Origin of the sequence: Streptomyces olivaceoviridis (assembly GCF_014650115.1) — a bacterium.
GTDB classification, from domain to species: domain Bacteria; phylum Actinomycetota; class Actinomycetes; order Streptomycetales; family Streptomycetaceae; genus Streptomyces; species Streptomyces olivaceoviridis.
The window spans coordinates 56,409-113,587 of sequence record NZ_BMUI01000020.1; the positions used below are offsets into that span (position 1 = coordinate 56,409).

The 57,179-nt window shown below is 70.0% G+C and carries 50 protein-coding genes (3 of these 50 running past the window's edge); 26 read left to right on the forward strand and 24 right to left on the reverse strand.

Translation table 11 applies throughout. From position 1 onward, the window contains the following. Positions 1-7: the 5' portion of an ABC transporter permease gene (locus IE273_RS30710; RefSeq protein WP_189818435.1), read on the reverse strand. Its footprint begins 911 nt before the window's first position; only the first 7 of its 918 coding nucleotides appear in the window; it begins with the start codon at positions 5-7; its stop codon lies off the left edge, out of view. Then, positions 1-956 carry the 5' portion of an ABC transporter ATP-binding protein gene (locus IE273_RS30715; protein ID WP_189818520.1) on the reverse strand. It extends 4 nt beyond the left edge of the window, so 956 of the gene's 960 nt are visible here — the first part of the coding sequence; its start codon is at positions 954-956; the stop codon falls past the left edge of the window. The genes IE273_RS30710 and IE273_RS30715 overlap by 11 nt, the downstream gene beginning before the upstream one ends. Before the next feature lie 216 nt (positions 957-1,172). Here IE273_RS30715 and IE273_RS30720 point away from each other — a divergent pair, with 216 nt between their 5' ends. From IE273_RS30720 to IE273_RS30740, 5 genes are all read left to right on the forward strand, one after another. Then, entirely contained in the window at positions 1,173-1,817 is a 645-nt protein-coding gene (locus tag IE273_RS30720; RefSeq protein WP_189818436.1) for a hypothetical protein, read from the forward strand. Continuing rightward, entirely contained in the window at positions 1,814-3,568 is a 1,755-nt protein-coding gene (locus IE273_RS30725; RefSeq protein WP_189818437.1) for an SDR family oxidoreductase, read from the forward strand. The genes IE273_RS30720 and IE273_RS30725 overlap by 4 nt, the downstream gene beginning before the upstream one ends. Positions 3,569-3,704: 136 nt before the next feature. Continuing rightward, the gene (locus IE273_RS30730) at positions 3,705-4,253 is read left to right on the forward strand and encodes an RNA 2'-phosphotransferase (RefSeq protein WP_189818438.1); all 549 of its coding nucleotides are present in this window, start codon (positions 3,705-3,707) and stop codon (positions 4,251-4,253) included. Positions 4,254-4,602: 349 nt separating this feature from the next. Beyond that, positions 4,603-5,505, forward strand: a complete 903-nt coding sequence (locus IE273_RS30735) for an LLM class flavin-dependent oxidoreductase (RefSeq protein WP_189818439.1) — start codon at positions 4,603-4,605, stop codon at positions 5,503-5,505. Between the two features lie 102 nt (positions 5,506-5,607). Beyond that, positions 5,608-6,480: a Cof-type HAD-IIB family hydrolase gene (locus IE273_RS30740; protein WP_189818440.1), complete on the forward strand. Its 873-nt coding sequence runs from the start codon at positions 5,608-5,610 to the stop codon at positions 6,478-6,480. A 201-nt stretch (positions 6,481-6,681) separates the two neighbouring features. Here the strand turns inward: IE273_RS30740 and cydD are convergent, their stop codons facing one another. The 4 genes from cydD to hisC all read right to left on the reverse strand — a co-directional run bounded on the left by cydD (position 6,682) and on the right by hisC (position 14,446). Beyond that, the gene (gene cydD, locus IE273_RS30745) at positions 6,682-10,197 is read right to left on the reverse strand and encodes a thiol reductant ABC exporter subunit CydD (protein WP_189818441.1); all 3,516 of its coding nucleotides are present in this window, start codon (positions 10,195-10,197) and stop codon (positions 6,682-6,684) included. A 52-nt stretch (positions 10,198-10,249) separates the two neighbouring features. Next, positions 10,250-11,269 carry a cytochrome d ubiquinol oxidase subunit II gene (gene cydB, locus IE273_RS30750; RefSeq protein ID WP_189818442.1) on the reverse strand — a complete coding sequence of 340 codons (1,020 nt, stop codon included), beginning with the start codon at positions 11,267-11,269 and terminating at the stop codon, positions 10,250-10,252. A 15-nt stretch (positions 11,270-11,284) separates the two neighbouring features. Then, the gene (locus IE273_RS30755) at positions 11,285-12,793 is read right to left on the reverse strand and encodes a cytochrome ubiquinol oxidase subunit I (protein ID WP_189818443.1); all 1,509 of its coding nucleotides are present in this window, start codon (positions 12,791-12,793) and stop codon (positions 11,285-11,287) included. A gap of 564 nt (positions 12,794-13,357) precedes the next feature. After that, positions 13,358-14,446 carry a histidinol-phosphate transaminase gene (gene hisC / locus IE273_RS30765; protein WP_189818445.1) on the reverse strand — a complete coding sequence of 363 codons (1,089 nt, stop codon included), beginning with the start codon at positions 14,444-14,446 and terminating at the stop codon, positions 13,358-13,360. A 453-nt stretch (positions 14,447-14,899) separates the two neighbouring features. Here hisC and IE273_RS30770 point away from each other — a divergent pair, with 453 nt between their 5' ends. The 3 genes from IE273_RS30770 (at position 14,900) to IE273_RS30780 (ending at position 18,430) form a co-directional block, all read left to right on the forward strand. Next, positions 14,900-16,012 (forward strand): LacI family DNA-binding transcriptional regulator, encoded by a 1,113-nt coding sequence (locus tag IE273_RS30770; protein ID WP_189818446.1) that lies wholly within the window; start codon positions 14,900-14,902, stop codon positions 16,010-16,012. 296 nt (positions 16,013-16,308) lie between these two features. Next, positions 16,309-17,385 carry a metallophosphoesterase gene (locus IE273_RS30775; RefSeq protein WP_189818447.1) on the forward strand — a complete coding sequence of 359 codons (1,077 nt, stop codon included), beginning with the start codon at positions 16,309-16,311 and terminating at the stop codon, positions 17,383-17,385. A 181-nt stretch (positions 17,386-17,566) separates the two neighbouring features. Then, on the forward strand, positions 17,567-18,430 hold the full coding sequence (locus tag IE273_RS30780) for a hypothetical protein (RefSeq protein WP_189818448.1): 864 nt from the start codon (positions 17,567-17,569) through the stop codon (positions 18,428-18,430). Positions 18,431-18,546: 116 nt separating this feature from the next. Here the strand turns inward: IE273_RS30780 and thiC are convergent, their stop codons facing one another. Then, entirely contained in the window at positions 18,547-20,331 is a 1,785-nt protein-coding gene (gene thiC, locus IE273_RS30785; RefSeq protein ID WP_229887720.1) for a phosphomethylpyrimidine synthase ThiC, read from the reverse strand. A 250-nt stretch (positions 20,332-20,581) separates the two neighbouring features. On the opposite strand from thiC, the gene IE273_RS30790 reads away from it, so the two are divergent. Continuing rightward, positions 20,582-21,997 (forward strand): YibE/F family protein, encoded by a 1,416-nt coding sequence (locus tag IE273_RS30790; protein ID WP_373309419.1) that lies wholly within the window; start codon positions 20,582-20,584, stop codon positions 21,995-21,997. A gap of 193 nt (positions 21,998-22,190) precedes the next feature. Here IE273_RS30790 and IE273_RS30795 read toward each other — a convergent pair whose 3' ends face one another. The 4 genes from IE273_RS30795 to IE273_RS30810 form a co-directional block, all read right to left on the reverse strand. After that, positions 22,191-22,628: an SsgA family sporulation/cell division regulator gene (locus IE273_RS30795; RefSeq protein WP_014673729.1), complete on the reverse strand. Its 438-nt coding sequence runs from the start codon at positions 22,626-22,628 to the stop codon at positions 22,191-22,193. 99 nt (positions 22,629-22,727) lie between these two features. Beyond that, a complete protein-coding gene (locus IE273_RS30800; protein WP_189818450.1) occupies positions 22,728-23,441 on the reverse strand; it encodes an IclR family transcriptional regulator in 714 nt (237 codons plus the stop codon). A gap of 464 nt (positions 23,442-23,905) precedes the next feature. After that, the gene (locus IE273_RS30805; protein WP_014673731.1) at positions 23,906-24,118 is read right to left on the reverse strand and encodes a DUF5326 family protein; all 213 of its coding nucleotides are present in this window, start codon (positions 24,116-24,118) and stop codon (positions 23,906-23,908) included. A 133-nt stretch (positions 24,119-24,251) separates the two neighbouring features. Then, positions 24,252-24,569 (reverse strand): cupin domain-containing protein, encoded by a 318-nt coding sequence (locus tag IE273_RS30810; protein ID WP_189818451.1) that lies wholly within the window; start codon positions 24,567-24,569, stop codon positions 24,252-24,254. Positions 24,570-24,673: 104 nt separating this feature from the next. On the opposite strand from IE273_RS30810, the gene IE273_RS30815 reads away from it, so the two are divergent. The 5 genes from IE273_RS30815 to IE273_RS30835 all read left to right on the forward strand — a co-directional run bounded on the left by IE273_RS30815 (position 24,674) and on the right by IE273_RS30835 (position 28,380). Then, on the forward strand, positions 24,674-25,051 hold the full coding sequence (locus IE273_RS30815) for a phage holin family protein (protein ID WP_189818452.1): 378 nt from the start codon (positions 24,674-24,676) through the stop codon (positions 25,049-25,051). 4 nt (positions 25,052-25,055) lie between these two features. Then, positions 25,056-25,547: a low molecular weight protein-tyrosine-phosphatase gene (locus IE273_RS30820; RefSeq protein ID WP_189818453.1), complete on the forward strand. Its 492-nt coding sequence runs from the start codon at positions 25,056-25,058 to the stop codon at positions 25,545-25,547. Next, complete coding sequence (locus tag IE273_RS30825; RefSeq protein ID WP_189818454.1) at positions 25,544-26,692, forward strand: cystathionine gamma-lyase; 1,149 nt, start codon at positions 25,544-25,546, stop codon at positions 26,690-26,692. Before IE273_RS30820 ends, IE273_RS30825 begins: the two co-directional genes overlap by 4 nt. Positions 26,693-26,904: 212 nt before the next feature. Next, complete coding sequence (locus IE273_RS30830) at positions 26,905-27,810, forward strand: LysR family transcriptional regulator (protein WP_189818455.1); 906 nt, start codon at positions 26,905-26,907, stop codon at positions 27,808-27,810. An 87-nt stretch (positions 27,811-27,897) separates the two neighbouring features. Beyond that, positions 27,898-28,380 (forward strand): NUDIX hydrolase, encoded by a 483-nt coding sequence (locus IE273_RS30835; protein ID WP_171154728.1) that lies wholly within the window; start codon positions 27,898-27,900, stop codon positions 28,378-28,380. A gap of 6 nt (positions 28,381-28,386) precedes the next feature. On the opposite strand, the gene IE273_RS30840 is transcribed toward IE273_RS30835, so the two are convergent. Beyond that, on the reverse strand, positions 28,387-29,706 hold the full coding sequence (locus tag IE273_RS30840) for a globin domain-containing protein (RefSeq protein WP_444545929.1): 1,320 nt from the start codon (positions 29,704-29,706) through the stop codon (positions 28,387-28,389). 129 nt (positions 29,707-29,835) lie between these two features. Further along, on the reverse strand, positions 29,836-30,468 hold the full coding sequence (locus IE273_RS30845; protein ID WP_189818456.1) for an HAD family hydrolase: 633 nt from the start codon (positions 30,466-30,468) through the stop codon (positions 29,836-29,838). A gap of 149 nt (positions 30,469-30,617) precedes the next feature. Here IE273_RS30845 and IE273_RS30850 point away from each other — a divergent pair, with 149 nt between their 5' ends. Further along, entirely contained in the window at positions 30,618-31,484 is an 867-nt protein-coding gene (locus IE273_RS30850; protein ID WP_189818457.1) for a GNAT family N-acetyltransferase, read from the forward strand. A 78-nt stretch (positions 31,485-31,562) separates the two neighbouring features. Here the strand turns inward: IE273_RS30850 and IE273_RS30855 are convergent, their stop codons facing one another. Together IE273_RS30855 and IE273_RS30860 are read right to left on the reverse strand one after the other, a co-directional pair. Next, on the reverse strand, positions 31,563-31,982 hold the full coding sequence (locus IE273_RS30855; RefSeq protein ID WP_189818458.1) for a GlcG/HbpS family heme-binding protein: 420 nt from the start codon (positions 31,980-31,982) through the stop codon (positions 31,563-31,565). A gap of 99 nt (positions 31,983-32,081) precedes the next feature. Further along, positions 32,082-33,290, reverse strand: a complete 1,209-nt coding sequence (locus tag IE273_RS30860) for an MFS transporter (protein ID WP_189818459.1) — start codon at positions 33,288-33,290, stop codon at positions 32,082-32,084. Positions 33,291-33,435: 145 nt separating this feature from the next. On the opposite strand from IE273_RS30860, the gene IE273_RS30865 reads away from it, so the two are divergent. Then, entirely contained in the window at positions 33,436-33,894 is a 459-nt protein-coding gene (locus IE273_RS30865; RefSeq protein WP_014673743.1) for a MarR family winged helix-turn-helix transcriptional regulator, read from the forward strand. Positions 33,895-33,903: 9 nt separating this feature from the next. Next, entirely contained in the window at positions 33,904-34,356 is a 453-nt protein-coding gene (locus IE273_RS30870; RefSeq protein ID WP_189818460.1) for a GNAT family N-acetyltransferase, read from the forward strand. Positions 34,357-34,422: 66 nt separating this feature from the next. Here IE273_RS30870 and IE273_RS30875 read toward each other — a convergent pair whose 3' ends face one another. Both IE273_RS30875 and dnaB read right to left on the reverse strand, forming a co-directional pair. After that, positions 34,423-35,808: a serine hydrolase domain-containing protein gene (locus IE273_RS30875; RefSeq protein WP_189818461.1), complete on the reverse strand. Its 1,386-nt coding sequence runs from the start codon at positions 35,806-35,808 to the stop codon at positions 34,423-34,425. A gap of 107 nt (positions 35,809-35,915) precedes the next feature. Then, positions 35,916-37,394 (reverse strand): replicative DNA helicase, encoded by a 1,479-nt coding sequence (dnaB, locus tag IE273_RS30880; RefSeq protein ID WP_014673746.1) that lies wholly within the window; start codon positions 37,392-37,394, stop codon positions 35,916-35,918. Positions 37,395-37,875: 481 nt separating this feature from the next. Between dnaB and IE273_RS30885 the strand changes: the two genes are divergently transcribed. After that, positions 37,876-39,213 carry an MATE family efflux transporter gene (locus IE273_RS30885; RefSeq protein WP_189818462.1) on the forward strand — a complete coding sequence of 446 codons (1,338 nt, stop codon included), beginning with the start codon at positions 37,876-37,878 and terminating at the stop codon, positions 39,211-39,213. A 153-nt stretch (positions 39,214-39,366) separates the two neighbouring features. On the opposite strand, the gene rplI is transcribed toward IE273_RS30885, so the two are convergent. From rplI to rpsF, 4 genes are all read right to left on the reverse strand, one after another. After that, positions 39,367-39,813 (reverse strand): 50S ribosomal protein L9, encoded by a 447-nt coding sequence (gene rplI / locus IE273_RS30890; RefSeq protein WP_189818463.1) that lies wholly within the window; start codon positions 39,811-39,813, stop codon positions 39,367-39,369. 18 nt (positions 39,814-39,831) lie between these two features. After that, on the reverse strand, positions 39,832-40,068 hold the full coding sequence (gene rpsR / locus IE273_RS30895) for a 30S ribosomal protein S18 (RefSeq protein ID WP_003949403.1): 237 nt from the start codon (positions 40,066-40,068) through the stop codon (positions 39,832-39,834). Between the two features lie 81 nt (positions 40,069-40,149). After that, complete coding sequence (locus IE273_RS30900; RefSeq protein ID WP_014673749.1) at positions 40,150-40,728, reverse strand: single-stranded DNA-binding protein; 579 nt, start codon at positions 40,726-40,728, stop codon at positions 40,150-40,152. A gap of 80 nt (positions 40,729-40,808) precedes the next feature. Then, entirely contained in the window at positions 40,809-41,099 is a 291-nt protein-coding gene (rpsF, locus tag IE273_RS30905) for a 30S ribosomal protein S6 (RefSeq protein ID WP_014673750.1), read from the reverse strand. A gap of 272 nt (positions 41,100-41,371) precedes the next feature. Here rpsF and IE273_RS30910 point away from each other — a divergent pair, with 272 nt between their 5' ends. From IE273_RS30910 to IE273_RS30920, 3 genes are all read left to right on the forward strand, one after another. Further along, entirely contained in the window at positions 41,372-41,686 is a 315-nt protein-coding gene (locus IE273_RS30910) for a hypothetical protein (protein ID WP_189818464.1), read from the forward strand. Between the two features lie 120 nt (positions 41,687-41,806). Beyond that, a complete protein-coding gene (locus IE273_RS30915) occupies positions 41,807-42,925 on the forward strand; it encodes a lipid II:glycine glycyltransferase FemX (protein WP_189818465.1) in 1,119 nt (372 codons plus the stop codon). 85 nt (positions 42,926-43,010) lie between these two features. Further along, positions 43,011-44,042, forward strand: a complete 1,032-nt coding sequence (locus tag IE273_RS30920; protein WP_014673753.1) for an alanine racemase — start codon at positions 43,011-43,013, stop codon at positions 44,040-44,042. A gap of 100 nt (positions 44,043-44,142) precedes the next feature. Here the strand turns inward: IE273_RS30920 and IE273_RS30925 are convergent, their stop codons facing one another. Both IE273_RS30925 and IE273_RS30930 read right to left on the reverse strand, forming a co-directional pair. Continuing rightward, a complete protein-coding gene (locus IE273_RS30925) occupies positions 44,143-45,696 on the reverse strand; it encodes a glycosyltransferase family 87 protein (protein ID WP_189818466.1) in 1,554 nt (517 codons plus the stop codon). 129 nt (positions 45,697-45,825) lie between these two features. Further along, complete coding sequence (locus IE273_RS30930; protein WP_373309417.1) at positions 45,826-48,522, reverse strand: transglycosylase domain-containing protein; 2,697 nt, start codon at positions 48,520-48,522, stop codon at positions 45,826-45,828. A 395-nt stretch (positions 48,523-48,917) separates the two neighbouring features. Between IE273_RS30930 and IE273_RS30935 the strand changes: the two genes are divergently transcribed. From IE273_RS30935 to IE273_RS30945, 3 genes are all read left to right on the forward strand, one after another. Beyond that, complete coding sequence (locus IE273_RS30935; protein ID WP_189818467.1) at positions 48,918-49,601, forward strand: PadR family transcriptional regulator; 684 nt, start codon at positions 48,918-48,920, stop codon at positions 49,599-49,601. A 43-nt stretch (positions 49,602-49,644) separates the two neighbouring features. After that, a complete protein-coding gene (locus IE273_RS30940; RefSeq protein ID WP_014673757.1) occupies positions 49,645-50,727 on the forward strand; it encodes an inositol-3-phosphate synthase in 1,083 nt (360 codons plus the stop codon). Positions 50,728-50,827: 100 nt separating this feature from the next. After that, positions 50,828-52,090: an MFS transporter gene (locus IE273_RS30945; RefSeq protein WP_189818468.1), complete on the forward strand. Its 1,263-nt coding sequence runs from the start codon at positions 50,828-50,830 to the stop codon at positions 52,088-52,090. 92 nt (positions 52,091-52,182) lie between these two features. Here IE273_RS30945 and IE273_RS30950 read toward each other — a convergent pair whose 3' ends face one another. Then, positions 52,183-53,625: a CCA tRNA nucleotidyltransferase gene (locus IE273_RS30950; RefSeq protein WP_189818469.1), complete on the reverse strand. Its 1,443-nt coding sequence runs from the start codon at positions 53,623-53,625 to the stop codon at positions 52,183-52,185. 254 nt (positions 53,626-53,879) lie between these two features. Between IE273_RS30950 and IE273_RS30955 the strand changes: the two genes are divergently transcribed. Continuing rightward, positions 53,880-56,252, forward strand: a complete 2,373-nt coding sequence (locus tag IE273_RS30955) for a DUF6049 family protein (protein ID WP_189818470.1) — start codon at positions 53,880-53,882, stop codon at positions 56,250-56,252. 45 nt (positions 56,253-56,297) lie between these two features. After that, positions 56,298-57,179 carry the 5' portion of a murein biosynthesis integral membrane protein MurJ gene (murJ, locus tag IE273_RS30960; RefSeq protein WP_189818471.1) on the forward strand. The gene runs 1,494 nt beyond the window's last position, so only the first 882 of its 2,376 coding nucleotides appear in the window; its start codon is at positions 56,298-56,300; the stop codon falls past the right edge of the window.

A 57,179-nucleotide genomic window follows, 5' to 3' on the forward strand; every position in this document is an offset into this window, starting at 1 on the left:
CTGCCATGGACGGCCGCCTCCTTCCGCTGTTCGTCCTCGGTGAAGACCTCCGAGATGTGGTGCCGGCGCTGCTCCATGCGCACCAGCCCGAGGCCCAGGTCGGCGACGACGTCACGGACCAGGTCGTACGTCTCCTCGCCCTGCGCCGTCAGAAGCAGGATGTGGCCGGCGCCCGGCAGGCCGCTGCCGGCCTCGACGGTCACCCCGCGCGCGTGCAGCGCCTCGCGCAGCGCGCGCGTGCCGTCGGGGTGCTCGTCGGTGTCGGTGACCTCCACGGCGAGCGTGGTCGTGGTCTGGGTGAAGTCGGTGGTGGAGCTGGAGCGCAGCAGCTTGCCGCCGTCGATGACGACGACGTGGTCGCAGGTGCGTTCCAGCTCGCCGAGCAGGTGGGAGGTGACGAGGACCGAGATGCCGAAGTCGGTGTGGATGCGGCGGATCAGGCCGAGCATCTCGTCGCGGCCGACCGGGTCGAGGCCGTTGGTCGGCTCGTCCAGGAAGACGAGCCGCGGGTCGTGCACCAGCGCCTGGGCGAGCTTCACCCGCTGCTTCATACCGGTCGAGTAGCCGCCGATGGGGCGGTACCGCTCCTCGTACAGCCCGACATGGCGCAGGGTGTCGGCGGTGCGCTCGCGGGCGGCGGCGGGCGGCAGGCCGGACATGCGGGCCATGTGGACGACGAACTCGGTGGCCGAGACGTCCGGCGGCAGGCAGTCGTGCTCCGGCATGTACCCGACGCGCTCGCGGATGGCGGCGCCCTCGGAGGCGACGTCGAGGCCGAGCACCTCGGCGCGGCCCTCCGTGGCGGGGGACAGCCCCAGCAGGATCTTGATCAGGGTGGACTTGCCGGCGCCGTTGGCCCCGACGAGTCCGGTCACACCGGGTCCGATGTCCACGGACAGCCGGTCGAGCGCGGTCACCCGGGGGAACCGCTTGCTCAGGCTTTCGGTCGCGATCACAGTCACGCCGTCGACACTAGTGACGCGGACCACGTCGGTCGTCAGACCGGAGAGCAGTCTTCGTGTCCGACTCCAGGTGTAGGGGTTCCGTAAGGGACCCCCTCCCTGAGAGGTACGGCAGAGGTACGGGCACCCCTGTTGACGCCAGGTCTAACAAGTGCGAGATTCTCCGGTGTCGGGTGACGGGCACGTACCGCGAGGGTGGGACGGGGTGGCATGGCGACGACGTCGACCGGGGAGCGCTCGGCGGAGCCGCGGGGTTTCCGGACCGTGCGGCGCCTCGCCCACGCGTGCGCGGAGGCGGTCGCGGCCCGCCTGGAGCCGGGCGTGACCGAGCGCGAGGCGGCCCGGACGCGGCGCGAGTGGCTGCGCGGGCGCGGGGTGAACCCGGTGCGGGACCGGCTGAAGGCACACCGCGAGCTGATCCTGCGCGAGGTGCGCGAGCGGCGCCCGCTGCGGGAGATCCACCAGGACGTGGACCGGCCCATGGTTCGCCAGGGCTACGCCGACCGGCACCGCGCCCACCCCTTCGGGGTGATCGCCCACAGGGTGCACCGGGTGCGACGGCACCGCTGGTCACCCCAGCTGTTCGGGTTCCGCACCCAGTCCCTGGAGGGCCTGGCCGCCGACGCGCCGCACGGCCACCGCGAGGGCCGGTCGCCGCTGTGGTCGCCGCACCGCTTGTCGGACCACCCGCCGCGGCCGGGCCTCCGGGCGGTCGAACCCCACCTCGGCTCCCGGGTGACGGGCGCGGAGTTCGAGGAGATCCTGGTGGTCACCGACTCCCGGGACCCCGGACAGAGCGCGTTCCGGCTGGACGACGATCTGCCGCACACGCGGCGCTGGGCGGAGGAGAAGTGACCTTGAAGGGTGCACGCGAGCGCTGGGTGCGCACGGGCGGGGTCGAACTGTGCGTGGCCGAACTGGGCGACCCCGGCCGGCCGACGGTGGTGCTGGTACACGGCTACCCGGACAGCAAGGAGGTCTGGTCGGAGGTCGCCGCCCGGCTCGCCGGCCGCTTCCACGTCGTCCTCTACGACGTCCGGGGCCACGGCCGCTCCACGGCACCCCGGCCGCTGCGCGGGGGCTTCACCCTCGCCAAGCTCACCGACGACTTCCTGGCCGTCGTGGACGCGGTCAGCCCGGACCGGCCGGTGCACCTCGTCGGGCACGACTGGGGCTCGGTGCAGTCCTGGGAGTTCGTCACGGTGGGCCGCACCGAGGGCCGTATCGCCTCCTTCACCTCGATCTCCGGGCCGTCCCTCGACCACTTCGGGCACTGGATCAACGCGCGCGTCAAGCGCCCCACGCCCCGCCGGGTGGGCCAGCTCCTCGGCCAGGGCGCCAAGTCCTGGTACGTGTACCTGCTGCACACGCCGGCCCTGCCGGAGCTCGCCTGGCGCGGGCCGCTCGGCACGTACTGGCCGAAGATCCTGGAGCGGGCCGAGCGGGTCCCGGGCGGCGACTACCCGACCGCCTCGCTCCCCACCGACGCCGCGCACGGCGCCTGGCTGTACCGGGACAACGTCCGCGCGCGACTGCGCAGGCCGCGCCCGGACGCGTACGCCCACGCGCCCGTGCAGCTCATCACGCCCCAGGAGGACGCGTTCCTCTCCGAGCGGCTGTACGACGACCTGGACCGGTGGGCGCCCCGGCTGACCCGCCGCACGCTCCCGGCCGGGCACTGGGTCCCGCGCACGCGTCCCGACCAGGTGGCCGCCTGGATCGAGCAGTTCGCGACGTCCGCCGAGGGCGGCCGTCCCGCCCCGCGGCCCACCGGGCGCCACGCCGACCGGTTCGCCGGACAGCTGGTGCTGGTCACCGGTGCGGGCAGCGGGATCGGCCGGGCCACGGCGTTCGCCTTCGCCGAGGCCGGGGCGCGCGTGATCGCCGTCGACCGCGACGCCGAGGCCGCCGCCCGCACCGCCGAGCAGTCCCGGCTGGCCGGCGCGCCCGACGCCTGGGCGGAGCCGGCCGACGTCTCCGACGAGCAGGCCATGGAGAAGCTCGCGGAGAAGGTCCACGACGAGCACGGCGTGCTGGACGTGCTGGTCAACAACGCGGGCATCGGTCTGTCCGGCTCCTTCTTCGCCACGACGACCGACGACTGGCGCAAGGTGCTGGACGTGAACCTGTGGGGCGTGATCCACGGCTGCCGGCTCTTCGGCGCGCGGATGGCCGAGCGCGATCAGGGCGGCCACATCGTCAACGTCGCGTCGGCCGCCGCCTACCAGCCCTCGCGCGTGCTGCCCGCCTACAGCACCTCCAAGGCGGCGGTCCTGATGCTCTCCGAGTGCCTGCGCGCCGAGCTGGCCGCCCAGGGCATCGGTGTCACGGCGGTCTGCCCGGGCTTCGTCAACACCAGCATCACCTCCACGGCCCGCTTCGCCGGTGTCGACGAGGAGGAGCAACGCCGTCGCCAACAGCGGACGGCCCGCCTGTACGGCCTGCGCAACTACCCGCCGGAGAAGGTGGCCGACGCGATCCTGGACGCGGTGGCCGACAACAGGGCGGTGGCGCCGGTGACCCCGGAGGCCCGCGGCGCCCGCCTGCTGTACCGCTTCGCGCCGGGACTGCTGAGGAGGATCGCGCGGGTGGAACCGAGGTTGTGACGCGAAATGCCGCAAAGGGAACGGCAGTTGTCCACAACTTCGCCAATTCGCCTGTGGATAACCGCACTTGGTTGTGGATCAAACCTCGGAGCGAAAACAAGCTGCGTGATCCGTGTCTCTCCCGCACGCTGGCCCCATGGACGAACGCCGCACCGTGAAGGTGTCGAAGTACCTCTCCAGACACCTGCGGCACCAGCCCGAGAGGATCGGGCTCACACCGGACCCGGGCGGCTGGGTGGAGATCGACACGCTGATCGCCGCAGCCGCCGCCCACGGGTTCCCGTTCAGCCGCGCGGAGCTGGACCACGTGGTCGCCGCGAACGACAAACGGCGGTTCGCCGTCGAGGACGGCAGGATCCGCGCCAGCCAGGGCCACAGCATCGAGGTCGACCTCGGCCTGCCCCCGGCGACCCCACCGCCGTACCTGTACCACGGCACGGTCGCCCGTCACCTGGACGCGATCCGCGCGGAGGGCCTGCGTCCCATGAACCGGCACGCCGTGCACCTCACCGCCGACCGGGAGACCGCCGCCCGCGTCGGTGCCCGCCGGGGCAGGCCCGTGGTGCTGTCCGTGGACTCCGGCGCGATGCACCGCGACGGCCATGTGTTCCACATCAGCGCGAACGGGGTCTGGCTGACGGCGACGGTACCGGCGCGCTACCTGCGATTTCCCGGCCGTCACTGAGCACTGGGTGACTGTCGGCGCCGGCACTGAGCACTCCGTGACCGGCGGGCAGGGGGGTCGCACGGTGAGCGGCGGGCACGGGGATCGCTCAGTGAGCGTCGGGCACGGGGGTCACTCGGTGACCGGCGGACACGGGGGTCGCACGGTGAGCGGCGGACACGGAGAATCGCACGGTGACCGGCGGACACGCGGATCGCACGCTGTGCAGCGGACACGAGGATCGCACGGTGACCGGCGGACACGGAGAATCGCACGGTGAGCAGCGGACACGTCCAGCACTCCGTGGCCGCGGGACCGCACACCGTGACCGTTTCGTCCGTGGCCGAGGGGTCCCCTTACGCTCGGACGCATGAGTCTGCGTCTGAGCACCGTGATCCTGCCGTACCGCCGCTGGCACGAGGGCGGCCGTTCGGCCTGGGTACGCGCCGAGCAGCTCGGCTTCCACACGGCGTACACCTACGACCACCTGTCCTGGCGAAGCTTCCGTGACGGCCCCTGGTTCGGCGCGATCCCGACGCTGACCGCAGCCGCGGCGGCCACCGACCGGCTGCGCCTCGGCACGCTGGTCACCTCGCCGAACTTCCGCCACCCGGTGACCCTCGCCAAGGAACTGATCTCGCTGGACGACATCTCCGGCGGCCGGGTCACCCTCGGCATCGGCGCGGGCGGCACCGGTTTCGACGCCACCGCCCTCGGCCAGGAGCCGTGGAGCCCGCGCGAGCGCGCCGACCGGTTCGCCGAGTTCGTGCCCCTGCTCGACCGGCTCCTCACCGAGGACGCGGTCTCGTCCGAGGGCCGTTTCTACTCGGCGGACGAGGCCCGGAACATCCCGGGCTGTGTGCAGCGCCCCCGGCTGCCGTTCGCGGTGGCGGCCACCGGCCCGCGCGGCCTGAGGCTCGCCGCGCGGTACGGCCAGGCGTGGGTGACCACCGGCGACCCGAAGCTGTACGAGACCGGTACGCCGGAGCAGTCCGTCGCGGCCCTGCACGGCCAGATCGGCAAGCTGACCGAGGCATGCGAGGCCGCCGGGCGGGACGTCGCCGAGCTGGACAAGGTCCTGCTCACCGGCTTCACCCCGGACCGCGCCCGGCCGCTCGCGTCCCTGGACGCCTTCGTGGACTTCGCCGGCCGCCACCGGGAACTGGGCTTCACCGAGATCGTGATCCACTGGCCCATCCCGGACTCCGACTTCGCCGCCGACGAGAAGGTCTTCGAGCGGATCGCCATGGAAGCCCTCGCCCAGCTGGACTGACCCCGGGACCGACCGTCCGCACCGGCCGCGCCGAGCGTCGCCTGTGTCTCATCCGTGCGCTCTCCCGCACGGCCGTGCGGAACCCTGGGTGAGAATGGCCGGGTGACCTCAGCGACCAGACAGCCCGGGACCCCTGCCGCCGCCCTGCCGCCGCGGCTGATCGCCACCGACCTGGACGGCACTCTGCTGCGCGACGACAAGTCGGTCTCCCCACGGACCGTCGCCGCGCTGGCCGCCGCCGAGGAGGCCGGGATCGAGGTCTTCTTCGTCACCGGCCGGCCGGCCCGCTGGATGGACGTGGTCAGCGAGCACGTCCACGGCCACGGCCTGGCGATCTGCGGCAACGGCGCCGCCGTGGTCGACCTGCACGGCGGCCCCGGAACGCACCGGTTCGTGAAGGTCCGCGAGCTGGCCCGGGACAACGCCCTGAAGGCCGTACAACTGCTGCGCGAGGCGGCGCCCGGCACGGTGTTCGCGGTCGAGCAGACGTACGGCTTCCACCAGGAGCCGGACTATCCCAAGCTGCACATGGAGATACCCGACCATCTCCTGCCCGCCGAGAAGCTGCTCGCACCCGACGGCCCCGGCGCCGACCAGCCCGTACTCAAGATCCTCGCCTACCACCCGTCCCTCGACCCCGACGCGTTCCTCACCCTCGCCCGGCTGGCCGTCGGCGAGCACGCCAACGTCACCCGTTCCAGCCCCAGCGCCCTGCTGGAACTCAGCGGCCCCGGCGTCTCCAAGGCCAGCACCCTCGCCCTGTGCTGCGCCGAGCGCGGCATCTCGCACGAGGAGGTCGTGGCCTTCGGGGACATGCCCAACGACGTCGAGATGCTGACCTGGGCCGGCCAGTCCTACGCGATGGGCAACGCCCACCCCGACGTCATCGCCGCCGCGTCGGGCCGCACGGTCGCCAACAACGACGACGGCGTGGCGGTGGTGATCGAGCACCTGCTCGCCGACCGGGTGCGGTAGCGCTCCGCGCGAGGCCTGGTCTGAAGGCCCGCCGCACTGGTGAACCCGGTAGGGACGGCCGGGCTGCTGACAGCCGGCCACGCGGTGAACCCGGTCCGAACAGCCGGGCCGCTGACAGTCGGCCACGCTGGTGGGCCGGGCGGAGCAGCCGGGCCGTCGATGCCCCGTCCGGGACCGCGGGGCGGCCCCGGCGGCGAGCCCTCAGCCCACCCCCACCAGCGACTCCGCCTCGGCTTCCCGGCGTGCCATCTCCCGCAGCGGCCCGTCCTCGGTGATCAGCCGCTCGTACGGCCCTCGCTGCACCACCCGGCCCGCGTCGAGCACGATCACCTCGTCCACCGCGTCGAGTCCCGCCAGCCGGTGCGTGATCAGCAGCGTCGTACGGCCCTCCGTGGCGGCCAGCAGATCGGCGGTCAGCGCATCCGCCGTCGGCAGATCCAGGTGCTCGGCGGGCTCGTCCAGGACCAGCACGGGAAAACCGGCCAGCAGCGCGCGTGCCAGCGCCAGCCGCTGCCGCTGCCCGCCGGACAGCCTCGCCCCGTGCTCGCCGACGAGCGTGTCCAGGCCGTCGGGCAACGCGTCCACCCAGTCCAGCAGCCGTGCCCGGGCCAGCGCTCCGCGCAGGTCGGCCTCGGTGGCGTCCTTCCTGGCGAGGAGCAGGTTCTCGCGCACCGAGCTGTCGAAGAGATGCGCGTCCTGCGCGCACAGTCCGACGAACCGCCGTACGTCGTCACCGTCCAGCGCGCACGCGTCCACACCGGCGAGCGTGTACGAGCCCGCCTCCGCGTCGAGGAACCGCAGCAGCACCTGCGCGAGGGTCGTCTTGCCGGAGCCGGACGCCCCCACCACCGCGATCCGGCGCCCCTCCTCCAGCGTCAGATCCAGCCCGGCGAGCGCCTCCCGCCGCTGCCCCGCGTACCGCGCGACCACGCCCTTGACGACCACCGGGAACGGAGAGGCGGGCGCCCGCCGGGGCGAGACGGGCTCGCGCACGGGCTCGGGCGCGTCCAGGACCTCGTACACCCGCTCCGCGCTGCGCCGCACGCGCTGCCGGTACCGCGCGGCGAGCGGCAGCCCCAGTACGGCCTCGAAGGCGGCGAGAGGGGTCAGGACGACCACGGCCATCGCCACGCCGCTCAGCCGGCCGGCCGCCACCGCCTGGGCGCCGAACGCCGCGGTGGCCGTGACGGTCAGCCCGGAGATGAGCGCGGTGAGCCCGTCTCCGAGCCCGGTGACGGCGGCGGCGCGCGCGGCGATCCGGGTGAGGGTGCCGTCGGCCCGCCGGGCCGCGTCCGTACGGGCCGGCAGCGCACCGGCGACGGTCAGCTCGGCCGTGCCGGTGAGCAGGTCGGTCACACGGGTCGCGAGCACTCCCCGGGCGGGCGCCAGCCGCCGCTCGGTCCGCCGGGCCGCGGTCGCGGTCAGCAGGGGTACACCGGCACCGGCGGCCAGCAGGCCCGCCGCGAGGACGGCACCGGCCTCGGGCAGCAGCCAGGCCGTGAAGCCGACGGAGGCGGCGGACACGGTGAGCGCCACTCCGGCGGGCAGCAGCCAGCGCAGCCAGTAGTCCTGGAACGCGTCCACGTCCGCGACGAGCCGGGTGAGCAGATCACCGCGCCGGGCGCCGTGCAGCCCCGCGGGGGCCAGGCGTTCCAGCCGCCGGTACACCGCGACCCGGGTGTCGGCCAGCATCCGCAGCACGGCGTCGTGCGACACCAGCCGCTCGGCGTACCGGAAGACGGCCCGCCCGATCCCGAACGCCCGGGTCGCGGTCACGGCCACCATCAGGTACAGCACCGGGGGCTGCTGGGACGCCCGCGAGATGAGCCAGCCGGAGGTGGCCATGAGCCCCACGGCACACCCCAGGGCAAGACTCCCCAGCCCCAGCGCCCCGACCAAGCGGCCCCGCTGCCCCCCGCCGATCCCCCGGACCCGCCGCAACACACCGCCCCCGACCCGCTGCTCCGACCCCGGCCCACCCTCCAGCCGACTGAGTCGGGTGGCGGGTGGTTGAGGGCGGGGGTTCAGGGGGCGGGGGTCCCTGGTGGGCCCACTGCACCCCGGGGACGGAACGGCAGCGGTACCTCCGAGCCGTACCACCCGGTCAGCCACCCCCAACAACGCAGGCCGATGCACGACAAGCAGCACGGTCCGCCCAGCGGCAAGCCTCCGCACCGCGGCCACAACCTCCCCCTCGGTCCCCCCGTCCAACGCAGCCGTCGGCTCATCCAGCAACAGCACAGGCCGATCCGCGAGAAACGCCCGAGCCAACGCCAACCGCTGCCGTTGCCCCGCCGACAACCCCGCCCCGTCCTCCCCGAGTACGGTGTCGACCCCCTCCGGCAGCGCCGCCACGAACTCCCACGCCCCCGCGTCCCGCAGCGCCCGCCGCACGGCACCGTCGTCGGCGTCAGGCCGGACCAACCGCACGTTCTCCGCGATCGTCCCGGCGTACAGATGCGGCCTCTGCGGCACCCACGCGACCCTCGACCGCCACTCCGCCAGATCCAGCCCGGCGAGATCCGCGCCCCCGATCCGTATCCGTCCCTCGGTGGGCCGTACGAACCCCAGCAACACGCTCAGCAGCGTCGACTTGCCCACCCCGCTCGGCCCGACCAGCGCAACGGTCTCACCGGGCTCGACGGTGAACGACACATCGGTCACCGCATCCGAGGACCGTCCCGGATACCGAACGCTGACCCCCTCGAAGGCCACACCACCCGCCGGCACCGCACCCGTACCCGAGTCCGGCACCGCCGTCTCCAGCACGCTGAAGATCTCCTCCGCCGCGGCAAGCCCCTCCGCCGCCGCGTGGTACTGCGCACCCACCTGTCGCAGCGGCAGGTAGGCCTCGGGCGCCAGCACGAGGATCACCAGACCGATGTAGAGATCCATGTCTCCGTGGACGAGCCGCATCCCGATCGTCACGGCGACCAGCGCCACCGACAGCGTGGCCAGCAACTCCAGCGCGAACGAGGACAGGAAGGCGATCCGCAGCGTCCGCAGGGTGGCCTGCCGGTACTCGCCGGTGATCCGCCGGATGGACTCCGCCTGCGCCTTGGCCCGGCCGAACACCTTCAGCGTGGGCAGTCCCGCGACCACGTCCAGGAAGTGGCCGGACAACCGGGACAGCAACCGCCACTGCCGCTCCACCCGGGACTGGGTCGCCCAGCCGATCAGCATCATGAAGACCGGAATCAGCGGCAGGGTGCAGACGATGATCGCCGCCGACACCCAGTCCTCGGTGACGATCCGCGCCAGCACCGCCACGGGCACGACCACGGCGAGCCCCAACTGCGGCAGGTAGCGCGCGAAGTAGTCGTCCAGGGCGTCGACCCCGCGCGTGGCCAGGGTGACCAGCGAGCCGGTCCGCTGACCGCTCAGCCACCCCGGACCGAGCGCCGCCGCCCGGTCGAGCAGCCGCCCGCGCAGCTCCGACTTCACGGCCGCGCTCGCGCGATGGGCCGAAAGTTCGGTGAGCCACGCGACGATCGATCGCCCGACGGCCACGGCGGCCAACAGCAGCAGGGGGGTACGCAGTTCGGCGACCGACTGCCCGTGCTGGAACGCTCCGACGACGATCTCGGCGACAAGCATGGCCTGAGCGATGACCAGTCCGGCGCCGACGGCCCCCAGACCGATGACCGCGACGAGGAAGAGACGGGTGGCACGGGCGTACCGCAGAAGGCGGGGATCGATTGGTTTCACGTGAAACATGCCCTTCGGTACCGGGGGTGCTGTTTCACGTGAAACAGCACCCCCGGCGGACTCAGTGCGCGGCGCCGGCCGCAGCGTCAGAAGCGATGTGCTGCGTGCCGATCCGCTTACGGAAGACCCAGTAGGTCCAGCCCTGGTAGAGCAGAACGAGCGGCGTGGCGATCGCCGCGCACCACGTCATGATCTTCAGGGTGTACGGACTCGACGAGGCGTTGGTGACCGTCAGACTCCAGTCCCCGTTCAGGGTGGACGGCATGACGTTCGGGAAGAGCGACAGGAAGAGCATCGCCACGGCCGCCACGATGGTGACGCCGGACAGCGCGAACGACCATCCCTCCCGACCGGCCTGGTTGGCCACGAGAGCCGCCACCAGGGCGACGACGGCCACGATCAGAGCCACCAGACTCTTGCCGTCACCGCTGTCGGCCTGCGTCCACAACAGGAAGGCGAGCGCCGCGACGGCCGCGACCAGACCGACCCACCGGGCCAGCTTCCGGGCCCGTACCCGGATCTCCCCGACCGTCTTGAGCGCGGTGAACACCGCTCCGTGGAAGGTGAACAGCGTGAGCGTCACCAGGCCACCGAGCAGGGCATAGGGGTTGAGCAGGTCCCAGACGTTGCCGACGTACTCGAAGTTCCGGTCGAGCTTGACCCCCCGCACGATGTTCCCGAAGGCCACGCCCCACAGGAACGCCGGCAGCAGCGAGGTCCAGAAGATCGCTGTCTCCCAATTGCGCTGCCAGTTCTCCTCCGGCCGCTTGGCCCGGTACTCGAAGGCGACACCCCGGACGATCAGGCAGACCAGGATGAGCAGCAGGGGCAGGTAGAAGCCGGAGAAGAGGGTGGCGTACCACTCGGGGAACGCGGCGAAGGTCGCGCCGCCCGCGGTGAGCAGCCACACCTCGTTGCCGTCCCAGACCGGGCCGATGGTGTTGATGAGCACCCGGCGCTCGGGCCGGTTGCGGGCCAGCAGCTTGGTGAGGATGCCGACCCCGAAGTCGAAGCCCTCCAGGAAGAAGTAGCCGGTCCACAGGACGGCGATCAGGACGAACCAGACGTCGTGAAGTTCCATGACTGTTCCCTCGGCCTAGTACGAGAAGGCCATCGGCTTGTCGGCGTCACGGGTGTCGCCGCCGATCTTCGTGGGCGGGTTGAGGTCGGCCTCGGTGAGCTCGGGCGGGCCGGCCTTGACGTACTTCGCGAGCAGCTTGACCTCGACCACGGCGAGGATGGCGTACAGCGCGGTGAAGACGGTCATCGAGGTGAGGACCTCGCCCTGGGAGACACCGGGGGAGACCGCGTCCCGGGTCTGGAGGACGCCGTAGACGACCCACGGCTGCCGGCCCATCTCCGTGAAGATCCAGCCCCACGAGTTGGCGATCAGCGGGAAGGCGAGGGTCCAGGTCGCGATGCGCCAGTACCAGGGGGTGAGCTTCGGGCTGAGCGCCTTGTTCTTGAACAGCACCAGGTGCGGCACCTCGTCCTCGCCGACCCTCAGGGCTGGGGGCAGCATGAACTTCTTGCGGGTCAGCCACAGTCCGGCCAGTCCGATGGCGAAGGAGGCCATGCCGAAGCCGATCATCCAGCGGAAGCCCCAGAAGGCGACGGGGATGTTGGGCCGGTAGTCACCGGGCCCGAACTTCTGCTGCTCGGCCTTGTTCACGTCGTTGATGCCGGGCACGTACGAGGTGAAGCTGTCGTCGGCGAGGAAGGACAGCAGCCCTGGGATCTCGATGGCCACGGAGTTGTGGCCCTTGTCCACATCGCCATAGGCGAAGATCGAGAACGGCGCCGGCTTCTGGCCGTCCCACAGTGCCTCGGCGGCGGCCATCTTCATCGGCTGCTGCTTGAACATCACCTTGCCGAGGGTGTCGCCGCTGATGGCGGTGAGCAGGCCGGCGATGACCACGGTGACCAGGCCGAGCCGCAGCGAGGTCTTCATCTCGCGGATGTGCTTCTTGCGGGCCAGGTGGTAGGCGGAGATGCCCACCATGAAGGCGCCACCGGTCAGGAACGCCGCGGACAGGGTGTGGAAGGCCTGACTGAGGGCGGTGTTCTGGGTCAGCACGGCCCAGAAGTCGGTCAGCTCGGCCCGCCCCCTGACCTTGTCGATCTTGTAGCCGACCGGGTGCTGCATCCAGGAGTTCGCCGCGAGGATGAAGTACGCCGACAGGACCGTGCCGATCGAGACCATCCAGATGCAGGCCAGATGGATCTTCTTGGGCAGTTTGTCCCAGCCGAAGATCCACAGGCCGATGAAGGTGGACTCGAAGAAGAAGGCGATCAGCGCCTCGAAGGCGAGCGGGGCGCCGAAGATGTCACCGACGAAGCGCGAGTAGTCGGACCAGTTCATGCCGAACTGGAACTCCTGCACGATGCCGGTGACCACACCCATCGCGATGTTGATCAGGAAGAGCTTGCCCCAGAACTTCGTCGCCCTGAGGTACTTCTCCTTCTCCGTGCGCACCCAGGCCGTCTGCAGCCCGGCCGTGAGCGCGGCCAGGGAGATCGTCAGCGGAACGAACAGGAAGTGGTAGACGGTGGTGATGCCGAACTGCCAGCGCGCCAGTGTTTCCGGCGCCAAAGCCAGGTCCACGTCGTCACTCTCCTTACTACGGCGTGGTGCAGCGCGGTTTGCCCCTTTTATTGCACGCATACGGAACAAACGAGACGCGCTTGTGAACGCGTTCACATTCACAAGCCATTATGACGCACTGATTTTCAGCCTGCGTAGGGGGTCCCCCTCACTATGACCGACCGCACATGGGGCGAGGGGGATCATTTCGACACAGGCGCCTCTGTTTCACGTGAAACGGACGCCAGACAGATCATGGAACCGGGCACGGTGGCCTTCTGCGTGGACAGCGACGCAGTGCGTGCGCTGTCCTAGGTCCTGTCGTCAAACTCCCGTCGTCCGCCCGGAGGGCGGGCCGCGCGGCGTCAGGTGCGTGCTCTCGGCGTGCCGGGCCCCGGCCCTCGTACTGGATGTACTTGGGTCGGGGCCCGGTGCGGCGAGAGTGCGTGCATGGCGTCGCGCGGCAGACGGGAGTTTGACGACAGGGCCTAGGCAGCGTGGACGGGGACGCCGCTCTCCTGGCGGCCGTACGCGACGGCGGCCCCGTCCGGGTGGAACTGCTCGACGAGCAGAGCTACCGCCGGACTACAGCTCCCTGCGGAACGCCTCCGCCACCTTCAGGAAGATGTCGTTCGCCTCGGCCTCCCCGACCGTCACCCGCACGCCCTCGCCCGGGAACGGCCGGATCACCACTCCGTGCTCCTCGCAGGCCTGTGCGAACGGGACCGTACTCTCCCCCAGCCGCAGCCACACGAAGTTGGCCTGCGTCTCCGGCACCGTCCAGCCCTGGGCCCGCAGCGCATCGACCACGCGCGTGCGCTCGCACACCAGCGAACCCACCCGGCCCAGCAGCTCGTCCTCGGCCCGCAGCGAAGCGATCGCCGCCTCCTGAGCCAGCTGGCTCACCCCGAACGGCACCGCCGTCTTGCGCAGCGCCGCCGCCACCGGCTCATGGGCGATCGCGAAACCGACGCGCAGCCCGGCCAGCCCGTACGCCTTGGAGAAGGTCCGCAGGACGCAGACGTTGGCCCGCTTCCGGTACAGCTCGACACCGTCGGGCACCTCGGGGTCGCGGATGAACTCCCGGTAGGCCTCGTCCAGCACCACCAGCACATCGGCGGGCACCCGGTCGAGGAACCGCTCCAGCTCGGCCCGCCGCACCGCCGTGCCGGTCGGGTTGTTGGGGTTGCAGACGAAGACCAACCGGGTCCGGTCGGTGATCGCGTCCGCCATCGCGTCGAGGTCGTGCACATCGCCCGCCGTCAGCGGCACCTGCACCGAGCTGGCGCCGCTGATCTGCGTGATGATCGGGTACGCCTCGAACGACCGCCAGGCGTAGATCACCTCGTCGCCGGGGCCGCTGGTGGCCTGGATCAGTTGCTGGGCGACACCCACCGAGCCGGTGCCGGTTGCCAGGTCGGAGAGCGGCACACCGAAGCGATCGGACAGCTCGTTCATCAGCCCGGTGCAGGCCATGTCGGGGTAACGGTTGAAGTCACAGGCCGCCGCGCTCACGCTCTCCAGCACGCCGGGCAGCGGCGGGTACGGGTTCTCGTTGGAGGACAGCTTGTAGGCGACCGGTCCGCCGGCCGCGGCCGGCTTGCCCGGCTTGCCCGGCTTGTAGGTAGGAATACGCTCCAGCTCGGCGCGCAGCTTGGGGCTCGTCTCGCTCACCGCAGTCCTCCTCGCGACCACCGGCGGCCCGTCGACACCGCCGACATCCAATACTCCTCACCATAAGAGGATTCGGCGCCGCTGCGAACAGGTCCGGAACGCCCAGTAGTGCGGTCGTCGCCGCGGAAAGAGGCGAAGCTCACGTCTTCGACCGGCATCAGGGACATCCTCGTACGAAGGCGTACGTTTCGGGGGGCGCGCCGTACATATATCTATGCGCCGGTAGCTCGCGCCGTGGCGCGCGTCCCCCGTGAAGGTGAGTTGAGACCTCTTCGAGACATCGGGGACTTGGTAGGTCCATCCGCGTCGACCAGTCACGTCTTACTATTGGATCGGTCAACCACCTTGGTTCCCAAGGAAGTTGGCACCCAATGACCATGCAGAAACGTGCCTGTCAACGCGTGCATATGCGTCCGCACTACCCCACCGCATGAGCCCTACTATCGGCTCGCCATGACAGCAGCAGGGAAGCACCAGGTGAGCCGCGCGGAAACCTCACGTCGAGGCAGCCGGCCGGGTCGGGCGGGCATCAGAGACGTGGCCGCCGCCGCCGGGGTCTCCATCACGACCGTGTCCGACGCCCTCAACGGCAAGGGCCGGCTTCCGGATGCCACCCGGCGCCATGTCCGCGAGGTCGCCGACCGGCTGGGGTACCGGCCCTCGGCCGCCGCCCGCACCCTCCGTACCGGCAAGTCGGGTCTGATCGGCCTGACCGTGACCACATACGGGGATGAACCTTTCACCTTCACCGAGTTCGCCTACTTCGCCGAGATGGCACGGGCGGCGACATCGGCCGCGCTCGCCCGCGGCTACGCCCTGGTCATCCTGCCCGCGACCTCCCGCCACGACGTCTGGTCCAACGTCGCCCTGGACGGCACGGTCGTGATCGACCCCTCCGACCAGGACCCGGTGGTCAGCGAGCTGGTGCGACAGGGACTGCCGGTCGTCTCCGACGGCCGCCCGGCCGGCGCGCTCCCCGTCACCGCCTGGGTCGACAACGACCACGAGGCCGCCGTACTCGGCATCCTCGACCACCTCGCCGCCGCCGGCGCCCGCCGCATCGGCCTGCTCACCGGCACCACGACGGACACGTACACCCACCTGTCGACCACCGCGTACCTGCGCTGGTGCGAACGGGTCGGCCAGGACCCGGTCTACGAGTCCTATCCGGCGCACGACCCGTGCGCGGGCGCCGTCGCCGCCGACCGGCTGCTCGCCCGCCCCGACCGGCCCGACGCGGTCTACGGGCTGTTCGACCCCAACGGCACCGACCTGCTCGCCGCCGCCCGCCGCTACGGCCTGCGCGTCCCCGACGACCTGCTGCTGGTGTGCTGTAGCGAGTCCACCGTGTACGCCAGCACCGAGCCGCCCATCACCACCCTGTCCCTGAAGCCGCGCCGCATCGGGACCGCCGTCGTCCAGCTCCTCATCGACGCCATCGAGGGCGTCGAGTCGGACCAGCCGGTCGAGCAGGTGATACCGACCGAGCTGATCGTGCGCACCTCCTCCCAGCGGCGGTCCCCGCGCACGACGGTCAGCCCGCCGCGGACACCGGACGAGAAGTAGCACCGCCCGCCGCACCGGCCCGCACGGGGCCCGGCCGGTGCGGCACAGGGGACCCGGCGGCGCGGCGCGGGCGGGGACGGACCCGGCGGGCCGAGGGCTCGTCCGGCCGACAGCCGGTCGAACATCTGCCCAAACAGGGCGAAAGCCACGGTGAACTGGAGTCTTGTTCCGATTCACCACCCCTGGGTCATCACACGGCGCGACGCGCGTTCCTATGATGGGCCCACGACACCGCGGACCGCTGCGACCAGGCAGTCCGAAGCGGTGCAGATGCGGCGCGATGGTGGAGGGGTCTGATGACTCAGGGGGCCGGTCAGGGACCCGAGGTGGAGCGGACGGCGACGTTGCGCGACTTCCGGGTACCCGCGTACGTCCACGAGACCGGTCCGTACGTCCAGCACGTCCACCCCGGTGACGTCGTACCGCCCGCCGACGAGGCGTACCCCGAGGGCTACACCCCCACCCAGCGCGACCTGCCCGTCATCAACCGCGGCGACACCCTCCAGGTCCCCGTGGAGCCCGCCCCCGCCCCGGCCCCCCAGCCCGCGACCGGGCCCGGCCCGCTCTATGTCGTCGGTGACGTCCACGGCTACCTGGACGAGCTGGTGGCGGCCCTACAGGAGCAGGGCCTGATCGACGCCTCGGGCCAGTGGTGCGCGGGCACCGCCCGGCTGTGGTTCCTCGGCGACTTCACCGACCGCGGCCCGGACGGCATCGGCGTCATCGACCTGGTCATGCGGCTGTCCGCCGAGGCCGCGGCGGCTGGCGGATACTGCAAGGCCCTCATGGGCAACCACGAACTGCTGCTCCTCGGCGCCAAACGGTTCGGCGACACCCCCGTCAACTCCGGCGCGGGCACGGCCACCTTCCAGGCGGCCTGGCTGCTCAACGGCGGCCAGAAGACCGACATGGACCGCCTCCAGGACCACCACCTCCAGTGGATGGCCCGCCTCGACGCCGTCGAGGAGGTCGACGGCTATCTGCTCCTCCACTCCGACACCACCGCCTACCTCGACTACGGCGACTCCATCGAGGCGGTCAACGACACGGTCCGCGAGGCTCTGACCCGCAACGACGCCGACGAGGTCTGGGACCTGTTCCGCAAGTTCACCAAACGCTTCTCCTTCCGCGACGAGGGCGGCGCCGACGCCGTACGCTCCCTCCTCGATACGTACGGCGGCACCCGGGTCGTTCACGGGCATAGCCCCATTCCCTACCTCCTCGGCCAGGTCGGCTCCGAGGACGGCGAGGACAGCACCGGCCCGATCGTCGAGGGGCCGCACGTCTACGCCGACGGACTCGCCATCGCCATGGACGGTGGAGTGACCATGGCCGGAAAGCTGCTGGTCCAGCAACTGCCTTTGCACAGCTGACCGTTCGCCGGGCAGGCATCTCCCATCCGCGTACGCGCAGGCCGGACCGCAATTTCCGGCAATCCCCTGTCACCGTGCGCCGTCACGGCTCTACCATCGGCTTATCCGTAGCAGGCTCCCCTCCGTTTCTGCCCGACGGCTCGCCGGCGTGCGAGCCCCAAGCCCTACGGAGCATCGGGGGATGCACATGAACAGCGTTCCGCAGCACCTGCTGAGCGAGGACCGCCAGGAATTCGAGCGGCTCCTCGATGAGGCGCTGCGCTCCGCACCGCACCGACCGGAACTGGCCGCTGTCGGACAGCGGCTCAACTCCGAACAACTACGCACCATGGCACTCGACGCCTCCGCCCTGATCACGGCAGCCGCGGCGGCCGAGTACCAGCACTACGTCAAGCTGCGCGACGAGCTGCGTCACCCTGCGCTGTCCGGCCCGTCGGCCGTCGCCGACTCCGACGAGCCGAGCCCGGACTCGACCAGCACGGGCGTCGCCACCACCCTCGGCGAAGCCGCCGAAAGCACCGGCGCGGGCGCCATCGCGGTCACCGCCGTCCTGGCTCCCGTCCTCTCCGGGACCGCCGCGGTGATCTTCCTGCTGGTCGGCTACATCCTGAAGGTGCTCGACCCCCACCAGACCTTCGCCCGGACCATGCTCACCGCCGGCTGGGTGTTCGGCGCCATCACCGCGGCGGCGGTCCTCGTCGCCGCGGTCGGCCTGCTGCTCACCGCTCTGCGCAACAGCACCCGGGCGGACGACCGGGCACGGGACGCGGCCCACGAGGAGCTGGCCAGGGCCAGGGAGGCGTGGCGGGACGCCCTGCTGGAGCGCGGCATCCTGCCCTTCCTCCGGGAGGCACTCGCCGAACCCGGCACGACCACCGGTCACCCGTCGACCCCGTCCGCGCCGACCGGCCGCATACCCCGCCTCGGCTACGACCGCCCCGGCTTCAGCAGCCCCGACGACGGCACCGCGACCGGCCGCCCGAGCTTCACCAGCCCCGACTACACGAGCCCGGACTTCGGCGGCCCGGAGCACCAGCCCGAGTGATCCGACCGGCCCACCGGTGTGCTGCCACCACACCGGTCGGTCGTGGGCCCTACTGCCCCGCCACACCGGCCGACCGTCAGGGGACCGGCCGGCGCGGCGAGTCCGGCGTGCGGCACTCAGTCGGCGATCGGCAGGTACACCCGGTTGCCGGCCGCCGCGAACTCCTTGGACTTCTGGGCCATACCCTCCTCGATCTCGGCCCGGCTGCCGCCGTGCTCACGCCGGATGTCCTGCGAGATCTTCATGCTGCAGAACTTCGGGCCGCACATGGAGCAGAAGTGCGCCGTCTTGGCGGGCTCGGCCGGCAGGGTCTCGTCGTGGAACTCCCGTGCCGTGTCCGGGTCCAGCGCGAGGTTGAACTGGTCCTCCCACCGGAACTCGAAGCGGGCGTCGGACAGTGCGTCGTCCCACTCCTGGGCGCCGGGATGCCCCTTGGCGAGGTCCGCCGCGTGTGCGGCGATCTTGTAGGTGATGACACCGGTCTTGACGTCGTCCCGGTTGGGCAGGCCCAGGTGCTCCTTGGGCGTGACGTAGCAGAGCATCGCCGTGCCCCACCAGGCGATCATCGCGGCACCGATGCCGGAGGTGATGTGGTCGTACGCGGGCGCGACGTCCGTGGTCAGCGGGCCGAGCGTATAGAACGGAGCTTCATCGCAGATCTCCTGCTGAAGGTCGATGTTCTCCTTGATCTTATGCATCGGGACGTGCCCCGGGCCCTCGATCATGGTCTGTACGTTGAAACGCTTGGCGATGCGGTTGAGTTCCCCGAGCGTCCTCAACTCCGCGAACTGGGCCTCGTCGTTGGCGTCCGCGATCGAACCCGGCCGCAGGCCGTCGCCCAGCGAGTACGTGACGTCGTAGGCGGCGAGGATCTCGCACAGCTCCTCGAAGTTCTCGTACAGGAACGATTCCTTGTGATGCGCCAGGCACCACGCGGCCATGATCGAGCCGCCGCGCGAGACGATGCCGGTCTTGCGGTGGGCGGTGAGCGGGACGTACGGCAGCCGGACGCCCGCGTGGACCGTCATGTAGTCCACGCCCTGCTCGGCCTGCTCGATGACGGTGTCCTTGTAGATCTCCCAGGTCAGCTCCTCGGCCTTGCCGTCGACCTTCTCCAGGGCCTGGTAGAGCGGCACCGTGCCGATGGGGACGGGGGAGTTGCGCAGGACCCACTCACGGGTGGTGTGGATGTTGCGGCCGGTGGACAGGTCCATGACCGTGTCGGCGCCCCACCGGGTCGCCCAGGTCATCTTCTCGACCTCCTCCTCGATGGAGGACGTCACCGCGGAGTTGCCGATGTTGGCGTTCACCTTCACCAGGAACCGTTTGCCGATGATCATCGGCTCGATCTCCGGGTGGTTGACGTTGGCCGGCAGCACGGCCCGGCCCGCCGCGATCTCCTCGCGGACCACCTCAGGAGAAACGTTCTCCCGGAGGGCCACGAACTCCATCTCCGGCGTGATCTCGCCGCGGCGGGCGTACGCGAGCTGCGTCACCGCACGGCCGTTGCCGCCCCGCCGCGGCTGACGCGGACGTCCGGGGAAGACCGCGTCCAGGTTCCGCAGGCCGCCGCGCGGCGAGGTGTGCTTGATCCCGTCGTCCTCGGGACGGACCGGACGGCCCGCGTACTCCTCGGTGTCGCCGCGGGCAATGATCCAGTTCTCCCGCAGCGGCGGCAGGCCACGACGGACGTCCGTGTCGACGAGTGGATCGGTGTACGGACCTGACGTGTCATACAGCGTGACCGACTGCCCGTTGGTGAGGTGCACCTGACGGACCGGCACGCGCAGATCGGGGCGCGAGCCCTCGACGTACGCCTTGTGCCAGCCGATGGACTTCCCGACCTCCGGGGACTTCTCGTCCTGGACGGAGGCAGGCGTGCGTGCGTCCTTGTTGGCCATGAGACCTACTCCCTACGCCGGCATTACCCGGTAACAGGTTCGGCGGTCGACGCAGCGGCTTCCGTCTGCCGACGTTTCTTGTGGAACACCTCTTGTTCCACGTGAAACATCGCGTGTACGGAGGTCAGCGCCCTCTCAGCCCGGTGCTCCGAGCTCCCGCGTGTGCAAAGGTGCCTCCACGCTAGCGCCATGTGTGGCGCGGTGAACAGTGGGCCCCCGTCGTTCTTGCGATGATCGGGCGGTGACCAGGATGGAGCAGTACCCCTACCAGCCGCCCGAGCCGCCCCGCCGAGACGGCCCGGAACAGGGCGACGAACACGGCCACGGTCCACACGGCCACGGTCACTCACACGGCAACAGCCACTCGCACGGCCACAGCCACAACCACGGCCCGGCTGCCCCCGTCTCCCAGCACCTGCGCAAGGTCATCGCAGCGATCCTGGTCCCCTTCACCGCGGCGGTCCTGGTCGGCCTCGTGGTGCTCTGGCCCGGGCACGCCCCCTCCCACAAGCGCACCGGCGTCGGCTTCGACCGGCAGACCCAGCAGGCCACGGTCACCCGGGTCGTCGAGGTCAGCTGCAAGTCGGTGAACGCGTCCGGCGGCACTCCGGCCGGCGACACCTCCAGCGCCGAGGGCATGTCGGCGGAGGCGGAGACCGACAGAACCTGCAAGAAGGCCACCATCCGGGTGGACACCGGCAAGGACGAGGGCCGTACCTTCACCGAGATCGTGCAGCCGGACCAGTCACGGCAGTTGCACCAGGGCGAGAAGGTCGTGGTCGCCTACGAGCCCTCGGCCCCCAAGGACCTGCAGTACTCGGTGACCGATGTGAACCGGAAGTTCCCCATGGCACTGCTCGCGGGGATCTTCGCGGTGGCCGTCGTGGTGGTGGGCCGGCTGCGCGGGGTGATGGCGCTGGTCGCCCTGGCCGTGAGTTTCCTCGTGCTGACGCTGTTCATCCTGCCGGCGATCCTGGAGGGGGCGAACCCGCTGCTGGTGGCCGTAGTGGGGTCGAGCGCCATCATGCTGATCGCCCTGTACATGTGCCACGGTCTGTCGGCGCGTACGTCGGTGGCCGTGCTCGGCACGCTGATCTCGCTCTGTCTGATCGGCGTGCTCGGCTCGCTGTTCATCGGCTGGGCCGCGCTGACCGGCAACACGGACGACAGCACCGGCCTGATCCACGGCCTGTACCCGTCGATCGACATGAGCGGTCTGCTGCTGGCCGGTGTCATCATCGGTTCGCTCGGCGTCCTGGACGACGTGACGGTGACGCAGACCTCGGCCGTCTGGGAACTGCACGAGGCCAACCCGTCGATGGGCTGGCGCGGGCTGTACCGGGCGGGCATCCGCATCGGCCGGGACCACATCGCGTCCGTGGTCAACACCCTCGTGCTCGCCTACGCCGGTGCCGCACTGCCGTTGCTGCTGCTGTTCTCGATCGCGCAGAGCAGCGTCGGCACCGTGGCCAACAGCGAGCTGGTGGCCGAGGAGATCGTGCGCACGTTGGTGGGCTCGATCGGTCTGGTGGCCTCTGTCCCGGTCACCACCGCGCTGGCCGCGCTCGTCGTGTCGGCCGACCGGACCGGGCCCGGCGCCACGGCACCCGCCGGGGCACAGCCCGCACCGGCACGCGGCGGCCGGGGCCGACGCCGTAAGCGGTGACGCAGGGAGGGGTGACGCCTGAAGCCGGAAGCGGTCGGCCCGGAGGAGAGGTGAGCACCGGGGAGGGGCGAGCGCCGCGGAGAATGAGCACCGCGGAAGGGTGCGCCCACCAGAACGGGCGCCCACCGCAGAAGCGTTCCTGCACAGTTCCGCGCGGCACGACGGATCGCCCGCCACCCCGTGCCGTAACGCGTCAGCCGGCGCTCTGTTCCTCGGCGAGGATGCGGTCCAGGGCCTCGTCGAGGTGAGCGTCGAAATCAGCGAGCGCACCCTCCTGGCCGAGCGGCACGAGCTTGTCCGTACGGTCGAGGAAGGCCACGAGCGGCGGCGCCGACGAGCGGAACAGGGCCTGGTCGCCGCCGACCTGAAGCCGGATCAGCACCTCACCCAGTACCTCGGAATCGGCGGGGGCGATGTGCACGTCCCCCTCCCCGCACGGGCGGCCGACCCCGTCGATCAGCAGCTCCCGCCCGAAAGCCCAGGTCACCGGAGCATCACCGGGCAGATGAAAGGTGAGGCGTACGGCATACGGATCACAGGTCTCGTAGCGCAACTCCACCGGGATGCGGAAGGAGAGCTCCTCCGACACGAGAAAGCTCATCATGACTTCTGCCTGTACGGACTCGCGCATCGCCTATCCCGTCATATGACATCGACTGGCCGGGATTGATCCCTCTGACCGTGGTCAAATCTTGCTGAAAGTACACAAGAGATCACAAGGAGTAAGTTTTCAGATACTGATAGAGAGCGTGAGCGATCCCAGGTGCCGACCGATCTCCGCCTGCATCCGCTGTGCCGCGGGCATCAGCCGGTCGGCCTGACGGACGGGCAGGGAGAGGGCCATCGTGGCCGCGGTGGTGCCGACCGTGATCGGGACCGCCGCGCAGACGGTGCCGACCGCGTACTCCTGGCGCTCCACCACCGGTTCCATGCGCCGCATCCGGGCCAGCCGCCGCAGCAGCGCGTCGTTGTCCCGCACCGTGTACGGCGTGATGGGCCGCACCGGATACCGGGCGAGGTGGTCGCGCCGTGCGTCCTCGTCCAGCTGGGAGAGCAGACACTGTCCGATCGCGTGCGCATGGCCGGTCTCACGGAAGTCCGCCCACTCTTCCACCGCGGGCGCCTGACGGGAGGCGGAGACGCACATGACCTCGATCTCACCGTCCCGGTACATCGCGTAGTACACCGGTACTCCGATGGAATCGCGCCAGTGCGCCAGCGTGTCCGCCACCGTGCTGCGACGTTTCTGCTGCGCTCCACTGCGGCCCAGTCGCTCCGCCGCGTCACCGAGGAAGAACAGCCCCTTCTCGCGGCGCAGATAGCCCTCGTGGACCAGGGTGCGCAGCAGGTGGTACGCCGTGGGCAGCGCGAGGCCGGTCTCACGGGCGAGTTGTTTGGCCGGGGCGCCGTATGCGTGCGCGGCGACGGTCTCCAGCAGGTGCATGGCGCGCTGGACGGACCCGATGAGCGTGGCGGTGGGTGCGGGGGCGGCCGGTGGTCCCGGCCGGCCGGCGGAGGGCGGTGGTCCGGAGCGGCCGGCGGAGGGCGGTGGTCCGGAGCGGTCCGCGGCACGCGGGGGTCCGGGGATGTCCGCGGCCTGTGGCTGGCCCGGGACGGCCAGGGGTACCGGGCGCTGGACGGGGGGCGCGCAGGAGCGCGATGGGGTGGGGGGTGCGTGTGGTTCCGCCGGTGCGGTGTCAACCGTGGCCAAGGGTCACTCCCGGAGCGCGAGGGGGCAGCCCGTGCGAGGAAGAGCACGGAGGGGGGTCTGCGCCGCCCACGGGGCCGGACCCCGTGGGGAGTTCCGGACTTTAACCGCCCGCCACCGCCCGTAGACGGCTCCCGGGGGAAACTTCCCTCCCCCGAGGGAAGCGGCCCTCCGTCACGGGTGACCGGCTCCCGGGTGCCTCACCAGTCGCTGCGCGACGAGGAGTTCCCCATGAACTTGCGGACGATGTAGATCAGTCCGCCGACCAGGGCGACGAAGATCAGCGCCTTGAACAGCAGGCCGATAACGAACCCGACCACCGTCGCTATCAGGCCGCCGAACACGACCAGGGCGATGACCGGCACCGCGACCCACTTCACCCACCACGGCAGCCCCGCGAAGATCTCTCGCATCGCCCTCGTCCTTTGCGTCTCGTGCGTTGTCGATGTTCCGCACTCGATGCTAGGGCCGCGCAGGGCCCTCACGGGGGCCTCGCATCCCTTGTCCTCCCCTGACCCGTCCCCTAGGGAACCCGGGGCTCCCGGGTCACGCCTCGGGCGGAGAGAACACGACGAGCACCCTGAGGTCCTCGCTGATGTGGTGAAACTTGTGGGCGACCCCGGCGGGCACGTACACGACGCTGCCCCGCGCCACCTCGGTCGTCTCCAGACCCACGGTGATCGACGCCCGGCCGCTGACCACGAGGTACACCTCGTCTTGGCCGTGCGGCTTCTGCGGGTCGTGCTCGCCCGCGTTGAGGGCGTACAGGCCGACCGACATGTTCCGCTCGCGCAGGAACTGCAGGTAGGCGCCTTCGTTGGCGGCGCGTTCCGCCTCCAGATCGTCCAGCCGGAATGCCTTCATCGCCGCTGCCGCCCTCGCCTCACTGCTCGCTGTTCCGCTGCCCGCCGTCGCACCGCTCGCCGTCCGTCCGGCCAGGGTCCGCCCGGTCTGCCACGATCAGACACATGAAGAATTTCGTAGTCAAGACGATCGCCAACGCAGGCGCCCTGGCGGTCGCGGTGTGGCTGCTCGACAAGATCACCCTGACGGGTGACAGCACCGCCAAGAAGGCCGGCACGCTGATCGTCGTCGCGTTGATCTTCGGCCTGGTGAACTGGTTGGTCAAGCCGATCGTGAAGGTGCTCACCTTCCCGCTGTTCATCCTGACCCTGGGCCTGATCACCCTGGTCGTGAACGCGCTGATGCTGTTGCTGACCTCCTGGGTGTGCGGCAAGCTCGACCTGAGTTTCCATGTGGAGGGCTTCTGGACGGCCGTCGTCGGCGGTCTGATCGTCTCCGTCGTCTCCTGGGCGCTGCACGTCGTCCTGCCCGACGAGGACTGAGCTCATGGCCTACCGTGTCTGTTTCGTGTGCACCGGCAACATCTGCCGTTCCCCGATGGCCGAATCCGTCTTCCGCGCGCGCGTGGCGGAGGCCGGGCTGGAGGACCTGGTGGCGGTGGACAGCGCCGGCACGGGCGGCTGGCACGAGGGCGAGCCCGCCGACCCGCGTACCGTCTCGGTCCTGGAGGAGCACGGCTACGACAGCGAGCACGTCGCCCGCCAGTTCCTGCCGTCGTGGTTCGCCCGCCTCGACCTCGTGATAGCCCTCGACACCGGCCATCTCAAGGCCCTGCGGCGCCTTGCGCCCACCGAGGAGGACGCTCGCAAGATACGCCTGCTGCGCTCCTACGACCCCGCCGCCGGCGACGACCTCGACGTGCCGGACCCGTACTACGGGGGCCGGGACGGTTTCGAGGAGTGCCTTGAGATGGTGGAGGCGGCGGGCACCGGTCTGCTCGCCGCCGTACGGGACGAACTGGAGGGACGGGCCGCATGAACGACGCCACGAAGAACGTGGGCCGCGTCGGCGACGGCACGCGCGCGGTACGTGCGGGACTGCCGGAGCCGGCGAAGAACGAGCCGACCCTGCCCGGACCGGTGTTCGCGGCCCACTTCCACCTGCCCGGCGAGGTCTCGGGACCGTATGCGTACGGCCGTGACGACAACCCGACCTGGACGCTGCTGGAGCGGGCCGTCAGCGAGCTGGAGGCACCCGGGCGGGAGGACACCGAGACGCTGGTCTTCGCCTCCGGCATGGCGGCGATCTCCGCCGTGCTGTTCTCCCAGCTGCGCGCCGGGGACGCGGTCGTGCTGCCGTCCGACGGCTATCAGGTGCTGCCGTTGGTCGGCGCCCAGCTGGAGGCGTACGGCGTCGAGGTGCGCACCGCGCCGACCGGCGGGGACGCCCAGCTGGAGGTGCTCGACGGGGCGCGGCTGCTGTGGATCGAGTCGCCGTCCAACCCCGGGCTCGATGTCTGCGACATCCGGCGCCTGGCCGAGGCGGCCCACGCGCGGGGCGCCCTGGTGGCCGTGGACAACACCCTCGCCACCCCGCTCGGCCAGCGCCCGCTGGAACTGGGCGCCGACTTCTCCGTGGCCAGCGGTACCAAGCAGCTCACCGGCCATGGCGATGTCCTGCTGGGTTACGTCACCGGCCGCGGTGCCGAGGCGATGGCCGCCGTGCGCCGCTGGCGCAAGATCGTCGGCGCGATCTCCGGCCCCATGGAGGCCTGGCTCGCACACCGGTCCATCGCCACGCTCCAGCTGCGCGTCGACCGGCAGAACGCCACGGCCCTCGCCGTCGCGGAGGCGCTGCGGCGGCGGCCCGAGGTCTCCGGCCTGCGCTACCCGGGCCTGTCCGACGACCCCTCGCACAAGATCGCCACGCAGCAGATGCGCCGCTACGGCTCCGTCGTCTCCTTCACCCTGCCCACGCGCACGCGTGCCGAGCGTTTTCTGGCTGCCCTGCGGCTGGTGGAGGACGCGACGAGTTTCGGGGGGGTGCGATCCACCGCCGAACGCCGCCGCCGCTGGGGCGGGGACGCCGTCCCGGAGGGCTTCATCCGCATGTCCGTCGGCGCGGAGGACCCCGAGGACCTGGTGGCGGACGTGCTGCGCGCCCTGGACGCGTCCGCCGAGTAGCGTCCGCGTCTCCCGCCGCTGTCGTCAGGGCGGTCCGAGCCTCCCCCCTCGTGGCTCGGACCGCCTGCGGCTTTCCTGGGAAAGACCGTGCGAACCAGGCTAGTTGACTCTGCGTCAGTGTCCAATCACGCTAACGACAGAGACCTATCGACTTATTTATAGTTGGTGCCTGCCTGGGGGCCGGAGGGGGCAGCGACACGGGAGGGCGTGCCATGGATCTGGCCTTGCTGCGGACCTTCGTCGCCGTGCACAGAGCCGGTTCTTTCACCCGCGCCGCCGCTCTGCTCGGCCTCTCCCAGCCCGCTGTCACCTCGCAGATCCGCACGCTGGAGCGCCAGCTCGGCAGACCGCTGTTCCTCCGTCAGGCGCGCGGAGTGACCCCGACGACCGTCGGTGACGAACTCGCGCACAGGGCCGCACCGCATCTCGACGCCCTGGTGGAGATAGTGGAGAGCGGCCTGGACGACGAGTCCTCGTCACGGACGCTGCACCTGGCCGGGCCTCCGGAGTTCACCGCCGAACGTGCTCTGCCGGCGCTCAGCGAGCTGACCGGCGACGACGGCCGGAGCCTCGCGCTACGGGTCTCCTTCGGGACGACCGAGGAGGTGCTGGAGGGGCTGGCCTGCGGCCTCCATGATCTGGCCATCAGCACGGCATGGCCACGCGGGGCCCTGCTCACCGCCACTCCGCTCTGCGACGAGGAGCATGTGCTGGTCGCCGCCCCACGCTGGACGGAGCGGATCGGCGCGGACGCCCTGCGGCTGAAGGGCGCCCCGGCCCTGGAGCACCTGCCGCTCGTCGAGGTCCACGAGTCGCTGCCGTTCGTCTCGCGCTACTGGGCCTCCGTCTTCGACTCCCGCCCGGCCGCCACGGGCACGGTCGTCGTCCCGGATCTGCGTGCCGTGCTCTCCTGCGTCATCGCCGGAGCCGGACTGGCGGTGCTGCCCCGCTACCTGTGTGCCCCGGCGCTGGAGGACGGCGCGATCGTCACCCTGCACGATCCGGTGGTCCCGCCCCTGCGTACGTACTTCCTGGTGGTGCGGACCGGCACGCTCGCCCTGCCCCATATCGGCCGGGCCCATGAGTGGCTCCAGCGCGCCGCCACGGCCTGGGGCTGACCTGGTCCGCCCGGGATGCACGCACTGCGGTCATGTCGTGGCACTTTGCGATGTTTCACGTGGAACCAGCCGGGCCACATTTCTCCCATGACCGTCCGACCCGTGGTCAAGCGCACCGCCCGTGCCGTTCTCCTGGACGGCGACGACCTGATCCTGATCAAGCGCACCAAGCCCGGTGTCGATCCCTACTGGGTCACCCCCGGTGGGGGAGTCGAACCCGGGGACTCCACCGTCGTGGACGCCCTGCACCGTGAGGTGGAGGAGGAACTCGGCGCCAAGATCACCGACGTGGTGCCGTGTTTCGTGGACACGGTGGAGCACATCGGTGAGGACGGCGGCGCGACCGGGGTGAAGGTGCAGCACTTCTTCGTCTGTCGGCTGGAGTCCATGGACCCCTCCCTGCGTCACGGCCCCGAAGTGGACGAGCCGGCCGGTGAGTACGAGATCGTCCGCGTCCCGTTCACCCGCGTCGGCATCGCTTCCGTCCATCTCGTCCCGCTGTCCCTGCGCCACTACCTGGACGGGAACATCGAAGGGGTACGGGCCATGCACGCCCCCGACCTCGGCTAGGCGCGGTCAGCCCGCGCCGACGAGCCGTTCCTCCACCGCGTCGTGCCGTATGCGGCCGGCCGGGATGCCGATGTCCCGGAGGGTGTCGACGCCACTGCGGATCATTCCGGGCGGGCCCGAGAGATAGGCGTCGTACTCGGCCCATGGACCATAGGCGCGGATGGCGTCGGGGAACCGGAGCTGCGTCCGCTGGTCGATGACGGGCCGGACCGACAGCCAGGGGTGACTCTGCTGGAGCCTGAGCATCGTGTCGATGTCGTACAGGTCGTGATCGGTGCGCGCCCCGTAGAACACCTCGACCGGGCGACGTTCGCCGCGCCCGGCGACGTCCTCCACCAGGGCCTTGATGGGCGCTATGCCGGTGCCGCCGCCCAGGCAGAGCAGTCCGCTGTCGGTGGTGTGGTCGACGGTCATCGAACCGGCCGGCGGTCCGATGCGTATGACGTCTCCGGGCCGGGCACGGTGGACCAGCGCCTTGGATACCCAGCCGGCCGGAACGGCCTTCACATGGAACGTCAGCAGTCCGTCCGAGCGGGGCGCGGAGGCGAAGGAGTAGTGCCGCCACACCCGGGGCCACCAGGGTGTTTCCACGCTCGTGTACTGGCCGGCGAGGAAGGGATAGGGCTGGTCGGGGCGGACGGTGAGGATCGCGACGTCCGGGGTCCGCAGATCATGCGTGACGATCTGCGCCTGCCACCAGGCCGGGGCACGCAGTTCGTCGGCCGCCGCCGCGTCGATCATGACCTGGGACATCGTCGTGTAGGCCCGCACCCAGGCGGCCTCCGTCTCCGGGTTCCAGACGGTGGCGGCGTACTTGCTCAACGCGCCGATGAGGCATTCACCCACGGCCGGGTAGTGCTCGGCCCGCGTCCCGTACTTGCGGTGTCCGCGACCCAGGTTCCGCAGGTAGTCGACGAGGACCGGGGTGTCGTCCAGGTGCTCGGCCGCCGTGAGCAGTGCCTTCAGCAGGCGGTCCCGCTGGGTGTCCATCGCGGCCGGGAACAGGGCCCGCAGTTCGGGATGGCGGACGAAGAGGAGAGCGTAGAAGTAGGAGGTGGCCCTGTCGGCTTCGGGGCCGATCTCGGTCATCGTGCGGCGGATGAGAAGGGCGTCCGGCGAGCCCTCCTCAGCAACCGGGGCCGACCGCCGCACGGGCACGCGCAGCGACGCCTCGGGTGCGCCCTGATCACCGTTCGGGAGCGGAACCGATGCTCCCTGGCGCGGCATGAACCAGCCGCCCCCACCCGGCACGGCGCTCTCCCCCGGCGGGGTGGTCGGAGCATCCATGGTGTGCCCTCGCCTCGAACATCTTGCGGTCGTGCGCACCCTCCTCCCAGAAGGCGCACTCCATCCCGGACGTGAACCGGAGTCGACCCTACCGGTCGTCGGCACGCACACAAGTCCCTCCTCGCTCCGCCGAGAGGACAGCACGGGGCGAGCGGTGACGCCGCACAACTATCGGGCAGGTCCGACCAGTTCATAGGCATCCCACAGGTCCCGTCCCGTGTACGAATGGGTCGCCAGTCCGGCCAGGTGCGCATCGGCGTTGACCGCCACGGAAACCGGTACGGCAGCAAACAACTCCTTGTCCGACGACGAGTCGCCGTACGCCACACAGTCGGCTCGTGCCACCCCGAACTCCGCGCAGAGCCGGTTCGCGATGGTCACCTTGGCCGCTGCGCTGAGCGCCCCGGAGGGATCGACAGGCTCGGTGAACGGCACGGCTGGGAAGCGCGACCCATGCGCCGCGTGGGCACCCCAGTCGAGGAGGCGTTCCACGAAGAAGGAGGGTGAGAGAGACACCACCGCACAGTACTCACCCGCGCTTCTGATCGCCGTCCAGACCTCACGGATCCGGGTCAGCCAGGGAGCCGCCTCGAACGCGGCCCGCACATGTTCCTCGGTCAGGTCCGCCCAGAGGTCGTACACCAGGGCCGCGTACTGCGGCGGACCGATCCGGCCCTCCGCGATCGCACGGTCCAGTGCCACCGTCTCCGCCTCCAGGCCCAACTGGCGTGAAATCTCCACTGGAGCGGTCGTTCCGTGCAGCAAGGTCCCGTCGAGATCGAAGAGATGAAGTCTCGCCATGGCCCGAGGTTAGTGGGCGGCCGATGTTTCACGTGAAACACGCAGAGCTGTCCACGGGTTGTGCGCAGGACCACGAGATGGCCAAAAGCACGTGCGTCCGGCTCGAAACGGGTGGACGGCAGGGGTGCCGGTCGGACAGCCTGACCTGCGTGCCAACTCCTTCCCTCACCGCTCTGCCCATTCGCCGCCTGACGCTTCGCGATCTCACCGCCTGCGCCGACCTGTCCGAAGACCGGGGGTGGCCACGTGAGGAACACAAGTGGGGCTTCCTTCTCACAGCCGGGAAGGGCTTCGGCATCGACGACCCCGAGGGCGGCCTCGTCGCCGCGTGCGTGGTCACGGAGTACGGCACGTGGGGGCGGCCGGATCTCGGCGCCATCGGCATGGTTCTCGTGGCCGAGCGTCACGCCCGTCGGGGCGTCGGGCGCCGTCTGATGCGGCACGTCATGTCCAGCATGGGGACGACTCCCCTGACGCTGCACGCCACGCCGTACGGCCGTCCCTTGTACGAGGAGCTGGGCTTCAAGGTGACGGGCCGGGCGGAGATGCTGACGGGCCGCTTCACCCCCGGCGGCCGGGAGGACGGGGTCGTCACGCGTGCTGCCACCGCAGAGGATCTCCCAGCGATCCTGCGCCTCGACGAGGAGGTGTTCGGCACCGACCGCACCTCTCTCATCACCCGCCTGCCCGCCTTCGCCGATCAACTCCGGGTGGCCGAGGAGGACGGCCGCCTCATCGGTTACACCGCCGCGTGGCCCAACATGCACACCCATGTCGTCGGTCCGCTGATCGCCCGGGACACGGAGACCGCCAAGGCACTGATCGCCTCGCTGGCGGCCCGCACGGACCGTCCGCTGCGGACCGACATCGACGTGCGCCATGAAGAGCTGCTGACCTGGGCGAAGGAGCGCGGACTGGCCTCCGTGGCCGTCAACTCGGTGATGACCTATGGCATCACGGAACTGCCGGGGGACTGGACCCGGCGGTTCGCACCGCTGACGGTCGCCGCGGGCTGAGTCCTCGTACGACGCGCACCGGCCCCGCCGCTCGAAGCGGCGGGGCCGGTGTCATACGGGCCGGGCTGTTGCTGTGGTTCAGACGAGCGCCTGCACGGCCGCGGTGGCGAAGCCGTGGTCCTGGTCCGGAGCACCGCCGCCGACACCGATCGCGCCGACCAGCCGGCCGTCGCGGTGGACCGGGATACCGCCCGCGATGAACAGCAGGGGCCGGTCGAGCGCCGTGGGCAGGGTGTGGAAGAGGCCGCCGGGCTGGACGGCGTCGACGAGGTCGGCGGTGGGCGTGTTCAGCTGGAGAGCCGTGTAGGCCTTGCGGGTGCTGGTCTCGCCGGAGATCAGCACGGCGCGGTCGTCCCGGCGGAAGGCGAGCAGGTGGCCGCCGGCGTCCAGGACGGTGATGCTGACGGCGACTCCGGCGTCCTCGGCCGCCCGGCGGGCGGTGGCGACCAGCAGCTCGGCGTCCTCGATGGTGAGCGGGGCGACGGCGGTGGTGGTCATGGAGATGTCTCCTCGGGTGGTGCTGTGGTGGGTGCTTGCCGTACCGGGAGAGCCCCGGTACGGAGGTCTGACGGTGTGAGGCGTCCGGGGTGCGGGCGCTCAGTGGTGGACGGGCGTCCGCTGCTCCGCCGGTGTGCCGGAGGCGGTCGCGGTCCCGTGGGCGCCGTCACGGCGCTCCAGGGCCGCCGAGAGGAAGGCGAGGACCAGCGCGGCGGCGGCGAGGGCGGCACCGACCCAGTTGGGGGACGTGTAACCGAAGCCGGCCGCGATCACGAGGCCGCCGAGCCAGGCGGACAGGGCGTTGCCCAGGTTGAAGGCGCCGATGTTGACGGCCGAGGCGAGCGTCGGAGCGCCGTGTGCCTGGTCGAGGACGCGCTTCTGCAGCGGCGGCACGGTGGCGAAGCCGAGGGCGCCGATCAGGGCGATGGTCACCCCCGCCGCGATCTTGTTGTGGGCGGTCAGTGTGAAGAGCGCCAGGACGACGGCCAGTGCCCCCAGGGAGACGTACAGCATCGGCATCAGGGCACGGTCGGCGAACTTGCCGCCGAAGAGGTTGCCGGCCACCATGCCGAGGCCGAACAGGACCAGCAGCCAGGTGACCGATCCGTCGGCGAAACCGGCGACGTGGGTCATCATCGGGGCGATGTAGGTGATGGCCGCGAAGACACCGCCGAAGCCGAGGACGGTCATCGCCATGGCCAGCAGGACCTGGGCGTTCTTGAAGGCGGCCAGCTCGTGGCGCAGGTGTACGCCCTCAGGCCGCGGCAGCTCGGGAACGAGCTTGGCGATACCGGCGAGCCCGACGACGCCGAGGGCTGCGACGATGCCGAAGGTGACGCGCCAGCCGGCGCTCTGCCCGATGAACGTGCCCAGCGGGACGCCGACGACGTTGGCGATGGTCAGACCGGTGAACATCATGGCGATGGCGCCGGCCTTCTTGTGGGGTGCGACCAGCTCGGCGGCGACGACCGAGCCGATGCCGAAGAAGGCACCGTGGGCGAGCGAGGCGACCACTCGTCCGATCAGCATGACCGCGAAGGCCGGGGCGACGGCCGAGAGCAGGTTCCCGGCGATGAACAGGCCCATGAGCAGCATCAGCATCCGCTTGCGCGGGACCTTGGTGCCGAGCACGGTCATCAGCGGGGCGCCGATGACCACGCCGAGCGCGTAGCCGGTCACGAGCAGGCCCGCCGTGGGGATGGAGACCCCGAAGTCACTCGCGACCTCGGGCAGCAAGCCCATGATCACGAACTCGGTCGTTCCGATTCCGAAGGCCCCGATCGCGAGGGCCAGAAGCGCGAGAGGCATGAGGGGGTACACCTTCCCAGACGATTGCAGGAGCGCGTTGCGTTCCATCACAATAATTGCAGACGCGGGCTAAATGCAAGCGACGTCTATTGCGGCGGTGCTCTACTCTTGTGATGCAGCCATTCCGGGACGGAGGAAAACGCCAATGACAGCGACGGACCCCGCGCTCACCGCCCTCGCACAGGGCTGGTGCGCCCTTTCTGCGCTGCATGGACGGATCGAGGCGCACATCGAGCGCGCCCTACAGGCCAAGCACGACCTGAGCGTCCGCGAGTACTCACTGCTGGACGTCCTCAGCAGACAGCACGAAGGCGAGGGCGGGCATCTTCAGATGAAGCAGGTCGCCGACGCGGTCGTGCTCAGCCAGAGCGCCACCACCCGCCTGGTGACCCGGCTGGAGGACCGCGGACTGCTGGAGCGCTACCTGTGCCCCACCGACCGGCGCGGCATCTACACCAACGTCACCCCGGCTGGCCTGCGGCTGCTGGAGGAGGCGCGGCCCACCAATGACGCCGCCCTGCGCGAGGCGCTGGACAGCGCTGCTCAGAGCCCCGAACTGGCGCCGCTGGTGCGCGTGGTGGAGTCCCTGAACGTGCCCGCGTAGGGTGCGCCCATGGACGATCTTGAGGTACGTGCCGCGACCGCCGATGACCTCCCGGCGATCGTGGCGATGCTCGCCGACGACCCGCTCGGGGCCCAGCGCGAGTCACCCGGCGATCTCACGCCGTACCGGAGCGCGCTGGAACGCCTTGCCGCCGACCCCAACCAGCACGTCGTCGTCGCCGTACGCGACGGCCGTGTGATCGGGACTCTCCAGCTGACGATCATCCCAGGGCTCTCGCACAAGGGGGCCACTCGTGCGCTCATCGAGGCCGTACGCATCCACGCCGACGAGCGGGGCAGCGGGCTGGGCGGCCGGCTGATCGAGTGGGCGATCGACACGTCCCGACGACTCGACTGCCGGATGGTGCAGCTCACGTCCGACAAGACGCGGACCGATGCTCACCGTTTCTACGAGAGGCTGGGCTTCACCGCCTCACACGAGGGCTTCAAGCTGCGCCTTTGACGGCGGCCCGAAGAACGGAACAGGGGGTGTGTTCCACGTGAAACACACCCCCTGTGCCTATCCGGGCTAGCCGATGCCCCGCCATCCCTCCGGATCCACGCCACCGGGCACCGGGGCCTCGGGGGCGTACGGCTGCCGGGTGAACACGAATGAGCCGAGATCCAGGTGGCTCACCGACCCGTCCGGGCGCCGCTCGGGACGCAGCAGCTCACCGGCGTAGTAGCCCTCCAGCCCCGTCCAGGTGCCGTCGCCGTTCGCGCGGAAGCGGGCTTTCCGTCCACCACCCGCCAGGGGCGCCAGCGCGAGCAGGCCGTCGGCGGTCGCACGCAGGCCGAAGGCGTGGGTGCCCCAGTACCACTGCCCCACGAGCCCCAACACGGCCGGGTCGACCTCCCTCAGCGGTCGCCAGGGCTCGGGGATGCGCGGCTCCGCCTCCGCGACGATCCGGACGAGATCCGCTCCCACGGCACCCAGCGGCGGACCACTGGTGCAGTTGGCGAGCACCACCGCGGCCACGTCGTCCTCCACGCTGATCGTGAGGTTGGCCAGAAAACCCGGCAGGGAACCGGAGTGCCCGACGAGCAGCCGGCCGTCACGGCACTGGATCTGCATGCCCAGGCCGTACGTGTCCCCGTCCACCACATCCGCGGCCTCGGCGGGCGCCGCCGGGGTGCGCATCTCCCGGACGGACTCCGCACTCAGGACCCGCTCGTCTCCGCCGGCCAGAAACGCCGCGAACCGCGCCAGGTCCCCGGTGGTCGACCAGAGCTGCCCGGCCGGTGCCATCCGGCCCAGGTCCTCCGTCGGCTCGGGGAGCATCGCGTCGGCCCACGGGTGCACCGCCCATCCGCCCGCGTGCGGGTGCTCCGGCTGCGAGCTCGTCCGGTGCAGGCCCAGCGGCTCCAGGATCTCCGCGCGCAGCACCTCCTCCCAGGGCGCGCCGCGCAGCTCTTCCACCAGGGCCCCGAGAACCGTGTAGCCGGGGTTGGAGTAGTGGTGCCGTCGGCCGACGGGATGCAGGAGGGGCTGTTCCCCGAGCACATCGCTCAGTGCGGGCCGCAGGGAGCCGGGCGTCCGCTCCCACCAGGGCGCGGGCGATTCGGCCGCCAACCCGGCGGTGTGCGCGAGCAGTTCCGCGATCGTCGACTCCCCGGCGCCGGTGCCCGGCAGATGCTTCTCCAGCGGGTCACCGAGATCGAGGACGCCCTCGTCCCGCAGCCGCATCACCAGTACGGCGGTGAAGGTCTTGGTGATGGATCCGATCCGGTACTGCACGGTCTCGTCCGGTCCGTGCCCGTCCACCGAGGTCCGCGCCCCGTGCCACACGGCCTGCCCGTCCCGCACCACGGCGGCGACCAGTGACGGAGCCCGTCCATCGGCCTGCGCGACAGCGATCCGGTGGAGCAAGGCCCGGCGGGTGGCGGGGAGCAGCGCTTCCTGAGTTCTCGTCATGGGCCCAGTCCACCTGGTACGGCGGCGGGCGTCGAATGCATTTGCCGCGCGCCCCCGGGCCGGGCCCGCCGACACCCCCGCCCGTCACCGCGGATGTGCCCGGTGGATCAGGTCTGGGCCATGTCCACGAAGCGCGAGTAGTGGCCCTGGAAGGCGACCGTGATGGTCGCCGTCGGGCCGTTTCGGTGCTTGGCGACGATCAGGTCCGCCTCGCCCGCGCGCGGCGACTCCTTCTCGTACGCGTCCTCACGGTGCAGCAGGATGACCATGTCGGCGTCCTGCTCGATGGAGCCGGACTCACGCAGGTCGGAGACCATCGGCTTCTTGTCCGTGCGCTGCTCGGGACCACGGTTGAGCTGCGAGAGCGCGATGACCGGGATCTCCAGCTCCTTCGCGAGGAGCTTGAGGTTACGGGACATGTCCGAGACCTCCTGCTGACGGCTCTCGGCGCGCTTGGAGCCACCGGACTGCATCAGCTGGAGGTAGTCGATGACGACCAGCTTCAGGTCGTTGCGCTGCTTCAGGCGCCGGCACTTGGCGCGGATCTCCATCATCGACAGGTTCGGGGAGTCGTCGATGTACAGCGGCGCGGCCGACACGTCCGGCATGCGGCGGGCGAGCCGCGTCCAGTCCTCGTCGGTCATCGTGCCGGACCGCATGTGGTGCAGGGCGACTCGGGCCTCGGCGGACAGCAGGCGCATCGCGATCTCGTTGCGGCCCATTTCGAGCGAGAAGATGACGCTCGGGAGATTGTGCTTGATGGAGGCGGCCCGCGCGAAGTCCAGGGCGAGGGTCGACTTACCCATGGCGGGACGGGCCGCGATGACGATCATCTGGCCCGGGTGGAGGCCGTTCGTCAGCGAGTCGAAGTCCGTGAAGCCTGTGGGCACACCTGTCATCTCGCCGCTGCGCGAGCCGATCGCCTCGATCTCGTCGAGGGCGCCTTCCATGATGTCGCCGAGCGGGAGGTAGTCCTCGCTGGTGCGCTGCTCGGTGACGGCGTAGATCTCGGCCTGGGCGCGGTTGACGATCTCGTCCACGTCTCCGTCGGCCGCGTATCCCATCTGCGTGATGCGCGTACCGGCCTCGACCAGGCGGCGCAGGACGGCCCGCTCATGGACGATCTCCGCGTAGTACTCGGCGTTGGCGGCCGTCGGCACGGTCTGGACGAGGCTGTGCAGATACGCGGCGCCGCCGACCTTGTTGATCTCGCCACGCTTGGTGAGTTCGGCGGCGATGGTGATCGGGTCGGCCGGCTCGCCCTTGGCGTAGACGTCCAGGATGGCCTGGTAGATCGTCTCGTGCGCGGGCTTGTAGAAGTCGTGGCCCTTGAGGATCTCGACGACATCGGCGATGGCGTCCTTGGACAGCAGCATGCCGCCCAGCACGGACTGCTCGGCGTCCAGATCCTGTGGCGGCACCCGCTCGAAGGACGAACCCCCGCCGTCCCAGGCGCCGTTCTCCCGGCCCCGGTCGTGCTGCTCGTCACGACCCCGGCCGACATCACCGCGCCGGCGGGAGGCCGGCAGACGATCACTGGGCCCGCTGTCGGCCCATGGATCGTCCAAGGGCTCGGAAATGCTCACCGAGCCACCTCCTCCCGTCCGCACGGCGGACCTCGCCGTGTCCTCTTTTGTACGGCACGGCACTGACAAACAAGACGCCCAACTCCGGTTCTCGCGCGTCGGGTTTGTGACGGTTCCCCGGCCCGAAGAAGGACGTCTTCGGGGGCCGGCGAGGGAGCGGGCGCCGGACCACCGTAGGCCCGTCGGCACCGTCAGCCAATCTGGTTATCCACAGGCCATGTGGACGACGGCCCGGATGCTGTGGAGAACTCGCCGAAACCTGTGCACGACCCGGTGGAAAGCCCTGTGAACAAGCCCTCGCTCCCCTCAAGACCAAGCCTCTGACCTGCATATTTATGATCCACTGGCTGTGCAGAGAAAAAACTTCCCCAGTCGGGCCAAGATCGCTTCGAACGGCACCCGAAAGGACACGGCTCGCGATCAATAGTAAGGACCACTAGCCGCTTGCATCTCTTACCTGTGGACGGTTACATTGATGCTCATGACACAGGCTCCAGAGATCCCCAAGGCCACCCTGCGTCGGCACGACCGAGAAATCGTCGCGCTGGCCGTCCCGGCCTTCGGCGCCCTCGTCGCCGAGCCTCTCTTCGTCATGGCGGACAGCGCGATCGTCGGCCATCTCGGGACCGCTCAGCTCGCCGGTCTCGCCGTCGCCTCGGCGCTCCTCACCACCGCCGTGAGTGTCTTCGTCTTCCTCGCCTACGCCACCACGGCCGGCGTGTCCCGCCGCGTCGGCGCCGGCGATCTTCCGGCAGCCATCCGTCAGGGCATGGACGGCATCTGGCTGGCGCTGTTGCTCGGCATCGCCGTCATCGCCGTCGTCCTGCCCCTCGCACCCGGCATCGTGGACCTCTTCGGCGCCTCCCCGACCGCGGCCCCCTACGCCATCACCTATCTGCGCGTCTCCGCACTGGGCATCCCGGCCATGCTCATCGTCCTGGCCGCGACCGGGGTGCTGCGCGGCCTCCAGGACACCAGGACCCCGCTGTACGTAGCCGTCGCTGGATTCGTCGCCAACGCCTCGCTCAACGCGGGGCTCGTCTACGGTGCCGGGCTCGGTATCGCCGGTTCGGCCTGGGGCACGGTCATCGCACAGTGCGGCATGGCGGCCGTCTACCTGACCGTCGTCGTCCGTGGGGCCCGTCGGCACGGCGCCTGTCTCCGGCCGGATGCCGCCGGCATCCGGGCCTCGGCTCAGGCCGGCGTCCCCCTGCTGGTCCGCACGCTGTCCCTGCGGGCGATCCTCATGATCGCCACAGCGGTCGCGGCCCGTCTCGGCGACGCCGACATCGCCGGGCACCAGATCGTCCTGTCCCTGTGGAGCCTGTTGTCCTTCGCGCTCGACGCGATAGCGATCGCGGGACAGGCCATCATCGGCCGCTACCTCGGAGCGGACGACGCCCAGGGAGCCCGTGAAGCCTGCCGCCGTATGGTCCACTGGGGTGTCGCGACCGGAGTCGTGCTGGGCCTCCTCGTGGTGGCCGCACGACCGCTCTTCCTGCCACTGTTCACCAGCGACTCCCTGGTGAAGGACGCCGCTCTGCCGGCCCTGCTGCTCGTGGCGCTGTCGCAGCCCATCTGCGGCATCGTCTTCGTCCTCGACGGGGTCCTCATGGGCGCGGGGGACGGCCCGTATCTGGCCTGGGCCATGGTCGTCACCCTGTTGGTGTTCGCTCCTGCGGCCCTGCTCGTTCCGACGTTCGGCGGCGGACTCACCGCCCTTTGGGCCGCGATGACGTTGATGATGGCGGTCCGGATGCTGACCCTGTGGCTGCGGACCCGCTCGGGCCGCTGGGTCGTGACGGGCGCGACCCGCTGACCGTTTCACGTGAAACATGCCGACGTCCTGGTGACGGTAGCCCGGTCATGGAAGCTCGGTCTGGAGAACCCCTGGACATGGGAAAGGGGCCGCGCCCAATGAAGGGTGCGGCCCCTTTCACCGGCTCAAGCGAGCACGGCGATCACGCGGCGATCAGGCCGCGACGACCTCGACGTTGACCTTGGCGGCAACCTCGGGGTGCAGACGCACGGACGTCTCGTGGGCGCCCAGGGTCTTGATCGGAGCGGACAGCTCGATGCGGCGCTTGTCGACCTCGGGGCCACCGGAAGCCTTGATCGCGGACGCGATGTCGGCCGGGGTGACGGAACCGAAGAGACGGCCGGCGTCGCCGGAGCGGACGGCCAGACGGACCTTCACGCCCTCAAGCTGGGCCTTGACCTGGTTGGCCTGCTCGATGGTCTGGATCTCGTGGATCTTGCGAGCACGACGGATCTGCTCGACGTCCTTCTCGCCACCCTTGGTCCAGCGGATAGCGAACTTCCGCGGGATCAGGTAGTTGCGAGCGTAACCGTCCTTGACGTCGACGACGTCGCCCGCGGCACCGAGGCCGGTGACCTCGTGAGTGAGGATGATCTTCATGAGTCGGTCACCCTTCCCTTATCGCGCGGTGGACGTGTAGGGCAGCAGCGCCATCTCACGGCTGTTCTTGACGGCCGTGGCGACGTCACGCTGGTGCTGCGTGCAGTTGCCGGTCACGCGACGGGCACGGATCTTGCCGCGGTCGGAAATGAACTTCCGCAGCATGTTCGTGTCCTTGTAGTCCACGTACGTGACCTTGTCCTTGCAGAAAGCGCAGACCTTCTTCTTCGGCTTGCGCACAGGCGGCTTCGCCATGGTGTTTCTCCTGTGTGATCAAGAAGTTGGGATACGACCCGCCCTCGACCCGGACCGGCCCGGAAGGCCTGGCCCGAAGGCTTAGAAGGGGGGCTCGTCCGAGTAGCCGCCACCGCCGCCGGAGCCGCCGCCCCAGCCGCCGCCACCCTGGTTGCCACCGGCGGGAGCGCCGGTCGCCCACGGGTCGTCGGCCGGAGCGCCGCCGCCCTGCTGGCCGCCACCGGGGCCACCGCCCCAGCCGCCGCCACCCTGGCCGCCACCGCCGCCGTAACCGCCCTGGCCACCGCGAGCGCCACCGGCGGTCTTGGTGACCTTGGCCGTGGCGTTGCGCAGGCTGGGGCCGACTTCCTCGACGTCCAGCTCGTAGACCGTGCGCTTGACGCCCTCACGGTCCTCGTAGGACCGCTGCTTCAGCCGGCCCTGCACGATGACGCGCATGCCTCGCTGGAGCGACTCGGCGACGTTCTCCGCCGCCTGACGCCAGACCGAGCAGGTCAGGAAGAGGCTCTCGCCGTCCTTCCACTCGTTCGTCTGGCGGTCGAAGGTGCGGGGAGTGGACGCGACGCGGAACTTCGCGACCGCCGCACCGGACGGGGTGAAGCGCAGCTCGGGGTCGTCGACAAGATTGCCGATGACCGTGATGACGGTCTCGCCTGCCATGGGGGAACCTCTCGGCGGGTTTGCTGCTCTGGCTGCTTGTTGCTGCTACTCGAATCCCGAGATCAGCTGAGCGGGGAAGCTCAGTGGGTCTCGGGGCGGAGGACCTTGGTCCGGAGGACCGACTCGTTCAGGTTCATCTGGCGGTCGAGCTCCTTGACGACCGCAGGCTCGGCCTGCAGGTCGATGACCGAGTAGATACCCTCGGGCTTCTTCTTGATCTCGTAGGCGAGACGACGACGGCCCCAGGTGTCGACCTTCTCAACCTTGCCGCCGCCGTCACGGACGACGGACAGGAAGTTCTCGATCAGCGGGGAGACAGCGCGCTCCTCGAGATCGGGGTCGAGGATGACCATCACCTCGTAGTGACGCATGTGGAACCCACCTCCTTTGGACTCAGCGGCCACGGTCGTTCCGTGGCAGGAGGGTTGTGATGCGTACGCAACGGTATCGGCCGCCACTGACAATCGGGTTCCTTCGGGGAAGCCGGCAGTGTGACCCGGGCAGGTCTGGGCAGACACCAGTGCAGACGGTACAGACTACCCGCACACACGCTTCCGGTTGAAATCCGGCCGTCGACCCCGACAATCTGTACACATCGGGTGTGTACGGCGCTACGATGCGCCGCCTTCCGCAGGAGGTGCCCATGGCACAGGCATTGCGACCCAACACCGCCGGTTCCCTCTTCGCCACGGACGGCAAGCCCCATCCCCTTCAGGACACCCTGATGGCGGTGACGCTCGCCCTCGGCCTGCTGTCCTTCATCACGTCCTTCTTCCACAGCCTTCACCTGTTGACCTCGTGGGCAGGCCTGGTGGCACTGGCCACGGGCGTGTACGGACAGTGGATCTCGGTGACCACGCGGCAGCGGTTCGGCCTGATCCTGGGTCTCGGCGCCGCCGGAGTCGGTTTCCTGATCGGCATGGCCCACGGCGGCCTGTTCGGCGGGATCATCAGCTGACTTCACCAGGCTCAAAGCCCCGTACGCCCAGTCGGGGCGCTCGCAAGGCGCAGTAGGCTTCGGCGCGAGAGCCGGAGCCCCTGTACCCATGGGGACACACCAGCCCGAGGAGCGCCCCGAATGAGCCTGACCCTGAGGACCATCAGTCGCGAGCAGCATCTGGCCTTCATCCAGAGCCTGCCGGCGGCGAGCCACATGCAGGTCCCGGCCTGGGCAGATGTGAAGGCGGAGTGGCGCTCGGAGAACCTGGGCTGGTTCGACAAAAGCGGCCAGATGGTCGGCGCGGGCCTGGTCCTCTACCGCCAGCTGCCCAAGATCAAGCGCTACCTCGCCTATCTGCCCGAGGGCCCGGTCATCAACTGGTACGCGCCGAACCTGGACGACTGGATCCAGCCGATGCTGGCGCATCTGAAGCAGCAGGGCGCCTTCTCCGTGAAGATGGGCCCGCCGGTGATCATCCGCCGCTGGAACGCAGACACCATCAAGAGGGGCATCCAGGACCCGGACGTCAAGCGTCTGCGCGACCTGGAGGCCGACTTCATCGAGCCGCGCGCCTTCGAGGTGGCCGACAAGCTGCGCCGCATGGGCTGGCAGCAGGGTGAGGACGGCGGCGCCGGCTTCGGCGACGTGCAGCCCCGCTACGTCTACCAGGTGCCGCTGGCGAACCGCTCCCTGGAAGAGGTCCACAAGAACTTCAACCAGCTGTGGCGCCGCAACATCAAGAAGGCCGAGAAGGCCGGCGTCGAGGTCGTCCAGGGCGGCTACCAGGACCTGCCCGAGTGGCAGCGGCTGTACGAGATCACGGCCGTCCGCGACCACTTCCGGCCCCGCCCGCTGTCGTACTTCCAGCGCATGTGGACGGCCCTCAACACCGAGGACCCGAACCGCATGCGGCTGTACTTCGCCCGCCACAACGGGGTGAACCTCTCGGCCGCGACGATGCTGATCGTCGGCGGGCACGTCTGGTACTCCTACGGCGCCTCCGACAACATCGGCCGCGAGGTCCGGCCGTCCAACGCCATGCAGTGGCGGATGCTGCGCGACGCCTACGCGCTCGGCGCCACCGTCTACGACCTGCGCGGCATCTCCGACTCGCTGGACGAGACCGACCACCTCTTCGGCCTCATCCAGTTCAAGGTCGGCACCGGCGGCCAGGCCGCCGAGTACCTCGGCGAGTGGGACTTCCCGCTGAACAAGCTGCTCCACAAGGCGCTCGACATCTACATGTCGCGACGCTGAGCCGCGCGGGCGTTTGATTCCATAGCCTTCGCAGCTCTCACACCTCTGATCCACCGCAGCTACGAGAAAGGTTCCGGGTCCGGCCATGGCGCTCACGCTCTACGTCGACACCGCGCGCTGGCGGGCGCACCACAAGCACGTGCAGGAGCAGTTCCCGGGACTCGTCCCGGTCTGCAAGGGCAACGGCTACGGCTTCGGGCACGAACGGCTGTCGGAGGAGGCCACCCGGCTCGGTGCCGACCTGCTCGCCGTCGGCACGACCTACGAGGCCGCGCGCATCAAGGACTTCTTCAGCGGTGACCTGCTGGTGCTCACGCCGTACCGGCGTGGCGAGGAGCCCGTGCCGCTGCCCGACCGGGTCGTCCGCTCGGTGTCGTCGATCGACGGCGTGTACGGCCTCGTGGGTGCCCGTGTCGTCATCGAGGTGATGTCCTCGATGAAGCGGCACGGCATCAGCGAGCAGGATCTGCCCCAGCTGCACCAGGCCATAGAGAACGTCCGGCTGGAGGGCTTCGCCATCCACCTGCCGCTGGACCGCACCGACGGCTCGGACGCCGTCGAGGAGGTCATCGGCTGGATGGACCGGCTGCGCGCGGCACGGCTGCCGCTGCACACGATGTTCGTCAGCCACCTCAAGGCGGACGATCTGGCCCGGCTCCAGCAGCAGTTCCCGCAGACCCGGTTCCGCGCCCGCATCGGCACGCGGCTGTGGCTGGGGGACCATGAGGCCACCGAGTACCGCGGTGCCGTCCTGGACGTCACGCGCGTGGCGAAGGGCGACCGGTTCGGCTACCGGCAGCAGAAGGCGGCCTCGGACGGCTTCCTGGTGGTCGTGGCGGGCGGAACGTCGCACGGCGTGGGTCTGGAGGCCCCGAAGGCCCTGCACGGCGTCATGCCGCGCGCCAAGGGCGTCGCCCGGGCCGGGCTCGCCACGGTCAACCGGAACCTCTCCCCGTTCGTCTGGGGCGGCAAGCAGCGCTGGTTCGCCGAGCCGCCGCACATGCAGGTGTCGATCCTGTTCGTGCCCTCGGACGCCCCCGAGCCGAAGGTCGGTGACGAACTGGTGGCCCATCTGCGGCACACCACGACCCAGTTCGACCGTCTCGTGGACCGCTGAGCCCGTCCAGAACGCCGATAAGGCCGTATCCGGTGCTCCCGGATACGGCCTTCTGTGTGCACCGCCTGCCGCGTACCGAGGAGGCGTGGCGCGCGTTCGCTCAGAGCGAACGGTCGTCGTGGGACAGCGTCTCCGGGCGGCCCCAGTCCACCTGAGGCCCCTCGAAGTCGGCGGCGTGGCGCAGCGTATGGGCTCCCATGCCGAACACGAACACGTCCTCCGCGCCATCGAGCACTCCGCCCGACGGGTCGTCGTCACCGGACCGGCGCACCACGTCCCGCTCCGGCATGAGGATGTCCCGTACGACGACGGCGCACAGGTACAGCGTGCCCAGCAGGTGCACGACGATCGCCCAGTGGTAGCCCTGCGTGGGCAGGCCCTTGTGGGCGTCTCCGCTGGTCGTGTAGGCGAGGTACAGCCAGATCCCCAGGAAGTACGCCACCTCGCACGCCTGCCAGATCAGGAAGTCCCGCCACTTGGGCCGGGCGAGGACCACCAGCGGCACCAGCCACAGGACGTACTGCGGGGAGTAGACCTTGTTGGTGAGGATGAAGGCGGCCACCATCAGGAAGGCCAGCTGGGCGAAGCGCGGCCGACGCGGGGCGACGAACGTCAGCGCGGCGATGCCGAGGAAGCACAGCACCACGAGCACCGTGGCGGCGGTGTTGACGAACTCGGTGGTGGGCGGGCTGCTGGAGTTCTGCGCCCAGATCAGCCAGAAGGAGCCGAAGTCGACACCGCGTTCCTTGCTGAAGGTGTAGAACTTCGCCCAGCCCTCACGGATGTGGAAGCCCGTCGCGTCGTGCGTGATCATCACGGGCAGGTTCACCACGAGCCAGGCGACCACCGCGCCGCACACAGCCTGGAAGAACGCGCGCCACTTGCCCGCCCGCCAGCACAGCACCAGCAGCGGCCCCAGCAGCAGGACGGGATACAGCTTGGCGGCCGTGGCGAGGCCCAGGAGGACACCGAAGGCGAGGGCGCGACCCCGGGACCACATCAGCATCGCGGCGGCCGTCAGCGCGACGGCCAGCAGGTCCCAGTTGATGGTCGCGGTCAGCGCGAGGGCGGGCGCCAGGGCGACCAGCAGACCGTCCCAGGGGCGCCGGCGGTGGGTACGGGCCACGCACACGGCGATGACGGCGGCGCACACCATCAGCATCCCGGCGTTGACGAACCAGTACCACTGCTCCTGGTGCTGGATGCTGCCGCTGTGCGGGGTCAGCCAGGAGGCCACCTCCATGAACACGCCGGTGAGCACCGGGTATTCGAGGTAGTCCATGTCGCCGGGAAGCTTGTCGAAGTACGGCACGAGATGGTCGGCGAACCCGCGGCCCTGGTAGAGGTGCGGGATGTCCGAGTAGCAGGCGTGCGTGTACTGGCTGCTCGCTCCGAAGAACCAGCCGCTGTGGTAGCAGGGCGCCTTCTGGACCAGGCCGAGGGCGAACATGCCGATAGCCACGAGCGCCACGATCCGCACGGGGGTCCACCAGGAGGTGCCCAGCAGGGCGTGCCGCCCCAGAGGACCGCCGATCAGCTCACTGCCGGCGGCGGCGACCTCGTCCTCCCTGGTCGGCTGCACCGGCTCGGCCACGGCGGATCGCACGGACTCGGGCTCGTGCATGCTCGCGGGCGTCATCTCTGCACTGGGCATGGGACACATAGTGCCGTACCCGGCTAGGAAAACACCGAGGGCCGCCGCACCCGCTGGGTGCGGCGGCCCATGTTTCACGTGAAACACCCTTGGTGGGCGATATGGTCGCCAACCGGTCGGATCGCCGGGCTAGCCGGTCTGGCTCCCGAAGAAGCCACCGTTCCCGTTCCCGTTCCCGTTCCCGTTGCCCCGGGTGTCACCGGTCCCGGTCGTATCCGTGACCGTGGGTGACGGCGACTCGCCTCCGCCCCCGTTGACACCACCTGTGTCCACGCCTCCGGCGCCATTGCCGTTGGCCCCGCCATTGCCGTTGCAGTTCGGGTCCCAGCCGAGCTGGCAGGACTCACTCACCGACGGAGACGGTGAGGTGGTCGTCTTGCTCGGCGTCGGGCTCGGCGTGTCACTGGGCGTCGGGCTCGGCGTGATGGTGACGCTCGGGGTCGGGGAGGGAGCACCCACCTCGTCCTGGACCTTGCCGATCTCGGTGGGGTCTGGGAAGCCCGGGTCGTTCTTGCCCTTGAGCGCGTCCTTCATGTACTCGGTCCACACCTGCGTCGGGATGTCACCACCGTGGATGGAGTCCACGCCCGCCGTACCGTTCATGGACAGCAGTTCGTGGTCCTTGGGGTTCTCGCGGAACATCGCGACCGAGGTCGACAGCTGCTGGGTGTAGCCGACGAACCAGGCCGACTTGTTGCTGTCGGTGGTACCGGTCTTGCCGGCCGCGGTACGTCCCAGGGCCTTGGCGTTCTGACCCGTACCGTTCTGGATCACGTTCTCCAGGGTGTCCGTGACGTTGTGGGCCACGTTCTCCGGCATCACCTGCGTCCGCTTGGGCTTGGCGAAGCCCGGCAGTTCCTGGCCGTCCTTCTTGACGCTCGTCACCGAGTACGGATCCGCGTGCTGGCCGGAGCCGGCGAACGTCGCGTAGGCGTCGGCCATGCGGATCGCGCTCGGCGTCGAGGTACCGATGGCGAAGGACGGGTTGAGGTCGGCGAAGCTTGCGTCGAGGATGCCGGAGGCCTTCGCGACGTCTCGGACCTTCGACATCCCCACGTCCATGCCGAGCTGCACGAACGGGGTGTTGATGGACTGCTCCATGGCCTTGCGCAGCGTGATGTAGCCCCAGGGCTTGGGGCCCTCGTTGCGCTGGTAGAAGACCGAGCCGTCCTTCTTCAGGACGTAGCTTCCGTCCTGGTTCCTCACCTTGAGCTTGTCGTTGCCGTTGTACTTGCTCAGCGGCGAGATGCCCTCACCGTCGGACTTGTAGGTGCCGTACTCCATCGCCGCGGCCAGGACGAACGGCTTCCACGTCGAGCCGACGGGGACACCCGAAGTGTCGGCGTTGTTGGTGAAGTGTCCGTTCTCGTAACCGTCACCGCCGTAGAGCGCGACGATCGCACCGTCCTTCGGCACCACCGATGCCGCGCCGAACTGGACGTACTTGTCCAGATCGCGGTGCTTCGGGTCGAGGCGCTCCTTCTGGACCTTCTTCACGGCGGCACTCAGGGCGTTCACACTCTTCTTGTCGAAGGTCGTGTAGATCTGGTACCCGCCCTGGTCGAACTGCGCCTCGGTGATTTTGGAGTGGTTCAGGACGTACTTCTTGGCCGTGTCGACGAGGTAGCTGATCTGGCCGGTCATGCCCTTGGTCGCCTTGCGGTCCTGGGGCTTGGGGTACTCCTTGATGGCTTCCTGGTACTGGGCGTCCGAGAGGTGCTTGTCCTTGTGCATCTCGCCGAGAATCCAGGCCCAGCGCTTCTTGGAACGCTCCCGGTTGTCCTTCGCGTTCGCCGAAGGGTCGAGGTCCGCGTTGCCGGCCGGGTCGTAGTACGTCGGGCCCTTCAGCAGCGCCGCCAGGAAGGCGCACTCACTCGGCTTGAGGTCGAGCGCGTCCTTGCCGTAGTAGGTGCGCGCGGCGGCCTGGATGCCATAGGCGCCACGGCCGTAGTACGAGGTGTTCAGATAGCCCTGAAGGATCTGCTTCTTGTCGAGCCTCGTCCCCACCTTGATGGAGATGAACATCTCCTTGAACTTGCGGGTGACGGTCTGTTCCTGGCTCAGGTAGGTGTTCTTCACGAACTGCTGGGTGATCGTCGAACCACCCTGCGTCTGACCGCCCCGGGCCATGTTGCCCAGGGCTCGGGCGATACCCATCGGGTCGACGCCTGAGTCCTGGTAGAAGCTCTTGTTCTCCGCCGAGATCACAGCCCACTGCATGGCCTCGGGGATCTTGTCGATGGTGACGTTCTGCCGGTTCACCCCGGTGCCCGTCGCCACCATCTGGCTGCCGTCGGCCCAGTAGTAGACGTTGTTCTGCGACTTGGCCGCGTCGTTCTCGTTCGGGATCGAGACCATCGCGTAGCCGACGCCGACCATCACCACCAGGCTGCCGACGAAGCCGATGAACAGCCCGCTGACCAGCTTCCAGGACGGCACCCAGCGTTGCCAGCCGTACTTGCCGGCCCTCGGGTAGTCGATGAACCGCTTCTTGCCGGGTGCGGTCGTCGCGCGACCGCCGCCGCGCCCGGGACCGGTCGGGCCGCCCGGGCCGCCGCGCCGGCCGCCGGCGTTGTCGGCCGCTCTGCGTCGGCCACCCTTCTGCGCGGCACGGCGGGCCTCGGCACGGCCGCCGTAGGAACGCTCCTCACCTCCCGGGTCCGTGGACTCCGACCCCGGGGAACGGGACCCATAGGAGTCGGCAGGGGACCCGGTGGCGCCTCGCGGTGCCGCACGGCGGCCGGAGGACGAGCCGGACTGGCCGCGTCGGGCCGCGGCACGTCCGCCTCCCTGCGGCTGCGGCGGTTTGCGACGGTGCTCGCTCATCGAACGATTACTCCTCGGGCAGGCGCACCCGTGCGCGCCTGGAACGGCGGCTGATTTCCGGTCCCCCCGAAGTACGGATGTGGTCGGTCCTGCATTCACCCGTACTGCACCAGGGACGAAGACGCTCCCCAGGCATCACGCGGTTCCCGGTGGTGTCATGCCGCACAGACTACGCACCACCAAAACGCGCCGAGCTCCGAAGTTCACCCCAAAACAGGCAAGTTGCCTCCAATGAAACGGTGATGTGATCCCGTTCACCACCGCCCCTCTTGTCGCGTGCGGGAGGCCGTTCTATCGTGCTGATGTATCGAGTCGATACATCAGCACGAGATAAAGACGCTGCCAAGCGGTGCGAGACCTGCGGGACGGTCCTGCGGGGCCGAGAGGAGGCGACGATGAGCCGGCGCTCCGGCATTCTTGAGTTCGCCGTGCTCGGCCTGCTCCGGGAGTCCCCGATGCACGGCTACGAGCTGCGCAAACGACTCAACACGTCACTGGGTGTGTTCCGCGCGTTCAGCTACGGGACGCTGTACCCCTGCCTCAAGACGCTGGTCGCCAACGGCTGGCTGATCGAGGAACCCGGGAACACCCACGACGAGGCACTCGCCGCTCCCCTCGCCGGACGCCGCGCCAAGATCGTTTACCGGCTGACCGCGGAAGGCAAGGAGCACTTCGAGGAACTGCTCTCGCAGACCGGTCCCGACGCGTACGAGGACGAGCACTTCGCCGCACGGTTCGCCTTCTTCGGGCAGACCTCGCGCGATGTGCGCATGCGCGTCCTGGAGGGCCGGCGCAGCCGCCTGGAGGAGCGCCTGGAGAAGATGCGCGCCTCCCTGGCGCGCACCCGGGAGCGCCTCGACGACTACACGCTTGAGCTCCAGCGCCACGGGATGGAGTCCGTGGAGCGCGAAGTGCGCTGGCTGAACGAGCTCATCGAGAGCGAGCGGGCCGGGCGGGACCTGAGGGGTTCCGAGTCCGGGGGGTCCGCTCAGCAGGACACCACCACTGGATCGACGGGCGGCCTGCCCCGTCCCGGGGACACCCCGCGGACGGATACGCCCGACGACACCGCCACGTGAGTCCCAGTCGGGGCCTCACTCGTACACACAGGGAGCAACCGGAATGGGTTCGGTTCGCGTAGCCATCGTCGGCGTGGGCAACTGCGCCGCGTCGCTGGTGCAGGGAGTCGAGTACTACAAGGACGCCGACCCGGCGTCCAAGGTCCCCGGCCTGATGCACGTGCAGTTCGGTGACTACCACGTCCGCGACGTCGAGTTCGTCGCCGCGTTCGACGTCGACGCCAAGAAGGTCGGGCTTGACCTCGCGGACGCCATCGGCGCCTCCGAGAACAACACGATCAAGATCTGCGACGTGCCCACCACCGGTGTCACCGTCCAGCGCGGCCACACCCTCGACGGCCTCGGCAAGTACTACCGCGCCACCATCGAGGAGTCGGACGCCGAGCCGGTCGACGTCGTCCAGGTCCTGAAGGACAAGCAGGTCGACGTCCTGGTCTGCTACCTGCCCGTCGGTTCCGAGGACGCGGCGAAGTTCTACGCCCAGTGCGCCATCGACGCCAAGGTCGCCTTCGTCAACGCCCTCCCGGTCTTCATCGCCGGCACCAAGGAGTGGGCGGACAAGTTCACCGAGGCCGGCGTGCCGATCGTCGGTGACGACATCAAGTCCCAGGTCGGCGCCACCATCACGCACCGCGTCATGGCGAAGCTGTTCGAGGACCGCGGTGTCATCCTCGACCGCACGATGCAGCTGAACGTCGGCGGCAACATGGACTTCAAGAACATGCTGGAGCGCGAGCGCCTGGAGTCCAAGAAGATCTCCAAGACGCAGGCCGTCACCTCCCAGATCCCCGACCGGGACCTCGGCGAGAAGAACGTCCACATCGGCCCGTCCGACTACGTGGCCTGGCTGGACGACCGCAAGTGGGCCTACGTCCGCCTGGAGGGTCGCGCGTTCGGTGACGTCCCGCTGAACCTGGAGTACAAGCTGGAGGTCTGGGACTCCCCGAACTCCGCCGGTGTCATCATCGACGCGCTGCGCGCCGCGAAGATCGCCAAGGACCGCGGCATCGGTGGCCCGATCCTGTCCGCCTCCTCGTACTTCATGAAGTCCCCGCCGGTCCAGTACTTCGACGACGAGGCCCGCGAGAACGTCGAGAAGTTCATCCGCGGCGAGGTCGAGCGCTAAGGCGCCCGGCGCCGCTCGCACGAGAACGCTCCTGCCAGGGCTGTGAAGGTCCCCGGGTCCCGCGACCCGGGGACCTTCCGCATGTGTGAGGGTGTGATCCATGCCCGTCGTCCGTGACCTGCGCGTCCTGCTGCGCCTGGGAAACTTCCGGCGCCTGCTGTACGTCCGCCTCCTGTCCCAGGGCGCCGACGGCGTCTACCAGGTCGCACTCGCCGCGTACGTCGTCTTCTCCCCGGAGAAGCAGACCTCGGCCACCGCGATCGCCTCGGCGATGGCGGTCCTGCTGCTCCCCTATTCACTGGTCGGACCGTTCGCCGGTGTCCTGCTGGACCGCTGGCGACGCCGGCAGGTCTTCGTGTACGGCAATCTGCTGCGCGCCCTGCTGGCCGCGGCCACCGCCGCGCTGATGCTCGGCCACGCTCCGGACTGGCTCTTCTACGTGTCCGCGCTGTGCGTCACGGCCGTCAACCGCTTCGTCCTCGCGGGGCTGTCCGCCGCCCTGCCACGGGTCGTCGACACCGAGCGCCTGGTACTGGCCAACTCCCTCTCCCCGACCGCCGGCACCCTCGCCGCGACGGTCGGCGGAGCCCTGGCCTTCGGCGTGCGGATCGTGGCATCGGACTCCGACGCGGCGGTGGTGGTGCTCGGCGCCTTCCTGTACCTGTGCGCGAGCCTCGCGTCCCTCCGCATGGCACCCGGCCTGCTCGGCCCCGACCGGCACCCGGCCCGGCCCCGTCTCGGCGTGGCGCTCGCCACGACGGCACGCGAGCTGCTGGCGGCCATGGGGCACCTGGCCGCGCCGAGGCGCAGGGAAGCGGCCTGGGCTCTGGGCGCGATGACGCTGATGCGCTTCTGTTACGGCGCCCTCCTCGTTCTGCTGCTCATGCTCTGCCGCTATGCCCTGGCCGACACCCCCGAGGAAGGGCTGCGGCTCCTCGGGCCGGCGCTGGCGTTGTCCGGCGCGGGATTCTTCGCGGCGGCCGTGGTGACGCCGTGGGCGGCGGGGCGGCTCGGGCCCATCCGCTGGATCATGGTGTGCTCGGGCGCGGCCATGGTGCTGGAACCCGCCCTGGGCCTGCCCTTCGCCACCGGTCCGCTCATGGTCGCGGCCTTCGTTCTCGGCCTGATCACCCAGGGCGCAAAGATTGCCACGGACACGATCGTCCAGTCCTGCGTCGAGGACGGCTTCCGCGGCCGGGTCTTCTCCGTGTACGACGTGCTCTTCAACGTCGCTTTCGTCGGCGCCGCGGGAGTGGCGGCTCTGATGCTTCCGCCGGACGGCCGCTCGACCGTGCTGGTGACTCTCGTCGCCGTCATCTACGGCGTGATCGCCGCCGGGCTGGCTCGCTTCGCACGCCGGTAGTACAGACCGAGGGGCGATGTTTCACGTGAAACATCGCCCCTCGGTGTCTCCGTCCCGACGACCGTTTCACGTGAAACATCGTCCGGACCGACTCAGCTCTGCTCGGCCCACCACTCCTTGAGCGCCGTCACCGCGGTGTCGCGCCCCATCGGGCCGTTCTCCAGGCGCAGCTCCAGCATGTGCTTGTACGCCTTGCCGACGGCCGGGCCGGGACCGATACCCAGGATCTCCATGATCTGGTTGCCGTCGAGGTCGGGACGGATCGCGTCGAGCTCCTCCTGCTCCTGAAGCTGGGCGATGCGCTCCTCCAGGCCGTCGTAGGCCCGGGACAGTGCCACCGCCTTGCGCTTGTTGCGCGTGGTGCAGTCGGAACGGGTCAGCTTGTGCAGGCGGTCCAGCAGCGGGCCCGCGTCACGGACGTACCGGCGGACAGCCGAGTCCGTCCACTCCCCGGTTCCGTAGCCGTGGAAGCGCAGGTGGAGTTCGACCAGCCGTGAGACGTCCTTCACCAGCTCGTTGGAGTACTTCAAGGCGGTCATGCGCTTCTTGGTCATCTTGGCGCCGACCACCTCGTGGTGGTGGAAGGAGACCCGGCCGTCCTGCTCGAAGCGGCGGGTACGTGGCTTGCCGATGTCGTGCAGCAGCGCGGCCAGACGGAGGGTGAGGTCCGGGCCGTCCTCCTCCAGTGCGATCGCCTGCTCCAGGACGATCAGCGTGTGCTCGTAGACGTCCTTGTGCCGGTGATGCTCGTCCCTCTCCAGCCGCAATGCCGGCAGCTCGGGCAGGACATGCCCGGCGAGCCCGGTGTCGACGAGCAGGCTCAGCCCCTTGCGCGGGTGCGCGGAGAGGATCAGCTTGTTCAGTTCGTCCCGGACCCGCTCGGCCGAGACGATCTCGATCCGACCGGCCATCTCCGTCATGGCGGTGACGACCTCGGGGGCGACCTCGAAGTCCAGCTGGGCGGCGAACCGGGCGGCCCGCATCATGCGCAGGGGATCGTCCGAGAACGACTCCTCGGGCGTACCCGGCGTCCGCAGGACACGCGCCGCGAGATCCTCCAGTCCGCCGTGCGGGTCGATGAACTCCTTCGCCGGCAGCGCCACGGCCATCGCGTTGACCGTGAAGTCGCGGCGGACCAGATCCTCCTCAATGGAGTCGCCGTACGACACCTCCGGCTTGCGCGAGGCGCGGTCGTAGGCCTCGGACCGGTAGGTGGTGATCTCGATCTGGTAGCCGCCCTTGTGCGCGCCGACCGTGCCGAAGGCGATGCCCACCTCCCAGACGGCGTCCGCCCAGGGCCGGACGATCTTCAGTACGTCCTCGGGACGGGCGTCGGTGGTGAAGTCCAGGTCGTTGCCGAGCCGGCCGAGCAACGCGTCGCGGACCGATCCGCCGACCAGGGCGAGCGAGAAGCCCGCTTCCTGGAATCGGCGGGCGAGGTCGTCGGCGACCGGGGCCACCCGCAGCAGCTCGGCGACCGCGCGCTGCTGCGCCTGGCTCAGGGCGGAGGGAGTGTCTTCGTTCGGGTTCGGCACAACAGAAGAGGGTACGTGCCCCGCGCGACCAGAGGCGCCCCCATGACGGTGCGGACAGCTCCCGGCATACCCGTGCAAGCGCTGCTCTTGCGGCGTACGGCCGCTCTCCCCTCGATACTGGATATAGGGGACGGGTCACGGTTGTTCTTCGAGCTTGTGGAGGAGACCGCGGCACTTCCCTTCAGCGCACATCGTTACCATGCGTGGACGCACATTCCGACGACCACTGACGACGACGAGGGACGGGCGAGCGCGTGGCCGAGGCGGCTGACTTCCAGGGGACCAGTGCCTCACCTGCCCGCCGGTGGCTGCGGCGCGCCGGAACACTGCTCGCCGGGACACCACTGCTGACCGGTCTGCTCCAGCTGCCCGCCGCCGGGCCCGCGCAGGCCGACTCGTCCGGCACGGTGTCCGTCTCCCTGGACTCGCTCAGCCCCAGTGCCCCCACGGACGGCGACACGGTGACCGTCTCGGGCACGGTGACGAACAACGGCAAGCGGGCCGTCACCAACGCCCATGTGGGTCTGCGGGTCGGCCCCGAGCTGACGAGCCGCTCGGAGATCGATTCCGTCGCCCGGCACTCCGACGAGCCGCAGGGCGGCGCCGGCACGGAGGTCGGCGACAAGTACGAGGAGAAGTTCGACAAGCTGGCCCCCGGGGTCGCCGAACACTTCACGATCTCCGTGCCCGTGGACAAGCTCGACCTCGGCGACGACGGGGTCTACGAGTTCGACGTCACCCTGTCCGGCCAGACGTCCGCCCAGGCATGGGACCAGGTGCTCGGCATCCAGCGGACGTTCCTGCCGTGGCAGCAGTCGGAGGCCGACACCAAGACCAAGACGTCGTTCCTGTGGCCGCTGATCTCCACGGCCCACCTGACGGCGAAGACGGGCGCGGGCGAGCTACAGACGCCGGAGTTCCTCGACGACGAGCTGGCCAAGGAGCTGGCCCCCGGCGGCCGGCTGGCCCAGATGGTGGACCTGGGCAAGGACCTCGACGTCACCTGGGTGATCGACCCCGACCTGCTCGCCTCGGTCGACGCGATGGCCGCGGGCAACTACCGGCTCCAGGGCGCCGACGGCACCAGCACGCCCGGCCCGCGGGAGCACCAGGCGATCGCCAAGCAGTGGCTGGCGGCCCTCCAGAAGGCGGTGGCCGGCAAGGAGGTCATCGCCCTGCCGTTCGGCGACCCGGACCTGGCCTCGCTGGCGCACAACGGCACCAGCGTCACCGGCTCGCTCAGCCACCTCAAGGACGCCACCGACGTCGCCGCGATCACCGTGAAGACCGTGCTCCATGTCACACCGAGCACCGACTTCGCCTGGCCGGTGAACGGTGCCGTTGACCCGTCGATCATGAAGGTGGCGACCTCCGCCGGTGCCGACCGGGTGATCGCCCGCAGCGACAGCCTCCAGGAGACCGGCGGACTGCCGTACACGCCGTCCGCCGCCCGCCCGGTCGGCGGAGGCACCACGGCGGTCGTCGCCGACACCCGGCTGTCCACGGCGTTCGAGGGCGACCTCACAAAGGCGGGCGCGGCCACCCTCGCCGTCCAGCGGTTCCTGGCCCAGAGCCAGGCGCTGAACGCACAGACGGACAAGCAGCGCAGCATCGTGGTCGCCCCGCAGCGCATGCCCACGGCGAGCCAGGCGCAGGCGATGGCGACGGCGCTGAAGGCGCTTCAGGGCGGCACCTGGTCCCAGTCACAGGACCTCTCCGCGGCGGCCAAGGACAAGCCCGACCCGGGCGCCACCACGCGCATCCCGTCGGCGTCCGCCTACCCCTCCTCGCTGCGCCGACAGGAACTGCCGAGGGCGGTCTTCGACCAGATCGCCCGCACCCAGGACAAGCTCGACAACTTCCGGGTGATCCTCTCCGACCAGTCCCGCGTGGTCACGCCCTTCGGGCGGGCCATAAACCGAGAGATGTCCACGTCCTGGCGGGGCAGGCGCGGCGAGGCGATCAGCTATCGCGACGGCGTGGAGGCCTGGATCGACGACCTGACCGAACAGGTCAAGCTGATCGACAAGTCCGAGACCAAGCTCTCGGGGCGGAGCGCCACGATCCCGGTGACCGTCCAGAACAACCTCGTCCAGCCCGTGGGTCACCTGGTGCTGCGCCTCACCTCGACCATGCCGACCCGCCTGAAGATCGGCGGCAAGGCCTACGACGAGCAGCCCGTGGAGGTCTCCGGCGGGCACAGCCAGTCGGTGAAGTTCACCACCTCGGCCAACGCCAACGGCCGGGTGACGGTCCTCGCCCAGCTGTACACCGAGGACGGCCAGCCCTACGGCGACGCCGTCAGCTTCGACGTGAAGGTCACCGAGGTCACGCCCACCGTGATGCTGGTCATCGGCGGCGGCGTCCTGCTCCTGGTGCTCGCCGGCTTCCGCATGTACACCCAGCGCAAGCGCGCGGCCGCCCGGCAGGCCGACGAGGACGGTCCCGGAACGGCGGGGGAGGACACGGGCGAGCCCGGGAACCCGGGAGCGCCCGGCGACCGTCTCCCGGAGGAGTCCGACTCCACCCCCGGGGCAGACGACCCGGAGCAGCCGAGTGACCCTGCGCCGGACACCGCACCGGAAAACGCCGACCCGTCCGGGACGGGTGAGAGAGTGGACCGTTGAGCGATGTCGTGGCCGGTGGGCCCGGGACGATGAGGTGGGGTAAGCATGAACGCGCCGTACGACGGTGACCGCGGTCAGGGCGCGGCCGGCTCGGGCTACCCCGAGCCGCCGCCCGAGCCCGGCCAGGTACCGCCGCAGCACGCGGCGGACATGTATCTCCAGGACGCCTACGAGCAGGACCCCTACCGGGCGCACGACCTGGCCGCCCAGGACCCGGTCGCCGAGGCGCTGTACGACCGTGCCGCGCACCCGCCGCCACCCCCGGGCACGTACGACCGGCAGCAGCCGCTGTACGCCCCGCCCGCCCAGTCGCCCTACGCACCCGACCCCAACGTGTGGGCGCAGACCCCGGCGCCTGAGCCGGGGAGCACGACCCCGTACCTGCCGTACGGCGAAGACCCGCGCACGACCCGGTTCGTGGGCGTGGACGATCTGGTCACGCACTCCGGCGAGGAGTACCACGAGCCGGACGCCTTCGCGCACCTCTTCAAGGACCAGCAGCACAGCGGCGCCCACACGCCCATGGATCCCCCGGCCGTTCCGGGTCCTGCCGCGGCGCCGGGCGGTGGATACGGCCCCGCCGGCCAGTACCCGCCCCCGCACGGTCACAGCCCGCAGCAGGGCCACCCGTACGCCGGCGCCGGGTACCCGGCCGGTCCGTCCGCCACCGGATACGCGGCACAGTCCCAGGTGCCCGCTCCGGCCGCCGCTCCGGGCCCCGCGGGCCCGCCCGGGGTCATCGAACCGGAAGCCACCACGGCCGGCGACACGGCCGCTCCCGCCAAGAAGGGCGGGCGGGCCGCCGGGCTGATGAAGTCCAGTGCGGTCATGGCGGCGGGCACGATGGTCTCCCGCCTCACCGGCTTCGTCCGCTCCGCGCTGATCGCCGCCGCGCTGGGCCTCGGCTTCCTCGCCGACTCCTTCCAG

Excerpts from the sequence above, each read along its gene's own strand:
- IE273_RS30720 (WP_189818436.1), top strand. The coding sequence starts at position 1,173 with ATGGCGACGACGTCGACCGGGGAGCGCTCGGCGGAGCCGCGGGGTTTC.
- IE273_RS30730 (WP_189818438.1), top strand. The coding sequence starts at position 3,705 with ATGGACGAACGCCGCACCGTGAAGGTGTCGAAGTACCTCTCCAGACAC.
- IE273_RS30735 (WP_189818439.1), top strand. The coding sequence starts at position 4,603 with ATGAGTCTGCGTCTGAGCACCGTGATCCTGCCGTACCGCCGCTGGCAC.
- cydD (WP_189818441.1), bottom strand. The coding sequence starts at position 10,197 with ATGTTTCACGTGAAACCAATCGATCCCCGCCTTCTGCGGTACGCCCGT.
- cydB (WP_189818442.1), bottom strand. The coding sequence starts at position 11,269 with ATGGAACTTCACGACGTCTGGTTCGTCCTGATCGCCGTCCTGTGGACC.
- IE273_RS30770 (WP_189818446.1), top strand. The coding sequence starts at position 14,900 with ATGACAGCAGCAGGGAAGCACCAGGTGAGCCGCGCGGAAACCTCACGT.
- IE273_RS30775 (WP_189818447.1), top strand. The coding sequence starts at position 16,309 with ATGACTCAGGGGGCCGGTCAGGGACCCGAGGTGGAGCGGACGGCGACG.
- IE273_RS30780 (WP_189818448.1), top strand. The coding sequence starts at position 17,567 with ATGCACATGAACAGCGTTCCGCAGCACCTGCTGAGCGAGGACCGCCAG.
- thiC (WP_229887720.1), bottom strand. The coding sequence starts at position 20,331 with ATGGCCAACAAGGACGCACGCACGCCTGCCTCCGTCCAGGACGAGAAG.
- IE273_RS30790 (WP_373309419.1), top strand. The coding sequence starts at position 20,582 with ATGGAGCAGTACCCCTACCAGCCGCCCGAGCCGCCCCGCCGAGACGGC.
- IE273_RS30795 (WP_014673729.1), bottom strand. The coding sequence starts at position 22,628 with ATGCGCGAGTCCGTACAGGCAGAAGTCATGATGAGCTTTCTCGTGTCG.
- IE273_RS30800 (WP_189818450.1), bottom strand. The coding sequence starts at position 23,441 with ATGCACCTGCTGGAGACCGTCGCCGCGCACGCATACGGCGCCCCGGCC.
- IE273_RS30805 (WP_014673731.1), bottom strand. The coding sequence starts at position 24,118 with ATGCGAGAGATCTTCGCGGGGCTGCCGTGGTGGGTGAAGTGGGTCGCG.
- IE273_RS30810 (WP_189818451.1), bottom strand. The coding sequence starts at position 24,569 with ATGAAGGCATTCCGGCTGGACGATCTGGAGGCGGAACGCGCCGCCAAC.
- IE273_RS30815 (WP_189818452.1), top strand. The coding sequence starts at position 24,674 with ATGAAGAATTTCGTAGTCAAGACGATCGCCAACGCAGGCGCCCTGGCG.
- IE273_RS30820 (WP_189818453.1), top strand. The coding sequence starts at position 25,056 with ATGGCCTACCGTGTCTGTTTCGTGTGCACCGGCAACATCTGCCGTTCC.
- IE273_RS30825 (WP_189818454.1), top strand. The coding sequence starts at position 25,544 with ATGAACGACGCCACGAAGAACGTGGGCCGCGTCGGCGACGGCACGCGC.
- IE273_RS30830 (WP_189818455.1), top strand. The coding sequence starts at position 26,905 with ATGGATCTGGCCTTGCTGCGGACCTTCGTCGCCGTGCACAGAGCCGGT.
- IE273_RS30835 (WP_171154728.1), top strand. The coding sequence starts at position 27,898 with ATGACCGTCCGACCCGTGGTCAAGCGCACCGCCCGTGCCGTTCTCCTG.
- IE273_RS30845 (WP_189818456.1), bottom strand. The coding sequence starts at position 30,468 with ATGGCGAGACTTCATCTCTTCGATCTCGACGGGACCTTGCTGCACGGA.
- IE273_RS30855 (WP_189818458.1), bottom strand. The coding sequence starts at position 31,982 with ATGACCACCACCGCCGTCGCCCCGCTCACCATCGAGGACGCCGAGCTG.
- IE273_RS30860 (WP_189818459.1), bottom strand. The coding sequence starts at position 33,290 with ATGCCTCTCGCGCTTCTGGCCCTCGCGATCGGGGCCTTCGGAATCGGA.
- IE273_RS30865 (WP_014673743.1), top strand. The coding sequence starts at position 33,436 with ATGACAGCGACGGACCCCGCGCTCACCGCCCTCGCACAGGGCTGGTGC.
- IE273_RS30870 (WP_189818460.1), top strand. The coding sequence starts at position 33,904 with ATGGACGATCTTGAGGTACGTGCCGCGACCGCCGATGACCTCCCGGCG.
- IE273_RS30875 (WP_189818461.1), bottom strand. The coding sequence starts at position 35,808 with ATGACGAGAACTCAGGAAGCGCTGCTCCCCGCCACCCGCCGGGCCTTG.
- IE273_RS30885 (WP_189818462.1), top strand. The coding sequence starts at position 37,876 with ATGACACAGGCTCCAGAGATCCCCAAGGCCACCCTGCGTCGGCACGAC.
- rplI (WP_189818463.1), bottom strand. The coding sequence starts at position 39,813 with ATGAAGATCATCCTCACTCACGAGGTCACCGGCCTCGGTGCCGCGGGC.
- rpsR (WP_003949403.1), bottom strand. The coding sequence starts at position 40,068 with ATGGCGAAGCCGCCTGTGCGCAAGCCGAAGAAGAAGGTCTGCGCTTTC.
- IE273_RS30900 (WP_014673749.1), bottom strand. The coding sequence starts at position 40,728 with ATGGCAGGCGAGACCGTCATCACGGTCATCGGCAATCTTGTCGACGAC.
- rpsF (WP_014673750.1), bottom strand. The coding sequence starts at position 41,099 with ATGCGTCACTACGAGGTGATGGTCATCCTCGACCCCGATCTCGAGGAG.
- IE273_RS30910 (WP_189818464.1), top strand. The coding sequence starts at position 41,372 with ATGGCACAGGCATTGCGACCCAACACCGCCGGTTCCCTCTTCGCCACG.
- IE273_RS30915 (WP_189818465.1), top strand. The coding sequence starts at position 41,807 with ATGAGCCTGACCCTGAGGACCATCAGTCGCGAGCAGCATCTGGCCTTC.
- IE273_RS30920 (WP_014673753.1), top strand. The coding sequence starts at position 43,011 with ATGGCGCTCACGCTCTACGTCGACACCGCGCGCTGGCGGGCGCACCAC.
- IE273_RS30925 (WP_189818466.1), bottom strand. The coding sequence starts at position 45,696 with ATGCCCAGTGCAGAGATGACGCCCGCGAGCATGCACGAGCCCGAGTCC.
- IE273_RS30930 (WP_373309417.1), bottom strand. The coding sequence starts at position 48,522 with ATGAGCGAGCACCGTCGCAAACCGCCGCAGCCGCAGGGAGGCGGACGT.
- IE273_RS30935 (WP_189818467.1), top strand. The coding sequence starts at position 48,918 with ATGAGCCGGCGCTCCGGCATTCTTGAGTTCGCCGTGCTCGGCCTGCTC.
- IE273_RS30940 (WP_014673757.1), top strand. The coding sequence starts at position 49,645 with ATGGGTTCGGTTCGCGTAGCCATCGTCGGCGTGGGCAACTGCGCCGCG.
- IE273_RS30945 (WP_189818468.1), top strand. The coding sequence starts at position 50,828 with ATGCCCGTCGTCCGTGACCTGCGCGTCCTGCTGCGCCTGGGAAACTTC.